The organism is Streptomyces sp. DSM 110735 (genome assembly GCF_016482685.1).
GTDB lineage: Bacteria > Actinomycetota > Actinomycetes > Streptomycetales > Streptomycetaceae > Streptomyces.
The window spans coordinates 1-57,671 of sequence record NZ_JACYHF010000027.1 but is presented as its reverse complement, the minus strand read 5'-3'; the positions used below and the strand labels follow the sequence as shown (position 1 = coordinate 57,671).

Below are 57,671 nucleotides of genomic sequence, written 5' to 3'. Positions count from 1 at the left end.
CTGCGCAGGCGGGGATGGTGAGGGCGCGGATGTGAAGACATGACGTGCCGTCGACACCGGGCGGTCGGAACCCTTCCGGGATACCGACGCTTCGGTAACATGATGTTCCGTATGGCGCACGTTCCTGCGCTGTGCGCAACAGAATCCGCGCGGGAGGACCGTCGCGTCAAGGGCTTCCCGCAGATGCGGCCCGAACCGGGCCGGCGATGGGGAGAGTTGAGCCATGAGCCGCACGCAGAAGCGGTCCGGCCGCGACGGGGCGACCACGGCGGAGGCGAGCGCTCCGGAGCGCGGCGGAGGCGCAGCCACCCAGGAGCGGGGCGGCGGACGGGGCGGTGCCGGGGCGGTGCAGTCGGTGGACCGCGCGGTGAGCGTGCTGGAGATCCTGGCCCGGCACGGCGAGGCGGGGGTCACGGAGATCGCCGACGAGCTGGACGTGCACAAGTCCACGGCGTTCCGGCTGCTCGGCGTCCTGGAGAACCGGGGTCTGGTCGCCCAGGCGAAGGACCGGGGCAAGTACTACCTCGGCGCCGGGGTGCTGCGCCTGGCCGGGGCGGCGGCCGTGCGCCTCGACATCTCGCAGGAGGGCGTGCCGGTCTGCCGCGAGGTGGCGGACGAGCTGGGCGAGACGGTGAACATCGCGGTCCTGGACGACGACGCTGCCGTCAACATCATGCAGGCCAGGGGCACCGCCTCGGTGACCGCGCAGAACTGGCTCGGCAGACGCAGCCCGCTGCACGCCACCTCCAGCGGCAAGGTGCTGCTCGCGCACCTGCCCCCGACCCTGCGCGAGGGTCTGCTCGCCCGCCCGCTGCACCGCTTCACCGAGCGCACGGTCACCGGCGCCGCGATGCTGCGGGCGGAGCTGGAGGCGGTCGTGGAGCAGGGCTACGCCATGACGGTCGAGGAGCTGGAGCTGGGTCTGGCCGCGGTGGCCGCGCCGGTCCGCTCCCACGACGGCAAGGTGATCGGAGCGATCACCGTGTCGGGGCCGGTGTACCGGCTGCACGCGGACCGGCTGCCGGAGGTGGCGAAGCGGGCGGTGGCGGCGGGCGCCGAGCTGTCCCGGCGGATGGGGTACGGCTTCTGACGCAGCGTCGACTCATACGGTCAACACCCGCGCGGGGCACGGTTCTCCGGCCCCGCGCGGTGGTGTGTCCGGCAGGTTTCGGCCGTCGGATTCCTTTTGCCAAGGGTTAACGCGCGCCCCTTGACGGTCCGGTGACGGCGTTCTCACTATGTTCCTCATCGCGCAACCCATCGTGCACAGCGCAACAGGAGAGGAGCCTGTCGTGCCCCACGAGGTCTGTGTTTCCGGCTGTGTCTTCGGCTGTGTCTTCCCCCGTGTCCCCGGCCGCCCGGAGCGGGGCGTGGTGCCGGGTCCGACGGTGGTCCGGTGACGCCCCGGGTGGTGGTCGTCGGGGCCGGGATCGTCGGCTGTTCCCTCGCCGACGAGCTGACCGCGCGCGGCTGGACGGACGTCACCGTGCTGGAGCAGGGTCCGTTGCCGGCGCCGGGTGGTTCGACCTCCCACGCGCCGGGGCTCGTCTTCCGCACCGGTCCGTCGCGGACGCTGACGCGGTTCGCCGCCTACACCGTCGAGAAGTTCTCCTCGCTCGACGTGGACGGGGTGCCGTGCTTCGAGCCGGTCGGCGGTCTGGAGCTGGCCACCACCCCGGAACGCCTGGCCGATCTGCATCGCCGGGCCGGGTTCGCCGCCTCCTGGGGCGTGCCCGGCGAGGTGGTGAGCGCGGCCCGTTGCAAGGAACTCTGGCCGCTGCTGGACGAGTCGGTGGTGCTCGGCGGCTTCCACACCCCCGGCGACGGGCTGGCCCGCGCGGTGCTCGCGTGCCGTGCGCAGATGGACCGGGCGGTCGCGCGGGGTGCCCGCTTCCTGGACCGGCACACGGTGACCGGGGTCGAGCGGGAGGACGGCCGGGTCACCGGAGTGCACACCGACCGGGGTTTCTTCGCGGCGGACCATGTGGTGTCGGCGGCGGGGTTCTGGGGTCCGGTCGTGGGCCGGATGGCCGGGGTCGACGTGCCGTTGCAGCCGCTGGCGCACCAGTACGCCCGCACCCGTCCGCTGCCCGAGCTGAGCGGGGCGACGGCCGAGGCGACGCGGCCGATCCTGCGCTTCCAGGACGCCGACCTGTACTTCCGCGAGCACGGCGACCGGATCGGCATCGGCTCGTACGCGCACCGGCCGCTGCCCGTGGACCCGTTCGCGGTGCCTGCGTACGACGCGGCGCGGGCGGCGGGCCGGGAGATGCCGTCCTCGTACCCGTTCACCGAGGAGGACTGGGCGCCGAGCTGGGCGGAGTGCCGACGGCTGCTGCCCGCGCTGCGGGGGACGGAGATCGAGAGCGGGTTCAACGGGGTGTTCTCCTTCACCCCGGACGGGATGCCGGTGCTCGGGGAGTCCCGGGAGCTGCGGGGGTTCTGGCTGGCCGAGGCGGTGTGGGTGACGCACTCGGCCGGTGTGGCGCGGGCGGTGGCCGAGTGGATGGTTGACGGACGTCCGTCGATCGATGTGCACGACTGCGATGTCACGCGTTTCGAGGAAGCGCAGCGTTCACAGGCGTATGTCCGTGAACGCGGTTCACAGCAGTTTGCCGAGGTGTACGACGTCATCCACCCCCTCCAGCCGTTGAAGCGTCCACGGCCGCTGCGCGTGAGCCCCTTCTACACACGCCAGCAGGAGCTGGGCGCGTACTTCCTGGAGGGCGGCGGCTGGGAGCGCCCGCACTGGTACGAGGCGAACGCGGCGCTGGTGGCGGACTTCGGGGGCGGAGGGGGCGGAGGGACGCTCGGTGACCCCGGCACCCCCGGCGCCCTCGGTGATCCCGGCGCCCCCGGCGCCCCCGGCGCCCTCGCGGACCTCCCGGCGCGCGACCCCTGGGCCGCCCGCCACTGGTCCCACGTCGCCGCCGCCGAGGCGCGCGTCACCCGTGAACGGGTCGCCCTCTACGACATGACCCCGCTGCGCCGCCTGGAGGTCACCGGTTCCGGCGCGCTCGCCTTTCTCGACCGTCTGACCAGCAACAACCTCCGCAAGAAGCCCGGCGCGGTCACCTACACCCTGCTCCTGGACGAGTCCGGTGGCATCCGCTCCGACCTCACCGTCGCCCGTCTCGGTCCCGAGCACTTCCAGGTGGGCGCCAACTCCCCCGCCGATCTCGACCACCTGCTCCGCCACGCGCCCGACGACGTCCAGATCCGGGACATCACCTCCGGCACCTGCTGCGTAGGCGTCTGGGGACCGCTCGCCCGTGACCTCGTCCAGCCGCTGACCGGCGACGACTTCTCCCACGAGGGCTTCGGCTATTTCCGCGCCAGGCGGACGTACCTCGGACACGTGCCGGTCACGGCGCTGCGGCTGAGCTATGTGGGGGAACTCGGCTGGGAGCTGTACACGACCGCCGACCTGGGGCTCCGGCTCTGGGACACGCTGTGGGAGGCGGGCCGCGACCTCGGGGTGATCGCCGCGGGCCGCTCCGCCTTCAACTCGCTGCGGCTGGAGAAGGGCTACCGCGCCTGGGGCACCGACATGACCACCGAAGACACCCCCTACGAGGCGGGACTCGGCTTCGCGGTCCGCATGGACAAGGAGCACTTCACCGGGCAGGAGGCACTGCGCGCCCGGTCCGAACCCACCCGCGCGCTGACCCCGCTCCTCCTCGACGACCCCGCCGCCGTGGTCCTCGGCAAGGAGCCGGTGCACCTCGACGGAGTCCCGGCGGGGTACGTGACCAGCGCGGCTTACGGCTACACGCTCGGCCGGTGCATCGCCTACGCGTGGCTGCCCGCCGGGCTCGCCCCGGGGACCGGCGTGCACATCGAGTACTTCGGCGAGAAGCTTCCGGCGACGGTGGCCGGGGAGCCACTGTTCGACCCGGGGATGAGCCTCATCCGCCGCTGACCGGTCCGGCTCCCCCGACCGGCGCCGTCACCGGCCGACCCCGTCCGCCGACCCCGTCCTCCGCCCCAGTCCCCGTCCCTTCAGGAGGTCCGCACCGTGTCCCCCGCTCACGACGTGATCGTCATCGGCCTCGGCGGCATGGGCAGCGCCGCCGCCCGTCATCTGTCCGCGCGCGGCGCCCGGGTGCTGGGGCTGGAGAAGTTCGGTCCGGCGCACAACCGGGGCTCCAGCCACGGCGGTTCACGGATCACCCGGCAGTCGTACTTCGAGGACCCGGCGTACGTGCCGCTGCTGCTGCGCGCCTACGAGCTGTACGAGGACGTGGAGCGGTCCACCGGCAGGGAGATCGCGACCCTGTGCGGCGGAGTGATGGTCGGCCCGCCCGACTCGCGCACGGTCTCCGGTTCCCTGCGCTCCGCCACCGAGTGGGACCTGCCGCACGAGCTGCTGGACGCCAAGGAGATCCGCCGCCGCTTCCCGACCCTGAACCCGTACGACGACGAGGTGGCGCTGTACGAGGCGAAGGCGGGACTGGTCCGCCCCGAGGCCATGGTCTCCGCCCATCTGGAACTGGCCGCCGGGCAGGGCGCCGATCTCCGCTTCGAGGAGCCGGTGCTGAGTTGGGAGCCGTACGGGGACGGCGTACGCGTCCACACCGCGCGCGCGTCGTACACCGCCGGGCAGTTGGTGATCTGCCCCGGCGCGTGGGCGCCCCAACTCCTTGCCGATCTGGGAGTGCCGGTCACCGTGGAGCGGCAGGTCATGTACTGGTTCCAGCCGAGGGGCGGCACGGAGCCGTTCGTGCCCGAGCGGCACCCGGTCTACATCTGGGAGGACGCGCGGGGCGTCCAGGTGTACGGCTTCCCGGCCATCGACGGAGCTCAACTCGGCGCCAAGGTCGCCTTCTTCAGGAAGGGGCAGGTCACCACCCCGGAGACCATCGACCGGACCGTGCACGAGCACGAGGTGCAGGCGATGGCGGACCACATGTCCCGCTGCATCCCGGATCTGCCGGGCACCTTCCTCAAGGCGGCGACCTGCATGTACTCCAACACGCCCGACGAGCACTTCGTGATCGCCCGCCATCCCGCGCACCCCGGCTCGGTGACCGTGGCCTGCGGGTTCTCCGGGCACGGCTTCAAGTTCGTGCCGGTGGTCGGCGAGATCCTGGCCGACCTCGCGCTGACCGGCACGACCGCGCACCCGATCGGTCTGTTCGACCCCGCCCGCTTCGGCACCTCGCCCGACGGAACCGCCACGCCCGAGCAGACCGCCGCCCCCGACCCGGGAGACCGCCCGTGACGACGACCCCGATCTCCCCGGCAGGTCCCCTCCCCCCGAGCCTGGTCGCCACCCTGCCCGGCGCCTACTACACCGACCCGGAGATCTTCCGGCGCGAACAGGCTGCCCTGTTCGAGTCGATGTGGATGTGCGTGGTGCGCGCCGCCGACCTGGACCGCCCCGGCGCCTACCGCACGGTCCAGGTGGGTCGCGAGAGTGTCGTCGTCACCCGGACCCGCGCCGGAGAGCTGCGCGCCTTCCTCAATGTGTGCCGTCACCGGGGCGCCCGGCTGTGCGTCGAGGAGTCCGGGCAGGTGCGCCGGAATCTCCAATGCCCGTACCACGCCTGGACGTACGACCTCGAAGGGCGCCTGATCGCCGCGCCGAACCTGGTGCGGATGCCGGACGTGGACCGCGAGCGGTACGGCCTGGTCAAGGTGGCCCTGCGCGAATGGCTCGGCTACGCCTGGGTGTGCCTGTCCGACGAGCCGCCCTCCTTCGAGGACACCGTGGTCCACGCGGCCGTCGAACGGCTCGGCGACCCTGCCGCCATCGAGCACTACGGCACCGAGCGGCTCGCCCTCGGCAAGCGCGTCACCTACGACGTGAGAGCCAACTGGAAGCTCATCGTCGAGAACTTCATGGAGTGCTACCACTGCGCCACGATCCACCCCGAACTCACCGAGGTGCTCCCGGAGTTCGCGGAGGGGTACGCCGCCCAGTACTACGTGGGCCACGGCGCGGAGTTCGGCACCGGGGTCGAGGGCTTCACGGTGGACGGCAGCGCGGGCTTCGGCAAACTCCCCGAGGTGAGCGCGGAGCAGGACCGCCGCTACTACGCGATCACGGTCAAGCCGACGGTGTTCGTGAACCTCGTCCCGGACCACGTCATCCTGCACCGGATGTTCCCGCTGGCCGAGGACCGCACGGTGGTGGAGTGCGACTGGCTGTACGCGCCGGAGGTGGTGGCGTCGGGGGCGGACGTGTCGAAGTCGGTGGAGCTGTTCCACCGGGTCAACGAGCAGGACTTCGCGGCGTGCGAGCGCACCCAGCCGGCGATGTCCTCCCGCGCCTACCGGTCGGGCGGGGTGCTGGTGCCCAGCGAGCACCACATCGGCGGCTTCCACGCGTGGCTGCTGGCCGCGCTGGATGCCAACTCCCGTGACTGAAAAGCGATTCAGCGGGTATCCACCCAGCCTCTTCCTCCTCTCCAGGCCCACCAGGAGTCCGCCCGATGACCACCACCGAGCCTTCGTCCGGTTCGCACCACCACGACGACACCGAGCTGGCCGAGTTCGGCTACCGGCCCGAACTCAAGCGCACGCTGGGCAACTTCCACACCTTCGCCGCCGGGATCAGCTACATCTCCATCCTGACCGGCACGTTCCAGCTCTTCTACTTCGGCTACGGCAGCGGCGGTCCGGCCTACTGGTGGTCCTGGCCGATGGTGTTCCTGGGTCAGTTCGCGGTGGCGCTGTGCTTCGCGGAGCTGGCCGCCCGGCATCCGGTGGCGGGGTCGGTCTACAACTGGTCGAAGAAGATAGGCAATCGGCATCTCGGCTGGCTCGCCGGATGGATGATGCTCATCGCCTCGATCGTGTCCATCGCGGCGGTCGCCCTCGCCTACCAACTGACGCTTCCTCAGATCTCGTCCACCTTCCAGTTCGTGGGCGACGGCACGGGCACCTACGACGTGGCGACCAACGCGGTCATCCTTGCCGCTGTGTTGATCCTGTTCACCACGCTGGTCAACGCCTTCGGGGTGCGGCTGATGGCCACGATCAACGCGACGGGCGTGTTCATCGAGCTGATCGCGAGCGTGGTGCTGGTCATCGCGTTCGCCGTGCACATCACGCGCGGACCGGGCGTCGTCCTGCACACGAACGGCACCGGCTCCGGGCACAGCGCCGGATACCTCGGCGCCTTCCTGGTGGCGTCGCTGGCGTCGGCGTACGTCATGTACGGCTTCGACACGGCGGCGTCGCTCGGCGAGGAGTCGCTGGACCCCTCGCGCAACGCCCCGCGCGCCATCGTCCGTGCGGTGGTCGCCTCCTTCGTGCTCGGCGGTCTGGTGCTGCTGCTCGCGCTGATGAGCGTGTCGAGCCTGAAGGGCGACAAGCTGTCCACCGACGGCCTCCAGTACGTGGTGCTCGACGTGCTCGGTCCGACGGCGGGCAAGGCGATGCTGTGGTGCGTGCTGATCGCGGTCACGGTGTGCGCGCTCGCGGTGCACACGGCGGCGATCCGGCTGGCGTTCGCGATGGCCCGCGACAACAACCTGCCCGGCTCCGCGCTGCTGGCCCGGGTGAGCCCGCGCTTCCGGACCCCGGTCCTGCCCGCAGTGATCATCGGCGTCCTCGCGCTGGCGATCCTGGTGGTCAACATCCGCCAGCCGCAGATCTTCACCGTGGTCACCAGCATCGGCATCGTGATGATCTACCTCGCCTATCTGGGCGTCACCGCGCCGATGCTGGTCGCGCGGCTGCGCGGCACGTGGCGTCCCGCCGGTGACGGCAAGTTCTCGCTGGGTCGCTGGGGGCTGTTCGTCAACGTGGTCGCGGTGGTGTGGGGCGCGGGCATGACGCTCAACCTGCTGTGGCCGCGCGCCGCCGTCTACAACGCGACCGCGCCGTACCACTGGTATCTGCGCTGGGGCGCGGTGCTGTTCGTGGCTGTGATCGCCGGAGGCGGATTCGCCTACTACTGGTTCGTGCAGCGCCACCGCACCGGGGTGCTCGCCGGGCACCGGCTGGAGGAGCCCGCGCCGGACACGGCGCTGGGCACACCGGCTGCCGACTGAATTCCGTCTCAGGGGAGGGCTGTTGCGATGAGCGGCGACACGTTCGACTACGTGGTGGTCGGCGGCGGCACGGCGGGCAACGTCGTCGCCGCCCGGCTGTCGGAGGACCCGGCCGTGACCGTGTGCGTGCTGGAAGCGGGCCCGAGCGACGTGGGCGTGGACGACGTGCTCCGCCTTGAGCGCTGGATGGGCCTGCTGGAGTCCGGCTACGACTGGGACTACCCGATCGAGCCGCAGGAGAACGGCAACGACTTCCTGCGGCACGCCCGCGCCAGGGTGCTCGGCGGCTGCTCCTCGCACAACTCCTGCATCGCCTTCTGGGCCCCGGCCGAGGACCTGGACGACTGGGCGGCCCGGGGCTGCACGGGCTGGGGCGCGGCGGACCTGTTCCCGCTGTACCGGCGCGTGGAGGACAACGACGCGCCCGGCGAGCACCACGGTCGCGGCGGACCGGTGCGGCTGCGCACGGTCAAGGGCGCGGACCCGTGCGGCGCGGCTGTGCTGAAGGCGTGCGCGCAGGCGGGGATTCCGACGGTGCCGTTCAACTCGGGCCGCACGGTGGTGCGCGGCGCCAACTGGTTCCAGATCAACGCCGACGAGAACAACGTCCGCCAGTCCTCCTCCGTGGCCTACCTCCACCCGGTGCTCGGCAAGCGTCCCAACCTGGAGGTGCGCACGGGGGTACGGGCGAAACGGCTGCTCCTGGAGGGGCGGCGGTGCGTGGGCGCGGAGTATCTGGACCCCGACCTCGTCCACACCCGCACCGTACGCGCCCGCCGCGAGGTGATCGTCTCCTGCGGCTCGATCGACTCCCCCAAGCTCCTCATGCTCTCCGGCATCGGCCCCGCCGCCCATCTCCGCGAGACCGGCATCGAACCGGTCGTGGACTCCCCCGGCGTCGGCGCGAACCTCCAGGACCACCCCGAGGGCGTCATCATGTGGGAGTCCCGGCAGCCCATGCCCACCACCTCCACCCAGTGGTGGGAGGCGGGCATCTTCTACGACACCGAACCGGGCCTGGACCGCCCCGACCTGATGTTCCACTACGGCTCGGTCCCGTTCGACATGAACACGGTCCGCTGGGGCTACCCCACCTCGGAGAACGCGTTCTGCCTGACCCCCAACGTCACCCGGGCACGCTCACGCGGGACGGTACGGCTCCGCACCCCCGACTTCCGCGACAAGCCGGTGGTCGACCCGCGCTACTTCACCGACGAACACGACGTACGGGTGATGACGTATGGCCTACGGCTCGCCCGGCGGATCGCCGAGCAGCCCGCGCTGGCGGGGTGGGCGGGGGCGGAGCTGGCGCCTGGCCCGGATGTACGGACGGACGACGAGCTGCTGGAGTACATCCGCCGGACGCACAACACGGTGTACCACCCGTCCTGCACGGTACGGATGGGCTCAGCCGATGACCCTGCCGCTCCCCTCGACCCCCGGCTGCGGGTCAAGGGGATCGCGGGTCTCAGGGTGGCGGACGGCTCGGTGATGCCGGACCTGATCTCGGTGAACCCGTGCATCACGACGATGGTGATAGGTGAGAAGTGCGCGGACCTTTTGAGAGAGGATGGCTGAACTGGCTTCAGCAACTGCCAAGCGAGCCCGTCCCGATCTCGTGAATCTCTGCACCTGAACAAAACGTGATGGCCTGATCCAATGAAGACGCGATGGCCGGGTGGGTGGTGACCTTCTCCATGGACAACACCAGGAAGTGCTGGGCGTGGTGTTCCTCGATCACTTCTCCAATGCGTCTGACGTTGATTGAGTCTTCCGGCTCGAATTCAATGTGGCAAAGATCGAAGCCACGCTTCTCTGCGTACTCAACAAAAAGTTTCTCCTGCATGGCGATGAGTCCGTCTGCATCCTCCGGGTGAATGCGCAGATAGGCAACGGCTTTGGGGCGAGCGTAAGTGGACATGATGCTGCACCTCGAACGTTTCTCGCGGGGAACAGAAAATGCAACCCTTTGATCGATTCGGTCGCCATAGGGTTCGCGCAAGGAGCTAGTCGTTCAGGGCGACTGCGCACCAGACGACTTTGCCGCCAGTCGGTGGGTGGTAGTAACCCCATTCCTTGGACACGCTTTCCACCAACTGCAGACCACGTCCGCCCTCGCTGGTAAACGACACAGCCCCGGAGTAAACCGGCGGCCGGGTGTCCGGGTCGGCTACCTCGACCAGGAGCCGCGCGTGATGGTGCCGCAGGGTCAGGGCCAAGCGCTCGGACAAGGCTGCGTGGGTCGCGTGCTGTACAGCGTTGGTGACCAGCTCGGAGACGGCCAGGGCCGCCAAATCAATGGCATTACTCGACACGCGCCACGCGTTCAGGACGTCGCGGGCATGGTGTCGCGCCCAACGCACCGCGTCCGGCTGTGCAGCCAACTCAAGTCGACTGACCAAGGTTTCCTGGGGCATGGGCACTCCCTTGTGTCTCGCGGCCTGGGGGTGAAGTACCTAGCGAGAGCATCGGGGTCAGTACCACGGTCATGTCATGGCGCGGCTGCATGAGCGGGTATGCATGGGATGCATGGAACGCCGGACGACAGGCGTCTGTCGTCCCTAAGTTGGGCAGGTACAACACCTGCACAGCAAGCGAGGTACGACAGATGGCACCGGCAGAGGCTCGGTTCTGTTCGTGCGGTACCCGACTGGCCCGGGACAACCGCACTGAGCGGTGCTCAGCCTGCATACGTCGTGCGCAGCGCCAGCCCGTCAGTGAAGCTCCGAGCCCTCCGCCCGAATTCTGGCGGCACCCTCTCATGGCGGAAGCCCTTGATTCCTGGCATATGGGTCAGGTGTTCTACGCTTACCGCACACACCCCTGGCACGGGAGGGTGCTTTCCCAAGAGACGCTTGCCGCATGGCTCGACCTCAACCAAGCGCAGCTCAGCCGTATTGAGAGCGGCAAGCCGCCTCAGGACCTCGGCAAGCTTATGAAGTGGGCGCATAGCCTCCGCGTTCCAGCAGACCTACTGTGGTTCAAGTTGCCCGCCGCCCAGCAGGCGGCCCCAACCGGGGGTGCGCTTGCGATGGACCCAATCGAAAAGCCAGCCGCAGAGCCAGACAAGGTGTCGGCCGGCGTGCTGCTTCCGGTCGTTATCCATGGCCGTACGGTATTGGTTCCGGTAGACGCTGAAACTCTCACAGTGAACGGGTTGGATGAACTCTTCAACCACTCGACTGCTACTGCCACGGACTCCGTTGGAAGAGAAGCAATGAGTCCCTTTAATCGCCGTGATTTCTTGAAGACCGGTGTTGCCGCTGCCGCCCTGCCGAGCCTCGGCCTTGACGACACTCGCCGTTACCTCGACGGTCCCGTTGTCGCCTACTTCGGCCGTGTCCTCGAAAAAGCCAAGCGCGATGACGGTGCACTCGGCCCCAAGAAGACACTGCCGGTCATGCTCGGCCTGCTTGATGCGATCGAGGGTCAGGCGCGCCAGGTGAAGCCGGGCGTCCGCCGTGAGTTGCTGACCCTTGGAGCCGAAGGCGCAGAATTCGCCGGATGGTTGTACCGGGATATCCAACAACCACAAGCGGCCGTGTTCTGGTACGACCGTGCCATGGAGTGGGCGCAAGAAGCCGACAACGCCGCCCTGCAGGGATACGTGCTGCTCAAGAAATCCCAGATGGCCTATGACGAGCGGGATGCCCTCCGGGTGCTCACACTCGCCCAGGCTGCAGGGCATGAGCGGTGGCAGCTCCCCACCCGTGTGCGGGCCGAGGTGACGCAGCAGGAAGCACTGGGCCGCGCCATGCTCGGTGACCCGCTGGACATGGTGCGTGGACAGTTGGACACCGCCGCAGCTCTCTTGGCGAACGCTCCCGACGACGACCCCGAAGCACTCGGGGCATACTTCAACGGGCACACTCGATTGCTCCGTGACGCTATTACCCTTACCGAGGCCGGTAAGCCGAGCATGGCTGTGGACCTATTCAGCGACGTGCTCAGCACCAGCGCCATGTCCCGCCGCGACACGGGGTTCTTCAACGCTCGACGGGCAGCGGCATTGGCACTCAGTGGCGAGCCTGACGAGGCTGCGAAGGTCGGCACGGATTCCGCGGCGGTGGCACATGAGGTGAAGTCAGCACGAACCATGCGCGTCTTGGGCGAGGTACTGCAAAGTTTGGACCGGTGGCGCAGTCGGCCTACGGTACGAGAATTCCGCGACATGCTTAATCGGGCTGGCTGAGCCAGTCGGTCACCGTGCGAATGACGAACGCTTGGTATTCCTGACTTTTGGGCTCTCGGTACTGGGGATCGTCATGGACGGCAAAGCCGTGCTGCGAACCCTCGACGGGGACGAGTTGCACCGGAGCTGTGAAGCGCGGTAGAGCATCGCGGGAGGACTCGAACGGCACCAGCGTGTCAGCGGTGCCGTGGACGATGAGAGTGGGTGCCTTCACTTCGCCGAGCGCTTCGTGCGGCTTGAGCCAGAACACCTCATTGAGCATGGGACGGCCGTGGCGGAGCGTTGGCGTGAACTGAAGAGATCCGTGCTCGGTGAGTTCCGCGGCTGCCGCATCGCCGATGACGTCGTCTGCCCAGTAGTCCCGGCTGTCGATAGTCCGGCGTTTGTAGTCGAGCTGCGGATTGAACAGCACCAGCCGCGAGATTTCTTCCGGCCGCTTGGCCGCGTAGTAGGCGCAGATACCGCCGCCGAAGCTCGCTCCGAGGAGGGTGAGTTGGTGGGCTCCCGTTTCCTGTCGCAGGTACGCCAGCATGACGCGGACGTCGTTGAGGATCATGGAGAGCGTCAGCTCTTCCTGCTGGCCTTCGCTCTGGCCGTGCGCCCGGAGGTCGAAGCGCAAGCTGGCAATGCCAGCCTCTGCAAGACCCGTTGCGAGCCGGGTGAAGAAGCCGCCCTCCTCTCGAGTGACCCCGCCGCCATGCACCAGGAGCACAGCATGTTGCGTCGGCACTTGGGGACGTTCGAGGGTGCCCGCGAGATGCAAGCCGTCAAGGGTCCGTACCGTCACGCCGTCAGTTGCCACAGGGGCAGCGTAGTGATCGGGGACGCGCTGCAACAGAGCATCCCTATCCGATCGGTGGCGTCTTAAAGAATGGTTGGTGAATTCAGATCAGTTCCACCGATCATGTGAAGGGTGGAACTGATCTGGAGGTTCGCAGCCACTGGAGGTGCTAGGAATTCACACTGGCCGGACGCTTGTACATCCGCGTCGCCGTGATCTCACTGTGCGCCTCCCCCGCCTGAGGCGGCTGCGGCAGACCGGGTCGAAGATGTTCCTCCACGCTGATGTACTTGAGCCCCGCACGGAGGTCCGCGTCGTTCCGCAGCCGGATCACCAACGGGAACTCCGCCAGCGCCGTGGTGTCGAACAACCCCGTGGTGTACAGCAACTGCACACCCAACGCATCCGACACAGCCCGCTGAAGCTCCAGCAGATACGTCGCGTTGGCGCGACCGATCGGGTTGTCCAGGAACAGCGTGCCCGCGTGCCGGTGCTTGTCGCGGCCGCGGTCGTTGGAGCGGAGGGCGGCCATCGTGCAGTAGAGGGCGATGGCGGCGGTGAGGAGCTGGCCGCCGGAGAAGACGTCGCCCATCTGCCCGACGGGGACGCGTTCGGCGCGCAGGACCGCGTCCGGCTTGAGGATCTCCACCGCGATGCCCTTGGGCTGGAGGGCGGCGGCGACGCCGCGCAGGAGGAGGGACATGCCGTCGCGGCGCAGGTCGGAGTTCTTCTTGACGGCGGCGCGGGTGGCGTCGTCGATGACCTCGCCGAGGCGTTCGGTGAGGGTTGCCTGGTCGGGCTCCTCGAAGCGGATGCGCAGGAATTCCTGGCCCGACCACTCGCCGAGGCCCTCGGGCAGCCGGGAGAGCCGCTGGGCGGAGCGGAGGGTGGCCAGGGAGGTCTCCACGAGCCCGCGCAGACGGTCCACGATGGAGTCGCGGTTGCGCTCCAACTGGGCGAGTTCGTCGGTGAGGACGCGCAGCCGGGGCGCGAAGGCGTCGGCCCACTTCTGGGCGTGCTCGGGCAGGGCGGCGGCGGGCAGTTCCCGGATCTGCTGCCGGGCCGGGGTGCGGACCTGCTCGTAGCGGGTGGAGTTGGCGTGCCGGACCAGGATGTCGCTCGCCTCGCGGACGGCGGCGTCGGCGGCGGAGAGGTCGGCGGCGCAGCCGCGCAGGGAGCGGCGCATCTCGACGGCTGCCTGGCGAGCCTCGTCCAGGGTGCCGGGGTAGGGCTCGGGGTTCTCCGGCTCGTCCTCGGGGGTGGTCTGCTCGCGCAGCAGGTCGCGGAGCATGGCGGCGATCTCGTCGAACCCGGCGGCGCCGTCCTCGGCGGCGCGGTGGGCGTTGAGGAGTTCGGCGTGGGCGTCGCGCGCTTCGGTCAACGCCTCGACGCGGGCGGCGAGTTCGGTGGTCGCGGTGCGCAGCAGCGCCTGGGCGTGCTCGGCGTCGCGCGGGAGGAGTTCCTCGGGCAGCTCGGTGTGGACCTCGCCCTCCTCGGGGGCGTGCCGTTCGGCTTCGCCGCGCAGCCGCCCGAGCTGTTCGCTCGCGGTCGACATGCGGGTCTCCAGGAGCTGGACCAGTTCCTCGGCGCGCGCTGCGGCGGCTTGCCGGGAGGGTCCGTCGGAGCCGTCCGGGGAGGTCAGGAGCTGTTCGGCGCGGGTGCGGACCTTGTTGCTGAGCCGGTCGAGATCGGTGCGGGCAGCGCTCTCGTCGCTCTCGGCGCGGGCCTGTTCGGCGCGCAGGTCGGCGCCGACGCCGACCTTCTCGTACACCTGGGAGGCGGCCCGGTACGCCTCGCGCAGCGCGGGCAGCGACGCCTCGGGGGCGCCGTCGGTGTCCTCGGGTACGTCGTCGGGGGCGCCGGCGATCTCGGCGCGCTCGGCGCGCAGCGCGCGGGCGGTGCGGCGGGCGTCGTCGGCGGCGCGCTGGGCGGCGCGGCGGTCCTCGTCGGCGGCGCGGGCGCGTTCCAGGCAGGACTGGGTGCGCGCCTCGGACTCGGCTGCCTCGTCGGCCAGTTCGCGCAGCTTGAGCTGCCATCCGGCGCGCTCGCGCAGCCGGTGGGCGAGTCCGGCGAGGGCGTCGGCGGCGCGGCGGGCGCGCTGTGCCGCTTCCTGCCTCTCGTCGCGGAGCTGTACGGCCTCGGCAGCGATCTCGTCCGCCTCCGCGCGCAGGGTGCGGGCTTCGGCGAGTTCTGCCTCGGTCTCCTCGGCGAAGGCGCGGGCCTCGGCTGCGGTTTCGGCGAGTTCGGTGAGGCGTCCGGCGGGGCAGCCGGAGCGCCAGGAGGAGAGGCGGGCGGCGAGTTCGCGGTCCTTGCCGAGGCGGGCGGCGAGGGTGCGGATCTCCTCGTCGCGGGCGGCGGCGCGGGCGCGCAGGGTCTGGCGCTCCTCGTCGGCGGCGAACTCGTCGTGCATGGCCGGGTTCGGCGGGACGAGGAAGACGTCGCCGGGCGTCGTGTCGGCGGCCGGGGCGGGCGCGAGCAGCGCGGCGGCGGTGCCGACGGCGACGGCGGAGCGTGGCAGCAGCGCGGCGTCGCCGAGTGCCTCGCGGGCGCGGGCGTGGGTGTCGGGGTCGGTGATGATGACGCCGTCGACCAGTTCGGGGCGGGTGGCGAGCACGCGCGCGTGGTCGGCGGGGTCGACGGACTGGGCGAGGTAGCGCCAGCCGGGCAGTGCCGGGATGCCGTGCTCGCCGAGGAACTCCACGGTGGCGAGCACGTCGGGTCCGGGCGGCAGCAGACCGCCGTCGCCGAGGGCGGCGAGGATGCGGGTGTCGTCGGCGGCGGCGGTGCGCAGCTCGAACAGGCTGCGTTCGGCGGCGGAGACGGCGTCGTCGAGGAGGGACTTCAACTCGTCGGCGTAGCGGTCGAGTTCCTCGACGACGAGCGGGCTGTCGCTGTCGTCGCGGGGGTCCTCGGCGCCGTCGCGCTGGGCGGGGACGGCGGCGCGGGTGGTGGGCAGACCGAGGAGTTCCGCGAGGCGGTCCTCGGCGGCCAGGGCTTCGGCCAGGCGGCGTTCTGCCTGGTGGGCGCGGTCGGCGGCGGTGGCGGCGTCGGCGGCGCGGGCGGCGGTGAGTTCGGCGCGGGACTCGGCGGCGGCGGTCTCGCGGGCGCGCTCGACGGCACCCCGGGCAGCCTCGCGAGCCTCGTCCCAGGCGGCGACGGTGGTCTTCTCGGCGTCGCTCGCCGCGAGTGCGGCGCGGGCGGGGTCGGCGTCGGGGGCGCTGTCGTCCAGCCAGCCCGCCCGGACCGCCTCGGCCGTCTCCTGCTCGACCTCTTCCAGGCGCTGGCGCAGGTGTCCGGCTTCGCTGCGGGCGCGCTGCGCCTCGGTGGCGGCGGTGGTGGAGTCGCGGTAGGCGCCGTCACCGGTCTCCTGGAGGGCGGCGGAACGCTCCTCCTCCTCGTTGGCGAGGGATTCGGCGCGCTCGGCGGCGGCGTGCAGGGCGCGTACGAGGTCGACGGCGGCCTTGGCGCGGGCGGCGAGCGCGGGGGCGGCGTCGCGTTCGGCCTCCTGGATCGCGGCGGACACGCGCGCGACGCGGTCGGCGGCGGCGCGGTGGCGCAGCACCGCCTCGGCGGCCTGCCAGGCGGAGTACAGGGTGCGGGCGTCGGCCAGTTCGCGCTTCTGCGCTGCGGCTGCCTTCTCTGCGGCAGCGAGCGCCAGCGAGGCGTGCCGGTAGGCGAGTTCGGCGGCGACGAGGGAGCTGCGCTCGCGGGCGCCCTCGGAGTGGGTGACGGTGTAGGCGGCGGCCGTGACGCGCTGGGCGAGGTCGGCGGCGCGGACCCGCTCGCGCACGGCGCGCGCGGAGAGCCTGCGGGCCAGGGTGCGGGTGCGGCGCTCGGCGCCCGTGTGGATCTCCCGGGCACGGGCGCGGGCGTCGGCGGACTCCACGATGCGGCCGAGCAGGTCGACGGAGCCCGCCGTGAAGTCGCGTTCCGCCATGAGTTCGGCGCGGCGGCCCAGCTTGTTGCCGAAGCCGCTGACCAGGTCCGCGAGTCCGTCGGTGTCCCGGGTGTCGGTGACGGCGCGCAGCAGCAGGTCGGTGAAGTCGGAGTCCTTCTTGACCGCGAAGAGACCGGCGGCCTCGCCCTCGTCGGCGTTCATCTCCCGCTGGTAGCGGAAGAGTTCGGGGTCGAGACCCAGCTCACCGAGGTGCTCGGTCCAGCGCTCGTGGATCTCCTCCCAGTGCACTTCCAGGTGCGGGTAGTTCTTGCCGAACTCGGTGAGGGCGTCACGAAAGCCCTTCATGGTGCGGCGGCGCCCCCGCGCGCCGGAAGCGCCCTCGACGGGCGGGCGTACGGAGGTGGCCTCCGCGACCGGCAGGTTGTCCAGGCTGAGCCCGGGTCCGGGCCGGAAGGAGTACCAGGCTTCCGCGAACTTGCGCGGGTCGTTGGACACCTGGCGACCGCGCCACTCGCTCGCCTTGCCGACGACCACGCACTCGCCGGTCAGCACGTGCTGCCACTCCAGGGCGACATGACCGCAGTCGTCCGCGAGCAGGAACTTGCGCAGCACGCCGGAGCTGGCGCCGCCGAGGGTGTTGCGGTGACCCGGGAGCATCACCGAGAAGATCAGCTTCAGCAGGACGGACTTGCCGCCGCCGTTCTCCAGGAAGAGCACGCCCGCGGGCGCGGGACGGCGCGGCGGTCCCGACGGCTCCTCCTCGAAGAACTCCGCCTGGGCGGGCGCCGGGTCGGGCACGGGCGCGCCCACGCCGCGCATGTCGAGCACGGTGTCGGCGTAGCGCGCGCCGGCGGGCCCGATGGAGTAGAGGCGGACGCGGGACAGCTCGTACATGGCGGACTCTCGTCGTAAGGCTTCGAACAGGGTGCGGTGGTGCGTGGAGGGGGACGGCAGGGGCCCCGTGCCGTCAGGAGTGGAACGGCAGTCCGGCGTCGGCGACCAGGTCGAGGTCGTCGCTCTCCTCGGCGGGCAGCAGGCTCGCGGAGGCGCCGGTGTCCGGGACTATGCCCAGCTCGAGCAGTTCGGCGAGAGCCGCGCCGCCCGCCATGTCGCGTACCTGGAGCTGGTAGCGGGCGGTGGTGCGGTAGGTGCCGCCGCCCTCGTCCCCGGTGCGCTGGAGGAACCCGGAGTCGGTGAGGAACCCGAGCGCCTTGGCGACGATACCGGTGGTGGAGGCGGCCGGACGCCGGGCGTCTTTGGTGGCACCGGTGGCGCTGCGCCGCGCCCAGATGCGCCAGGCTGCCTCCAGGCCGGGCGCGTCGGTCGCCGGGTCGGTGTTCTCCCCCTCCTCCTGCGCCCGCTCCTCCAGGCGACGGCACGCCTGCCGTACGAAGGCGTCCACGCCGTTGACGGTCACCCGCCCGATGTACGAGTCGTCGGCCAGGTCCTCCGGCCGGGGGAACGCCAGCGCGGCGACGGACAGATGCGCGAGCCCGTGCAGGAACCGGTCCCCGGAGTCGGCGGTGGTCCGGCGCGCGTAGTCGCCCATCCGCACCGCGAACACCGAGTCCTCGGCCGCCGTCACCGCCATCCCCGCCCGCGCCGACACCTCAAGCACAACGAGCCCGAGTCCACTCGCTACGGCATCCGCGAGCCGCGCGAACGGCGGATCCTCCCGGTACCGGCGCAGCAGATCCGTGTACTCCTGATCCCGCGCGGGCTGCAACTTCGGCTGCAACCCAAAGGCGACGAGCCGAGCCGCGTCGGCGGCGTCGGCGGGGGTAACGGCGCTGCTCACCGGCGGCGCCGGGGCCTCGGCGTCACTCCACTCGACGTACTCGCTCACGGTTGAGACTCCTTGCTGATCTGAAAAACGAGGTGCTGGACAACTCCCTGAGGGGCGCGGGGAACTGCGCGACCAGCCACGACGAACCCGCTCTCACCCACCGGCAGAACCATCACGCCCCCTCCGTACGGTCCGCAGCCATCCCCACCGCGTCCAGCAACGCAGTGCCAACGATGAGATCCGCCCCACCGAATCCGGGATCGTCCAACTCGATGCCGTCGTCCACGGCGAAGAGCAGCTTCTCCTCACCCTGACGGTAGGCGGTACCAACAGGGGGACTCGCTGCGTGGATCGCCAGCAGGGCGACCAGATAGGCAAGGTCCTCGCCGCCGACGCCCGGGGTCTTGCGAGCCTCGGCAAGCAGCCCGGACAGTCGGCGCGGGGCATCCGCCGGAAGGTCGAGAAGCTGCTTGGCGGCAGCGAGTTCGTCGTCGGTGAACCGACTGTCGTCCGGCGTCTCGATAAGATCCGGCTCCGGCATCTCCGCCCCAAGATGCTCCCGCTCCACCGGCGGCGTCAGCAAAATATCCACGAGGTCGGCCACCCGCACGGACACCGGCGTCCGCAACCCCGTCCCGCGAGCGAAGAACGCGTCGGTGACCCGGATCGCCTGCTCCACGGGCAACGGCAGCACCGGCGCGACAAGATGCCCGTACAGGTCGATGCCGGCGGAAGCCGCAGGCGTGGCGAACGCCTGCCGGTCCTGCTCGGCGCGGAACAGCGGTCCCGCCTCCAGCAGCCGCGACTGGAGCTGGGTGTGCCGCCGGATGCAGTCCTTGACGATGTCGACCAGTTCGGCGGCGCGCCGCTTGTGCTCGGGTTCCTCGGTCTCGTCGCGGGCCTTGCGGATGTTGGTGAGGATCGCGTTCTCGTGGCGGTAGCGGTCGGCCACGTGGTCCAGTGCCTCGGCGATCATGTCGGGCACCGAGTTGAGCCAGTCGACCGCGCGGACGTTGCGCCGGGTCGCCTCCAGGGCGCGGCGCAGCGTCTCGGAGTACTGCACGGTGCGGTAGCGGGCCTGCTCGGCGGCGAGCTGGGCGTCGGCGAGGCGCCCCCGGCTGATCAGCACCTCCAGCTTGACCTCGGCGGCGATCTGGGCGCTGGTGACGTCGGTGTCCAGGGCGCCGACCAGGACGTTGACCGCCTCGTCGGTGGTGCGCAGGTAGACGGTGCCGCCGGGTCCGGGGACCTCTTCGATCAGCTTGAAGTCGTAGTCGCGGCGCACATAGCTGCCGTCCGCCGCGAAGGTGCCGTAGACCGCGCGGAAGCCCCGGTCGGCGCTGCCGACGTTGATCAGGTTCTCCAGGACCCAGCGGGCCACGCGCTCGTGCTCGGGGGCGGGGCGGTGCGGAGCCTGGGCGGCGATGCGCGGGACGAGCCGGGCCACTATCTGGTCGTTGTCGGCGCCCGTGTCGAAGTCCATGTTGAGCGTGACCAGGTCGATGGCGGCCAGCGCCACCTCGGCCATGCCGTACACCGAGTACTCGCCGGCCAGGTTGGCCTTGCGCGCGTCCAGGTCGTGCAGCGGCGCGGTGCAGGCGAGCGCGCGCAGCCGCCGCGCCAGGCCCTCGTCGGCGGCGGGGCCCGGCGCCGGGCGCGGCGCCGCGCTGAGCTGGGGCGGAACGCTGTCCGTCGTTGCAGGCGAAGTCACGGTGCACAGATTAGGTCCTCGATCTGACAACAACCCAAACGGCGCAGAAGCGACGGGCGTCACAGCGGCGCGAGACCGCTCGCGCGGGGCGGTCAAGAGCCGTGTGTACGAGGGGTCATGGTGCCGGGGACCGGATCGGGTGAACCGGATCGGTGCCGGTCCGCCGCACCGGCACCCGCCGCACGGCGGGACAGGGCGCGGGCACCGGCACGGGCACGGGCACCGGCAGCGGCAGCGGCAGCGGCAGCGGCGGCAGCAGCAGCACCGGCACCGGCACCGGCACCGGCACCGGCACCGAGGACGACAGCGCGGCCAGCGCCCCCGCCGTCTCCGCCGACGCGCGGGCGTCCAGTTCGGCTCCCGTGCCGTGGCGTACCTCCTCGGCGGCCAGACGCAGCAGTCCGGGCAGCAGGTCGGTGCAGCGCCGGGCCACCCAGCCGGTGCCCGCGGTGGCCAGCCACCACAGCCGCGCGGCGCGGGTCGGTGCGGGGTGTTCGGGGTCGGGGGACGGCGGGGCACCGGTGGCCAGGCCCGCGCGGGCGAGTACGGCGTGGCAGCGGGCGGCGAGGTGCCGGTGCCCGCGTTCGCCGGGGTGCAGCCGGTCGGCGCTCCACAGGGCACGGTCGGTGAGCCAGGCGCCCTCGTGGGCGTGGAGATGGACCGCGCCGTACCGGTCGGACAGCGCGTGGGTCACGGCGTTGACGGCGCGTTGACGCCGGGCCAGCGGGCGGGCGAGGGCGGCGGGCAGACCGAGGAGGGCGCCGGGGTCGGGCAGGCAGAGGGTGAGCAGGGTGGCGCCCTGCCCGGTGAAGGCGGCGTAGACCCGGTCGAGTCCTACGGCCACCTCGTGGATGTCGAAGGAGCCGCGCAGGGTGTCGTTGACGCCGACCGCCACGGACACCAGGTCGGGACGGAGCCCGAGTCCCGCCGGGGTCTGCCGGTCCAGCACGTCCCGGACGCGCGCCCCGCTGACGGCGAGGTTGGCGAACTCCACCCGTCCGGGGTCCTCCCGCAGCCCGCCCGCCAGCAGGGCGGCCCAGCCACGCGGTCCGCCGGGAGCGGGGTCGCCCACGCCCTCGGTGAGCGAGTCGCCGAGGGCCACGAAGCGCAGGGTTCTCATACGGTCCCCTCCTCGCGCTCGCGCGCCACGCCGTGCTCCCGTACGGCACCCTCTCCCCCGCCGGACCGACCCGTGGCGCCCCCGGGCAACGGCGCGTCATGAGCCGCCAGGAACGCCTCCACCGCCGCTCCCCACCCGAAGCACTCGGCACGCGCGCGTGCCGCCTCGCGCCGTACCCGCTCCGGCCGGTCGAGCAGCGTCTCCACCGCGTCCGCGAACCCCGCGCCGTGGTCGGCCGCGACGGCGCCCGCCGGTCCGACGACCTCGGGCAGCGCGGAGGACGCGCTCACCGCGACGGGCGTCCCGCACGCCATCGCCTCCAGCGCGGACAGCCCGAAGGTCTCGGCGGGACCGGGCGCCAGGCACACGTCGGCTGCCGCCTGGAGCGCGCCGAGGGCGGCCCGGTCGCCGATGTGACCGGCGAAGAGGACGGGCAGTGCGCGTTCCCGCGCGCGTGCCTCCAGGCGGGCGCGCAGCGGACCGTCCCCGGCGACCACCAGCACCGCCCGCCGCCCGCGCCGCAGCAGCACCTCCAGCGCGTCGAGCGCCGTACCCGGACGCTTCTCCACGGACAGCCGCGAGCACAGCAGGAGCAGCGTCCCGTCCCCGCGCGCGTACGCCGCGCGCGCACCCGCGTGCCGGAGCGCGGGATGCCGTTCCGTCAGGTCGACGCCGAGCGGGGCGCGGACGACGTTGCGCGCGCCGACGCGCAGGAACTCGCGGGCGGCGAACTCGGTCGTGCACACCACGCGCGCGTAGACGTGCGCGGTGCGGACGTTGAGGGCGTCGGCGGTCCGGCAGGAGAGGCGTTCGGGCACGCCCCAGGTGCGCAGCACACCGTCGGCGGTCTCGTGCGAGACCATGACGGCGGGTACCCGGGCGCGTCGCGCCCACCGTCCGGTCCAGCGCAGGGTCGTACGGTCGGAGACCTCCAGGCGGTCGGGGGCCAGCTCCTCCAGGAGGGCGGCGACGCGTGCCCGTCCGGTCAGGACGCGGTAGCCGCCGGTGCCGGGCAGCAGGGGTCCGGGGAGGGTGATGACGCGCCCCTGCTCGGTCTCGCGGTCGGTGTGCCGGGCGCCGGGGACGACGAGCACGGGTTCGTGGCCCGCGAGGCGATAGCCCCGCCCCAGTTCGCGCAGGGCGGTGCGCAGCCCGCCGGAGGCCGGGGCGACGAAGTTGGCGAGCCGCACGATGCGCAGCGGACGGTCGTTCGCGCCGCCGCTCATGCCGCCACCGCCGTACGGCGGGCCGCGAGCACGTCGGCGTAGTGGGCGAGGAGGCGGTCGCCCACCGCCGTCCAGGTGCGCTGTTCGACCGCCGCCCGCCCGGCGGCGCCGTACGCCGCCCGCAGCGCCGGGTCGGCGGCCAGGGCGCGTACGGCGTCGCGCAGGGTCGGCGCGTCGTCCGGCGGGACGAGGAGTCCGGTGCGGCCGTGGTCGACGAGGTCGAGCGGACCGCCGACGGCGGGCGCGATCACGGGCACCCCGCTGGCCATCGCCTCCTGGACGGTCTGGCAGAAGGTCTCGAAGGGACCGGTGTGCGCGAACACGTCCAACGAGGCGAAGATCCGGGCGAGTTCACCGCCCTCGCGGCGCCCGGGGAACACCGCGCCGGGCAGCGCCCCGGTGAGGTGCGCGCGGCTGGGTCCGTCGCCCACGACGACGACCCGTACGCCGTCCAGACCGCAGACCCCGGCGAGGAGGTCGACGCGCTTCTCGGGGGCGAGACGGCCGACGTAGCCGACGATCAGCTCGCCGTTCGGGGCGAGTTCGCGGCGCAGCGTCTCGTCGCGCCGGTCGGGGCGGAAGCGCGCGGTGTCCACGCCCCGGGGCCACAGCCGCAGCCGGGGCACGCCGTGCGCGGCGAGGTCGGTGAGCGCGGCGGTGGAGGGGGCGAGGGTGAGGTCGGCGGAGGAGTGGACGGAGCGGATGCGCCGCCAGGCGGGCGTCTCACCGGCGCCGAGGTAGGCGCGGGCGTATCCGGCGAGGTCGGTCTGGTAGACGGCGACGGCGGGGATGCCGAGGCGGGCGGCGGCTGCCATGCCGCGCGCGCCGAGGACGAAGGGGCTGGCGAGGTGGACCAGGTCGGCGCGGTGCGCGGTGAGCGCGGCGGCCAGGCGTCTGCTGGGCAGCGCGATGCGGACCTGGGGGTAGCCGGGCAGGGGCAGGGAGGGGACGCGGACGACGGGGTACGGCTCGGGTCCGTACGGGGTGCCGGGCGCGGGTGCGGGGGTGACGACGAGGGGGGCGTGACCGCGCGCGGCGAGGTGCCGGGCGGTCTGGTGGGCGCAGTGGGCGACGCCGTTCACATCGGGCGGAAAGGATTCGGTCACGATGACGACACGCATACGGCTGTTCTCGCCATGACAGACGTGTCCGCGTCGACGTCGATCTGTCCGGGCGGGGAACGTCCCATGAGCGTTGGGCCGCACGACGGCAGGGGTGCGCGGGGCCGGCCGTCACGCGCGGCCGGCCCCGACGAGCCTCACCTGCGATCCCGGTGCGGGTCACATGGTCTGCGCGTCCGGTCCGATGCGGCTGCGGACCGCCGTCTGCACCTCGGCCTCCTCGGCCGGGTCGGCGGCGAGGCGGCGCAGGCGCTCGACCACGCGGGCGTCGCCGGTCTCGGCGTGCCGGGCGGCCAGTTCGCGGGTGGTCTCCTCGCAGTCCCACAGGCATTCGACGGCGAAGCCGGTGGCGAAGGAGGGATCGGTGGCGGCGAGGGCACCGGCGGCGCGACCGCGCAGATGGGAGGAGGCCGTCTCGCGGTAGACATGGCGCAGGACGGGGGCGGCGCAGGCGATGCCCAGGCGTCCGGCGCCGTCGACCAGGGTCCACAGGGTGGGCGCGTCGGGCCCCTCGCCCCGTACGGCCTCGCGCAGGGCGCCGAGGACGAGGTCGCCGTCCTGGGCGGTGCCCCGGCAGGCGAGGACGCGTCCGGCGGCGGCGCCGAGCGCGTCGGGGCGCTCCGCCCAGCGGCGCGCGTGCTCCACGGCCGCCTCGGTGCGCATCCGCTCGAAGGCGTCGACGGCGGCGTCGACGACCCCGGGGGTGCCGTCGGCGACGGCGGCTTCGATCAGCGGGAGCGCCTCGGGGTCGGCGCTGTCGGCGAGATGGCGCAGGGCCGTGCAGCGGGCGCCCTCGGTGCCGGTGCGGGCGGCGTCCAGGATCTCCGCGCGGTCCTCGGGTCCGGCCACGGCGGCCAGACAGCGGGCGGCGGGGACATGGAGGGCGGCGCCGCGCTCCAGACCCTGCTGGGCCCAGTCCAGGACGGCGGCCACGCTCCAGCCGGGGCGCGGTCCCGCGGGGCGCATCTGCCGCTGCCAGCGGTCGAAACTGCCCGCCTCCTGGGCGGTGCGCACCCGGGTGGCGATGGACGTGCGCGGGTCCTCGGCCCACAGCCGCCAGGGCCGGGGTTCGAAGGCGTCGCGCACGGTGGCGGCCAGCTCGGCGTCGCCCGCCGGGTCGGCGGGGAAGCGGGCGAGCACGGGGGCGGCGAGGGCGCGCAGGCCCGCGTCGTCGTCGCGCAGGGCCAGCTCGTCCAGGGCCCAGGCCCAGTTGGTGCCGTGGGCGGCGTACCGGCGCAGCAGCGCGAGTGCGTCCAGGCGGCCGTAGGAGGCGAGGTGTCCGAGGACGGCGAGGGCGAGTCCGGTGCGGGACTCGTCGCCGTCGAGGATGTCCTCGGCGCCGAAGAGGTGCGCCTCGACGGCGTCCAGTTCGCCGTTCAGGTCGAGGTAGAGCCGGGCGTAGTACAGGGAGCGGTTCTCCACCTGCCAGTCGTGGCGGGGGTCGTGGAGCACGCAGTGGTCGAGGGCTTCGAGCGCTTCCGCGCGGGGGGCGGTGAGCGCGTGCAGGGTGCCGTCGCCGCGGCCCCTCTGCAACAGGCCCAGCAGGGTGCCGCTGGGCGCTATGACCGGATCGAACATGGGAAACAGCCTCACATCAAGCGTCGACGCAACCGGGGAACACGCATTACCTGGCCGCGTGACACAACGTCGGAGCGCCCGCCGTCTCTTGCTTGCCGAAGACCATTTCTCTCTGCCTCTCGTTGGTGGCCCATGCGGACCGCGTCACGGCCCGCGTGGTGCGGCAACTCCTGCCCAGCCCCCGCGTCCGTGAATCACGTCGTCATGATGACCCGCGGTCTGTGCTGCCGCGACCGTATTTCCGGCGGCTTGTACCGCCTCCCCCCGCTGCTGGTACCGCTCCCCCGTGGTTCCGCGCCGTCTTTGGCCCGGACGTGCCGCTCACCGCGCGCCGAAGCGCTCCAGGAGTTCGGTCCGCTCGAACATCCGCGCGGTGTCGATCGCCGACGGCGTGCCCGCGGCCGGGTCGGCACCGGCCTGGAGCAGGACGTCGATCACCTCGGCCTCGCCCTTGAAGACGGCCCCGGCGAGCGGGGTCTGCCCCCGGTCGTTGATCCGGTCGGCGTCGGCACCGCGGGCCAGCAGCGCGCGGACGGTGTCGGCGTGCCCGTGGTAGGCGGCGAGCATCACCAGACAGTCGCCGCGGTCGTTGGTGAGGTTCGCCGGCACGCCCGCGTCGACGTACGCGACCAGTTCCTCGGTCCGTCCGCGCCGGGCCAGATCGAAGATCTTGGTCGCCAGCTCCACGACCTCGGGGTCGGGGCCTTCGCTCATCGGCCGGACCGCCTCTCGTTGCAACCGTTCAGGTGAATCGTCAGGGTACTTCGTCGCACCCGCCCCGACCGGGTGCGACCGAGGTGAGGGGCGGGGCAGACCCGGTCGGACGCACGGATGCGGCCCCACGGCGCAGTGCGGGGTCCGCCGCCTGGAGGAAAAGCGGCACTTTTCACCCACTTGCACCTTTTATCGTATGGATACATTCTGTGATCCTGGAAGTACTCATGGTGACTGTCCCCCCTTCGACTCCAGGAGGTCCCCCATGATTTTCTCCATGTCCGGCGTGGTCCTGCTCGGCATCATCGTCTTCCTCTTCTTCCGCAAGGACGGCCTCAAGGGCACGCACGCGTGCGTCTCGGCCCTGTTCGGCTTCTACCTCGCGAGCACGGCCATCGCCCCGAGCATCAAGGCAGGCGGCGAGAGTCTGGCGAGCCTCCTCGGCGGCATCAAGTTCTGACGCCCCGCCTCCCCCGAGGGCGGGCACCGCGCCGTCCGAGGGGGACCACCCCGCCACGTCGCGGGACCACCCCGCCCGCACGCCCCACTCCGCCCCACGCACAGGAGACAGCAGTGGCCCGGCGCCCTCTTCCCCGCATTCTGAGCAAGGACAGCGCGCAGCTCGCCCGCACGCAGCTCGCCCGGAGCCGGGACATGGCCCGGACGGCGGCCGACAGCGCCACCGACGTCCTCCACCCGCTGATCACCCTCTCGCGCGGGCTCGGCCGCCTCGCCGCTGCCGCGCGGACGAAGTGGACCGCGACACCCAAGGACAAGCGCGGCCCGCTGCTGTTCCTGACGGCCGCCGTGGTCCTGGTCGTCGCGCTCATGCCGTACGGCCCGCTGCTGGCCGCCATCGCCCTGATGGCGGCGGCCGCCTGGTACGGCCGGGACCGCACCCCCGCCAAGCCCGACGGGCCCGTCCCGGCGCAGGCCGAGCGGCTGCGCTCGCTGTACGAGGCACTGGTGCCCGTCTTCGCGACGGCGGAGGACCCCGCCCCGCTGTACGCCCACGGCGGCGCCTGGGAGAAGGCACTCGCGGACCACGAGTTCGACGACGGCGGCCGCGTCGGCCATCTGGTGATCCGCTACCCCGCCTACTTCCCCGACGGCGACCCCGAGGCACGCGCGCGGGTCGAGCGGCTGCTCGGCGCGAAGGCGGGGCGCGGCCGCGAGTACCGCTTCGACTGGGACGAGGAGGGCAACCGGCTCACGCTGTCCGTCCTCCCTCCGCTGCCGAACGGGATCGCCGCCCAGCGGTTCGTCACCGCGCCCGGCGAGACCGTGCTCGGCTTCACCGACCAGAGCGAGGTCCAGCGCACCCTCCCGCTCTCCTTCGAGGAGGAGGAGCGGGACGTGCCGCCGGTCGTCTGGCGCACCGGCGTCCGCTCCACCGAACCGCATCTGCTGGCCATGGGCCACCCCGGCAGCGGCACCTCGACCCTGCTGCGCTCCATCGCGCTCCAGGCCCTCCAGCACGGCGACGTGCTGATCGTGGACGGCGGCGGCACCGGCGAGTACGCGTGCCTGACCGGACGGGACGGCGTGCTGGCCGTGGAGTGCGCCCCGGCGGGCGCGGTCGCGAGCCTGGAGTGGGCGGCGCAGGAGACCGAGCGGCGGCTCCTCGCGGTCAACCGGGCCCGGCAGGCGGGCGAGCCGATGCCCGAGGACACCCGGCGACCGCTGTGGCTGCTCCTCGACCGCCCGACCGTGTTCACGCACCTCGCGGAGGCCGAGCACCGCACCGACCCGCAGGCGCTGCTCCAGGTCCCGCTGCGGCACGGCCGCGCGGCGAACGTCACGGTGGTCCTGGCCGAGCAGTTCGACAGCGCGGACAGCCTGAGCGAGGCGGTCGGCCGCCACACCCGCGCGCGGGTCGTGCTCGGTCCGGCGACCGCCCAGCAGGTGGCCGCGGTGCTGGGCGAGCCCCCGCACACGACCCCGCCCGAGCGCATCCCGGCGGGCCGCGGCTACGCCCGCCTCGGCTCGGGCCCGGTGCTCCGCCTCCAGGTCCCGGCCACCCCCGACCCGTACGACGACGCCACGAGCGAGACCGACCGCCAGGCGGTACTCGCGCTGCTCCCGCCGCGCACGACACCGGTCGAGGCGACGCAGCCCGTACCGCCCGCCCACCTCACCAAGCCGGACGACACCGTCGCCGCGCCCGTGGTGGCGGAGGCGGTGGGCGCCGAGTCCTGACGGAGGACGGACGACGCGCAGGACCGGGCGGGGTCAACTACCCGCCCGGTCCTGTGCGTTGGAGCCCCGCGCGGGGACGCGCCCGCCCCTACGCCACGAACGTGCGCGGAGCCTCCGCCCCGCCCCCCGCACCCGTCTCCACCAGCCGCGCCGCCGCGGCGAGCCGTACCGCCGCCTCGTCCGCCACCGCTCCCCCGACGGTGAACGGCAGCCGCACATAGCCCTCGAAGGCGCCGTCCACGCCGAAGCGCGGTCCGGAGGGCACCCGGACGCCGACCCGCTCGCCCGCCTCGGCCAGCCGCGAGCCCGACAGACCGCCCGCGCGGACCCACAGGGTCAGTCCGCCCTCGGGCACCTCGAACTCCCAGTCCGGCAGCTCGCGCCGGACGGCGGTCACCAGACAGTCGCGGTTCTCCCGCGCCTGCGCCCGGCGCAGCTCCACCGCCTCCTCCCAGCCGCCGGTGCTGAACAGCCAGTTCACCGCGAGCTGTTCGAGCACCGGGGTGCCGAGGTCGGCGTAGGCGCGGGCGGCGACCAGGCTGCGGATGACGTCGGGGGCGGCGCGCACCCAGCCGATGCGCATCCCGGCCCAGAACGCCTTGCTGGCCGAGCCGACGGTGATGACGGTCGAGCCCGCCGGGTCGAACGCGCAGACCGGGCGCGGCATTTCACGGCCCAGCTCCTCGTCGAACCACAGCTCGCTCATGGTCTCGTCCGTGACGAGGACCGTCCCCGCCGAGCGGGCGGCGTCGACCAGCCGGCGCCGCTGGTCCTCGTCGGCGAGGGCGCCGGTCGGGTTGTGGAAGTCGGCGACCACGTAGGCGAGCCGGGGCGCCGCCTCGCGCAGCACCTGGCGCCAGCGGTCGAGGTCCCAGCCGCTGAGCCCCTCGGCCATGGCGACGGGCACGAGCCGGGCGCCCGCCTCGCGCATCAACTGGAGGATGTTGGCGTAGGAGGGCGACTCGACGGCGACGCGCTCGCCCCGGCCCGCGAACAGATGGCAGATCGCGTCCATGGCGCCCATCGCGCCGGTGGTCACCATGATCTGCTCGGGCATCGTGGGGATACCGCGCGCGGTGTAGCGCTCGGCGATCATGGCGCGCAGCGCGGGGAGCCCTGCCGGGTAGTCGCCGTGCGTGTGCGCGTACGGCGGGAGTTCCTCCAGGGCGCCCTGGACGGCGCGGGTGAGCCACGGCTCGGGGGCGGGCAGCGCCGCGCAGCCGAGGTCGATCATCGAGCCGAGCGTCTCGGGCGGCAGGGGTTCGAGACCGCGCGCGGGCAGCGGGTTGCCCGCGGGGACGGCGGTCCAGCTTCCCGCGCCGCGCCGGGACTCCAGGAAGCCCTCGGCGCGCAGTGCCTCGTAGGCGGCGGCGACGGTGGTGCGGCTGACGGACAGGGCGAGGGCGAGTTCACGCTCGGCGGGCAGCCGCGCGGCGACCGGCACCCGCCCCTCCAGGACCAGCAGCCGTACGCCGTCGGCGAGGGCGCGATAGGCGGGCGGGCGGCGGGTGCCGGGACCCGCCGGGCGCTTCTGCTGGGAGTTGAGGAGCCGGGCCAACTGCGCGGCACCCACCGCCGAGGTCCACTGCGCCATGAAGATCAGTCCACCTTCCCCGGATTGGCCATGGATGACCGTGCTCACCGAGCCACAGAGTGACACGGGTCAGTCCACTGTTTCCACCCCAGGGGGGTATCCGGTGTCCACTCGGAGCCATCTCGGCCGACGCCTGGTCCAGTTGTACGGCGGGCTCGCGCTCTACGGCGCCAGTTCCGCGCTCCTCGTCCGCGCGGACCTCGGCATGGAGCCGTGGAACGTGCTGCACCAGGGTCTGGCCCGGCTCACGGGGCTCAGCATGGGCGTCGTGCTGACGATCGTCGGCGCGCTCGTGCTGCTGCTCTGGATCCCCCTGCGCCAGCGCCCCGGACTCGGCACGGTCTCCAACGTCCTGGTGATCGGCTTCGCCCTGGACGCCACCCTGTCCGTGCTGCCCGCCGTGCACGGCATCGCGGCGCGGGTGCTGCTGCTGGTGGCGGGGATCGTCCTCAACGGCGCGGCGACCGGTCTGTACATCGCGGCGGCGTTCGGTCCCGGTCCGCGCGACGGACTGATGACCGGGCTGCACCAGCGCACCGGCCGCTCGATCCGGCTGCTGCGCACCCTCGTGGAGGTCGCCGTGGTCGCGACGGGCTTCGCGCTCGGCGGCACAGTGGGCGTCGGCACGGTCCTGTACGCGCTCTCGATCGGTCCGCTCGCACAGCTCTTCCTGCGCGTGTTCGCCGTCCCGTCGAGCGGTCCGGCCACCGTGGTTGCCGCCGGGACACCCGCCCGCGCGATACTGCGCCCGTGACCTCGCGGATACGCCACCCCTACCTGGACCACCCCACCCCGCTCGCGTTCGCCCACCGGGGCGGCGCGGCGGAGGGTCTTGAGAACACCGTCGCGCAGTTCCGGCGCGCGGCCGAGCTGGGCTACCGGTACATGGAGACCGACGTGCACACCACGGCGGACGGCCGGCTCGTCGCCTTCCACGACGCGACCCTGGACCGGACGACGGACGGCCGGGGCAGGATCGCGGACCTGCCCTGGCGGGAGGTGGAGCAGGCGCGGGTGGCGGGCAAGGAGCCGGTGCCGCTCTTCGAGGAGCTGCTCGAGACGTTCCCGGAAGTCCGCTGGAACGTGGACCTCAAGGCGGAGTCGGCGCTGCTGCCGTTCCTGGAGCTGGTCGAGCGGACGAACGCCTGGGACCGGGTGTGCGCGGGCTCCTTCTCCGAGGCTCGCGTGGTGCGGGCACAGCGCCTGGCCGGACCGCGCCTTGCGACCTCGTTCGGCACGCGCGGGGTGCTCGGGCTGCGGCTGCGCTCCTGGGGACTGCCCGCCGCCGTGCGCCGCTCGGCGGTGGCCGCGCAGGTGCCGGAGTCCCAGTCGGGGGTCCCGGTGGTGGACGCGGCGTTCGTGCGCGCCGCCCATGCGCGCGGGGTCCAGGTGCACGTGTGGACGATCAACGAATCCGAGCGGATGCACCGGCTCCTGGATCTGGGGGTCGATGGCATCATGACCGATCACATCGACACGTTGCGTGAGGTCATGGAGGACCGGGGCGTCTGGGTCTGAACCGCCCGGGGTGCCCTCGCTTCCCCGCCGCGCGCACGGCACTGCGGCGGGGAAGCGAGGGCGCGGGGTGGGCACCGACACCGTGCGGGCGGAGGTGGCCGACGAGGCCGCCGGACTGCGGCGCGAACAGCGCGGCTGGTACTTCTACGACTGGGCGTGCTCGGTCTATTCGACGAGCGTCCTGACCGTGTTCCTCGGCCCGTACCTCACCGCGGTCGCCCGCGACGCGGCCGACCCCGAGGGGTACGTCCACCCGCTCGGCATCCCGGTGCGCGCGGGCTCGTTCTTCGCGTACTCGGTCTCCCTGTCGGTGATCGTGGCCGTGCTGATCATGCCGCTGGTCGGCAGCGCCGCCGACCGCACCGGCCGCAAGAAGCCGCTGCTGGCCGCCGCCGCGTACACCGGGGCGGCCGCGACGACCGGCATGTTCTTCCTGGACGGCAACCGCTATCTGCTCGGCGGGCTCCTCCTGATCGTCGCCAACGCGGCGCAGTCGGTCGGGATGATGCTCTACAACGCCTATCTGCCGCAGATCTCCGCGCCCGCCGAACGCGACGCGGTCTCCTCGCGCGGCTGGGCGTTCGGCTACGCGTCCGGGTCCCTGGTCCTCGTCGCCGACCTGGTGCTCTTCTCCGCGCACGACTCCTTCGGTCTGTCCCAGACGGAGGCGGTGCGGATCTGCCTGGCCTCGGCCGGGCTGTGGTGGGGCGCCTTCACGCTCGTACCGCTGCGCGCCCTGCGCGACCGGCACGCGCGCGTGCCCGCCGCCGCGCCCACCGGTCTGCGCCAGCTCGCGGCGACCGTCCGGGACATGCGCCGCCACCCGCGCACCCTCGCCTTCCTGCTCGCCTACCTGGTCTACAACGACGGCATCCAGACGGTGATCACCCAGGCGTCGGTCTACGGCTCGGAGGAGCTGCGCCTCGGCCAGTCCACGCTGATCGGCGCGGTCCTCCTGGTCCAGGTGCTCGCGGTGGCGGGCGCGCTGACCATGGGGCGCCTCGCCCGGATCTACGGCGCGCAGCGCACGGTGCTCGGCTCGCTGGTGGCATGGACGCTGACGCTGGGCGCCGGGTACTTCCTGCCCGCCCGGGTGCCGGTGTGGTTCTTCGTGCTCGCCGGTGCCATCGGTCTGGTCCTCGGCGGCAGCCAGGCGCTGTCCCGCTCGCTGTTCTCGCACCTGGTCCCGCCGGGCAAGGAGGCGGAGTACTTCTCCGCGTACGAACTGAGCGACCGGGGCATGAGCTGGCTCGGTCCCCTGCTGTTCGGGCTGACCTACCAGCTCACCGGGAGCTACCGTTCGGCGATCGTGTCGCTGGTCGCCTTCTTCGTCATCGGCTTCGTCCTGCTGGCCCGGGTACCGGTGCGGCGTGCGATCGACGAGGCGGGGAATCCGGTTCCGGACAGGATTTAGCGTTCCACACGAAAGGGCGGTAGTGTACGCGTTTGGCCTGCCAGGCGTACCGTTACTGCGCGTCAAAGCCAGCGAAACGCTGGGTGACATCTGCTGTCAGATGTGACAAACCGGGCGCCTGTGGGTAGAACAAGGGGCGGCTACGACGGCGACGCATGACCCTGAACGGGAATCTTTACCGCCGACCGGACGTTGACCGGATGACGACGACAGCGACACCTGTCCTGTGGGCGACAAGCCCGGGAGGCACGATTCATGAGTGAGCGAGCTCTTCGCGGTACGCGCCTCGTGGTGACCAGCTACGAGACGGACCGCGGCATCGACCTGGCCCCGCGCCAGGCCGTGGAGTACGCATGTGAGAAGGGGCATCGCTTCGAGATGCCCTTCTCGGTCGAGGCGGAGATTCCGCCGGAGTGGGAGTGCAAGGTCTGCGGCGCCCAGGCACTCCTGGTCGACGGCGACGGCCCTGAGGAGAAGAAGGCCAAGCCCGCGCGTACCCACTGGGACATGCTGATGGAGCGGCGCACCCGTGAGGAGCTCGAAGAGGTCCTCGAGGAGCGCCTGGCGGTCCTGCGCTCGGGGGCGATGAACATCGCCGTACACCCGCGCGACAGCCGCAAGTCCGCGTAACCCCTCCGGGGGCAAGCACGCACGAGAACCGCGGGCGCCGTACATCTTCGCGATGTACGGCGCCCGCGGTTTCTGTGTGTCCGGGCACCCTCGTCGGCCGTCCGTGTCCCGGCGGGACGGCTGCCGCGGTCAGCGCGGTCAGCGGTTCAGGGGCGGGCGGGGCTCGTCGGTGGGGTCGTCGCGGTGTTCGCGGACGACCTCGCCCTGGACGACCTTGCCGTCGGGGCGGTGGATGCGGGCCTGCTGGAAGGCGTCGCCGAGGGAGCCGGGGGCGGCCACGCGCAGCTTGCGGTTGACCAGGTGCTCGGTGCGGCGGCGTACGAGGGTCTGGACCGGGGGCAGCAGCAGAAGCAGCCCGGCGACGTCGGAGAGCATGCCGGGGATCATCAGGAGCAGACCCGCGAGCATCAGCAGACCGTTGCCGCCGCCGGAGGCGGGAGCGGTGCCGTCCGAGGGGGCGGTGCCGCGGCGCAGTGCCTCGTCCAGGTTGCGGAAGGCGCGGCGCCCCGCGCGCTTGACGACGACGGCGCCCGCGACGAAGCCCGCCACCAGCAGCAGGAACACGGCCAGTCCCCCGGCCGCGTTCGCGACCAGGACCAGCAGCCAGATCTCCAGCACGATCCAGGCGGCGATGCCGAGTGGCAGATAGCGGCGCAGGGCCGAGCGCCGGGTCCGGCCGGTCTGCGGAGGGGTGGAGGCGCCAGTCGTCATGCTTCCAGTGTGCCTGGGCCCGGCTCAGCGCGGGATAAGGGGGTGATCGTCCCCGAAGGACCGGGCCCAGCGGGGCTACTCGCCCTTGGCGGTGTCCTTGGCAGCGGCAGGGGCGCCGGCCCCGGTCGCTGGCTTGTCGGCGCCCTTGGTCCTGAGCTTGTTCACCCGGTCCCCCACGCCCCACGCGGTGACCCGCCACAGCGCCTCGACGAGGATGTCCTTGCTCATCTTGGAGTCGCCGAACTCGCGCTCCACGAAGGTGATGGGCACCTCGACCACGTGGTAGCCCGCCTTGACCGAGCGCCGGGCCAGGTCGACCTGGAAGCAGTAGCCCTGCGAGGCGACCTCCTCCAGACCGAGCCCCTCCAGGGTCTCGCGGCGGAAGGCGCGGTAGCCGCCGGTGATGTCGCGCAGCGGCAGGTCCAGGGCGAGGCGGGAGTAGAGGCTGCCGCCGCGCGAGATGGCCTCGCGGGACCTGGGCCAGTTGACCACCCGCCCGCCGGGCACCCAGCGGGAGCCGAGCACCAGGTCGGCGCCCTTGAGCGCGGTGAGCAGACGGGGCAGTTCCTCGGGCTGGTGGGAGCCGTCGGCGTCCATCTCGACCAGGACGCCGTAGTCGTGCTCCAGACCCCAGCGGAAGCCCGCGAGGTAGGCGGCGCCGAGCCCCTCCTTGCCCTTGCGGTGCAGCACCTTGACGTGGTCGTCCGCCGCCGCCAGCTCGTCGGCGAGCTTGCCGGTGCCGTCGGGGCTGTTGTCGTCCGCCACGAGGACGTGTGCCGCGGGGACGGCCTTGCGTACCCGGCCCACGATCGCCTTGATGTTCTCCGCCTCGTTGTAGGTCGGAATGATCACCAGGACCGTGCCGAGCGGGCCGAACTGCCTCCCCCGGGCCGTGGCCGCGAGGGTCTCGCCGTCGTTCACTGCTGCCCCTTCATGTCGTACGCAGGCGTCCACCATAGTGGTCACCGCCTGCGATGACGTGACAGCACATTCCTACGGTGGTGTCGAGAGCGCAAGAGTTGGGTAGGAACGGGATTTTCGTCGCCGATGTCACGGTGTCCGCCGCCGGTGGTCACAGTCGGCGGTCACCGCCGGTGGTCCGCTGCGGATGGGGGCCCGGCGCCCTTCGGGCCGACCTGGGACCCGCTGGCTGCGGGTCGACCGAGAGCCGTTGTCTACTGAGCGACCGGGCCCCACCCGGGTCACACCTGGCCGGCCGGCGGAGCGTTCCCCCGTCGGCGCGGGCGCTGAGCCTGGCTCCCAGCGACGGTGCCCCGGTGCGGCGGCACACCGTCCCTGACCCAGCGGCGCTGCGACGAGTACGCGAACACTCGGCGGCCGGGCGTCCGGTGGTGGACGCGGCCGAACCTACCGGGCGCCCGCCGTCGACTGTCAACAGCCCTGTGGCCTGCGCAAACACCGGCGCGCTTCGTGCTTGTCGCAAGGATGCGCAGGTCGGGCGGCGGTGCGGCGGCGCGGACCCCGGTCGGCGCCGCCGTCGTAGATCACTCGCCCGGCCGTACGTACACCGTCCGGCCGCCGACCACCGTGCGCAGGCAGACGGGCAGTTCGCGGTCGGGTCCCAGGTCAGGCAGGCCGGGGGTGCCGGAGCGGGGGTCGGTGGACCAGCGGGCGACCCGGTCGTCGGGGGCCTGGACGACCAGTTCGCCGGTGTGCCAGACGGCGTAGTCGGCCGGGGCGCCGGGCACCAGGACGCCCGCGTCGTCGCGCCCGATGGCCCGCCAGCCGCCGCGCGTGTGCGCGGTGAACGCGGCGCGCACCGAGACCCGGTGTTCCGGGGTCCGGTGGAAGGCGGCGGCGCGGACGGTGCCCCAGGGGTCGAGCGGGGTGACCGGGCTGTCGGAGCCGAAGGCGAGCGGCACCCCGGCGCGCAGCAGGGCGGCGAAGGGGTTGAGGGTGCGGGCGCGCTCGGCGCCGAGCCGAGCGGCGTACATGCCGTCCTCGCCGCCCCAGACCGCGTCGAAGGCGGGCTGTACGGAGGCGATCAGACCCAGCTCGGCGAAGGCGGCGACGGTCTCGGGCGTGAGCATCTCGGCGTGCTCGACGCGGTGCCGGGCGGCGCGGACCCGGGCGAGCCCGACCTTCTCGGCGGCGGCGCGCATCCCCTCCACGACGGCGCCGACAGCCGCGTCCCCGATGGCGTGGAAGCCCGCCTGGAGACCCGCCTCGGTGCAGGCGACGACATGGGCGGCGACCGCGTCGGCGTCCAGGTAGGCGGTGCCGGTGCGGGCGGTGTCGTCGGCGTACGGCTGGTGCAGACAGGCGGTGTGGGAGCCGAGGGCGCCGTCCACGAAGAGGTCGCCCGCCGCGCCGAGGGCGCCGAGGGCGCGCGCCTTGTCGACGTCCTGTTCGGCCCAGTAGCCGACGACGCGGGGTCCGGGGCGTTCGGCGGCGAGCTTCAGCAGCCCGGTGAAGTCGTCCTCGGAGGAGATGGCGGGTCCGCCGCACTCGTGGACGGAGCCGATGCCGAGGGAGGCGGCGCGGTCGAGCGCCGCGCGCTGTGCCTCGGCGCGCTGGGCGGGGGTGAGCGCGGCGAAGGCTGCCTCGCGGACGGCGTGGTGGTCGTCGGCGGTGAGCGGCGCGTCGGCGCGGTCCACAGTGGCGGGTACGAGGTCAAGCAGGGCGGTGCTGACGACGGCCGAGTGGACGTCGGCGCGGGAGAGGTACAGGGGACGGCCGCCGGTCGCTGCGTCCAGCTCCGCGCGGGTCGGCGCGCGACCGCCGGGCCAGCGGGCGGCGTCCCAGCCGTGACCGAGGAGCACCCGGTCGGCGGGGCGCTCGGCGGCGAAGGCGCGGACCCGGTCGAGTGCCGCCTCCAGGGACGGCACGTCGGAGAGGTCGAGCCCGGTCAGCGCGAGACCGGTGGCCGTGGTGTGGACGTGGGCGTCGGTGAAAGCCGGGGTGACGAGGGCGCCGTCGAGGTCGATCACCTGGTCCACGCCGTCCGCGAAGGCGTCGGCGGCGCCCTCGGAGCCGACCCAGGCGACCTGGCCGCGCTCCACGACCATCGCGGTGGCGAAGGGGTCGGCGGGGCTGTGGACCTCGCCCCGGCGCAGCAGGACGGTCTCGGGGTCGCTCGTGGGGTCGGCGCACTGGTCACTCATGTCCCACAGTCTCTCGCGTGCGCGCGGGAGGGCGGGAACCGGGGCGGACGGGGACCGGCGGGGTCAGATCCTCGGCGGGCGCGACTCGTACGGCGTGGAGAGCACGACCGTGGTGCGGGTGGAGACCCCGGCGAGCGAGCGGAGCCGGGCGAGCAGCTCCTCCAGCTCGTGCGGGGTGGCCACGCGGACCTTGAGGATGTAGTTCTCGTCCCCCGCGACGCTGTGGCACGCCTCGATCTCGGGGACGCCCGCGAGGCGTTCCGCGATGTCGTCCGGGGCGCTGGGGTCGAAGGGTTTGACCGAGATGAAGGCGGTCAGCGGCAGTCCGACGGCCTCGGGGTCGACGACGGCCGCGTAGCCGCGGATGACGCCCCGCTGTTCGAGCCGGCGCACCCGCTGGTGCACGGCCGACGTGGACAGGCCCGTGGCCTTGCCCAGGTCGGTGTAGCTCATGCGCCCGTCCTTGACGAGCAGCTCCACGATCTGACGGTCCAGCTCCTCCATGCCGCTGAACCTACAGGCCGCGCGATCCTTTCCGGTACCCGAGCTGCGCAGGTCATGCGGGGTACGCTCACCCAGCCATGTGACGAACACCACAGGACTTGTGCGCGCTGCGTGATGTTCTCACGATTACCGCCGAGAGTGGACGGGAAGTGCTTGCTGTGGTCAAGGCCGCAGTGCCTTCACGGCCCAGCCTTAGGGGGAGATTCCCATGCAGAGTGTCAAGCGCCCCGTCCGTCCCGCCGCCCGGCGGCAGCCGCGCGTCGTCGAGCCCGTTCCGGAGTACGTCGAACCCGACTTCGACGACGACGCCGAGAGCCTGGTGGACGCCGAGGACACCTACGACACGTTCGAGATGTACCGGGTGATCTGCCCGGACTGCGCGCAGCCCATCGCGCTCCTCGCGGACGAGGAGGTCCTGCCGGAGCACGCGCGGTGTGCCTCGCCGTGGAACCCGTTCGGCCTCACGGCCTGCTCGGGCACCGGTCGCGCGGCGGCGGACGCCCGCCCGGCCGACGCGTCCGCCGCGCCGCAGGAGCAGGACACCGCCCTGCTGCTGACGCTCCCCCAGGGTCTGGACTGGCGCACCCAGCCCTTCTCGCACGTCGGCGGTCCGGGCTCGCGCCCGATGCGCGTACCGACGATGCGCGACCGGGCCGCCTGAGCCCCCCCTTCTTCAGACGAACGAACGCCCCGCCTTCCGGTGCGCGCTGCGCCGGAGGGCGGGGCGTTGTGCCGTTCGAGCGGGGCGTTGTGCCGTACGGGTGAGGTGTGACCCCGTGCGGGTGAAGTGGCCTGCCGTACGGGTGAACCGGGGCGGGCAGCGGCGGCCGACGCGGGTGGACTGACGCTCGATTTGGCGCGGGGGTGACCCCGGCGGGCGCGCCCGCGTTGGCCAGGCATGACCCCCATGCACACGGCCACCGGGCGTCAGCGCCGGCCCCTCGTCCCACGGCCCGCGGAACCGGCCGCGCCCCAGCCGCCGCAGGACCCGCCCATCTACCGGGAGATGATGCGCACCTGGGCCGACCGGGGCCGCACGCTGCCTGGCCGCCACGACCCGGAGTGGGTCGAGCTGGCGGCCCCGCAGGTGGTCAGGGGGCAGTTCAGCGAGCCTCAGGGCCCGCCACATGACGGGCGATGACCATCCGCTGGATCTGGTTGGTGCCCTCGACGATCTGGAGCACCTTGGCCTCGCGCATGTAGCGCTCGGCCGGGAAGTCGGCGGTGTAGCCGTAGCCGCCGAGGATCTGTACGGCGTCCGTGGTGACCCGCATGGCGGTGTCGGTGCAGTGCAGCTTGGCCATGGCGGCCTGCTTGGCGAACGGCAGTCCCGCGTCACGCAGCCGCGCGGCGGCCAGGTACAGCGCGCGGCCCGCCTCGATCTGGGTGGCCATGTCGGCGATCATGAAGCGCAGCCCCTGGAAGTCGGCGATGGGGTGGCCGAACTGCCTGCGCTCGGTGGCGTAGCCGACCGCCGCGTCCAGGGCTGCCTGGGCCACGCCGATGGCGCACGCGGCGATACCGAGGCGACCGGAGTCCAGCGCCGACAGGGCGAGGGAGAAGCCCTGGCCCTCCTCGCCCAGGCGGCGGTCGTCGGAGACCCTGACGCCGTCCAGGTGGACCTGGGCGGTGGGGCTGCCCTTGAGGCCCATCTTCTTCTCGGGCGCGGCGGCGCTCAGCCCCTCGGCGTCGCCGGGGACGAGGAAGGCGGTGATGCCGCGCGGACCGTCCTCGCCGGTGCGGGCCATGACGGTGTAGAAGTCCGCGATGCCGCCGTGGGTGATCCACGCCTTGGTGCCGGTGAGCACCCAGGAGTCGCCGTCGCGGACGGCGCGGGTGCGCAGTGAGGCGGCGTCGGAGCCGGAGGCGGGCTCGGAGAGGCAGTAGGCGCCGAGCAGACCGCCGCCGAGCATCGCGGGCAGGTGCTCGACCTGCTGCTGCTTGGTGCCGTGGGCGGCGAGCGCGTACGAGGCGAGCGTGTGCACGCTGACGCCGAGACCGACGGTGAGGCGGGCGGCGGCGAGTTCCTCCAGGACCTGGAGGTAGACCTCGTAGGGCTGGTCCCCTCCGCCGTACTCGGAGTCGTAGGGCAGACCGAGCAGGCCCGCCTCCGAGAGCAGGGTGAAGACCTCGCGCGGGAAGCGGGCGGCGTCCTCCTCCTCGGCCGCCTTCGGCGCGATCTCGCGCTGGGCGATCTCACGGACGAGCGCGAGCAGATCGCGGGCCTCTTCCGTGGGCAGTTGACGCTCCACCGGCTGCGGGTCGCGGTCGGACATGGCGTCGGTCTCCTCCCTGTCGGGCACACCGGCGGAGGTGCGCCCCGGGTCGGGCGGCTCCGCCTGATCGTTCCGTCCGCCGACGGCCCGCTCCGGGTCTCGGAGGCGGCTGACCAGCGGCTGTGCCGTGAGTATGCCCGATCCGGGACCTCCCGTCACCAGTTAACGAGCGCTTACTTCAGGAAACCCGAAAAGGCCCTGCGCCGCCTTGTCGACCTTGGCTGCGCGGGGCTGTTGGAGTGAAGCGGGGGTGGTGGTCTGGTCGCGGGGTCAGGCGTCCCGGCGGGCCGGCGGCGGTGCCGGGCAGGAGGGGTCCAGCTCCTCGATGGCGCGCAGGGTGCCGCCGAGCGTCTTGACCAGCAGCTCGCACAGGGTGTCGCGGGTCAGCGCGGGGCGGTCGATCCAGTCGAGGGTGGCGCCCTCGACGCTGCACACCCAGGAGAGCAGACCGCTGCGGGCGAGCGGTCCGACGGCGGTCCTGCCGTACGCCCCGTCCGCGACGGTGTCGACGATCGCCTCGCGCACACCGTCCCGGATCGCGTGCACCTCGGCGTCGAAGCCGACGCCGCCGCTGACGATGGTGCGGTACGCCGCCTGGTGGTGCTCCGCGAACCGCAGATAGCTGTCCAGGGTGCGGTGCAGCCGGTCCACGGCGGGCAGTTCGAGACCGCTCGCGGCGAAGGTGACCAGGTCCGCGACGGAGTCCTGGATGATCGCGAGGTAGTAGCCGCGCTTGGACCGGAAGTAGTAGTAGATGAGCCCCTTCGCGACATGCGCCTGGCGCGCGATGTCGTCCATGGACAGCGCGTCGTAGGACCGGTCGGCGAACAACTTGCGCCCGATGGCGATGAGTTCGGCCCGGCGCGCCGCGGAGCGCTCGGTACCACGCGTCGGTCGGCCCGGGCCGACGGCCTGGGCGAGGGCGGCGGGCTGTTGACGCATATTCAATTCCGGCCCTGGTCTCTGCGGTCGGCGGGACATCCGCAGTATGGCAGAGGCGGCCGTTCGGGTGAGGGCGCGCGACGAAGCGGGCGGGGCGGACGGGGGCGGGCGCGGCACGGGACGAGTGCGGCGCCGGTCGCGTGGACCGGCGCCGCACCCCTGCCGGGTCCCCGGGCTCAGCGCACCCCCACCGCCGCGAGCGCCGCCCGCTGGCGCGGGGTCGGGTGCTCCGGGAAGTACAGGTAGCAGACGCCGCCGGTGCCCGAGGCGAGCTGGCCGGAGGCGTTGTAGCGCTTGGTGCGCAGCCAGATGTTCTCGAATTCGCGCCGTGCGTACACCCGGCGCACCGCGTCGTCGCTCGGGGACGCCGGGTCGTTGGCGATGACGTCACCCTCGGCGGTGAAGCCGATGACGGTCATGAGGTGGCCGGAGGTGCCGTAGCCCGCGCCGGTCAGCTCGGTCTTGAGGAAGGACTGGGAGGTGATGGCGGGGATGCCGGCGGCGATCAGGGTCTCCAGGTCGGTGAGGGAGGTGAGGCGAGTGATCACGCCCTGGAGACCGGAGTAGGAGGCGGCGTAGGCGGCGTTGAAGGGCCAGTTGCCGCAGCCCTCGTACTGGTAGTCGTAGGTGGAGCGGGCGGCGTGGCAGACCTGGGGGTCGGCGTAGGCGGGGTCGACCCAGGAGAGCTGCTCGGGGGTGGGGCGGGCGCCCCAGTACTCGACGATCATCTCCGAGGAGGTGGGGCTGCACCAGGCTTCGCCGCCGTTGTCGTACTGCGGGTACTGCCCCTTGTGGATCTCCTGCGAGTAGCGCGGGACGGCGAGTTCGCGGGTGAGACCGGGGGCGGAGGCGGGGACGGTGAAGCGGTCGGGGATGTCCGAGCCCATGGCACCGACGCGGCGGACCGTGGGGGTCGTGTGGGTGCCGGGCTTGCGGTACAGGGTGAGGCGCAGCCGGTACGAGACCAGGCGCAGCCCCGTGCTCGCGTCGTCGATGGCGAAGGTGTCCGTCCAGACGGAACTCTTGCCGTCGCTCTGGTCGTCCACGGAGGTGCGCCGGATGTCCTGGTCGCCGGAGGCCCAGCGGCCCATCACGTACCAGGGGGTCGCGGTGCCGTCGGAGTACGTGCCGCTCAGCTCGGTCTGGAGCCAGGTGCCCTCGGGGGTGTGCGCGTTCCAGGAGGCGATGACCTCGGTGGCGGGCACGCTCAGCCGGTGCGCGGGCGAGGTCCAGGTGGCGTACTCCCAGGTCGCGGTGGTGCCGGTGTGGGGGTCGGTGTAGTCGGTACGGCCCGCGGGCGCGGCGATCACGATCCCGGGGCGTGATCCGGCGACGGCGCGGACGCCGTGCGCGGTGCCTTGCCGCCAGTCCGTGTACGAGGTCCAGGCGTGGTACTCGACGGGACGGCCGGAGGACCCGCCGTGCCGTACGGCCGGGGCGGCGACGGCGGGAACGGCGGACACCGCCCCCGCGCTCACCGCGACGGCGACGGCCGCCCCGAGGACGCTGCGGCGGGAGGGCTGCTGGGCTCTGCTCATGGACGCGACTACCCCCAGGGAGTCCAGGTGCGGACAGGTGCGAACGCCGCACGGCTTCGCGCCCACTATGCGCCCCCCGCCATGCCCCTGCCAGCACTTCCCCGCTTGTCGCCCGAGGAACATTGGTTCAACCAATGACGACCGCCGCCGGGACGGCGGAACCGCTGGTCAGGCACTGCCCGCGTCGGCATCCCCGCACTGCCCGCGTCAGCCTCCCGGCACTGTCCACGTCAGCCTTACGGCACGTGCGAGGGGGCCCGGGTACGCGTACCCGGGCCCCCTCGCACGTGGAACCCGCCGAACCCCCGGAGGGAGTCCGTCAGATCAGGTCCATCGCCGCCACCTCGTCCGGGCGGCCGTAGCTGACCGGACCCTGGAAGCGGCGGCGGGCCGTGGTGAACCACCAGACCGTGGCGATCAGGATGACGGCCGCGAGGGCGATGGGGGCGTAGTTGAAGGAGTCGACGGTGATGGGCGATGCCTGGGGCAGCATGAAGAGGACGCTGCTCAGGAGGATCCAGGTCACCGCGAGCCAGCCGATGGGGCGCCCCCAGCGGCCGAGGTGCCAGGGACCGGGCTGGAACTCGTCGCCGAGCCGCAGCCGGAGGAAGATCGGCACCGCGTAGGCGAGGAAGAGCCCGACCACGTTGACGCTGACGATGGCGGTGAAGGCCGTGTGGGACCACCAGCCGGGGATCACCAGGGCGAGCGAGCAGGCGACGGCGAGCCAGACCGCCTTGACGGGCGTCCGGGTGCGCGGGGAGACCGAGTGCCACCAGCGGGAGCCGGGCATCGCGCCGTCGCGGGAGAAGGCGAAGATCTGCCGGGTGTTGCTGGTGAGGTTGGCGAGACCGCAGAAGAGCATCGCGCCGATGACGATGAGCAGCATCGCCTTGGCGGTGCCGAGTCCGAGACCGTCGATGAGAATCTGGACGGGAGGCGCGTCGGAACCGGCCACCTTGGCGTAGTCGCTAATGCTGTAGACCAGTGCGAGCATCAGGATCAGGCCGGTGAGGGCCGAATAGCCGATGGCCCGGGTGATCCCCTTCGGCGCGTTGACGGTGGCCTGAACCGTTTCCTCGGACATGTGGAAGCTGCCGTCGAACCCGGTGAACGTCCAGCTCGTGACGAGCAGACCCAACATGCCGCCGTAAAGGCCGTTGGTGAAGCCGGTGTTGTTCTCGAAATGCGTGACGAACGACGCCGACTGATGGTGATCCGGAATCACGATGAGTGCGGTGACGATCACCACGAGTCCGATCAGCAGCCACCACACGGAAATCCGGTTCAGCACGGCGACGAGCTGCACGGTGTAGGTGTTGGCGAGCCCCTGGAGCACGATGATCACGCCCGTGAGCAGCACGGTCTGGTGTGCGGTGGGCTCGTACGACGGCCACTGGAGCGCGACGAACGCCTGGATGAAGGTGGCGGCGGCGTAGCCCGTGGCGGCGGTGCCGCCGATCTGACCGACGAAGTTCAGCCATCCGGTGAACCACGACCAGGCGCCCTTGTGCCGCTTGGCGAGCTTGCCCGCCGAGAAATACAGCGCACCGCTCGTCGGATAGGCGGAGGCGACCTCCGCCATCGCGGCTCCGATGAACAGGACCATCACCGAGACGCCGATCCAGCCGAACACGAGAATACGGGGACCACCCGCATTCATACCGAATCCGAAGGAGGAAAAAATACCCGAGAGGATATTGATGATGGTGAAGGAGATCGCGAAATTGTCGAACGCCTTGAAACGGCGGGTCAGTTTCCGCGGATAACCCATCGCGTGCAGGGTGGCGTCGTCGTCGAGGACGACCGGTTCCTCGTCCCCCCGGGACTTCTCCCGGGGCGTCGATATCCGTTCCGACACAGATCGGCCTTTCTGTTGTGGGGACAGAGCGGGTTGCGGGTTCAGGCGGGTCCCGGGACGGGCAGCCCGCACGCGCGCCGGGCCCGGGAGAGCTGCTCGGCGGGGTCGCCGAAGGCACTCCAGGGCATGCGTGAGGCGTACGGACCCATCGCGGCGAAGACCGCCCGGGCCTCGAACTCGCACTGGGCCATGACCAGTGCGTGCGCGAGGTAGGCCAGGTCGAGCACGGGGGTGAAGCGGTAACCGGCCACGGCGGGCAGCCAGTTGCGGTAGGCGGCCAGGGTGGTGGAGCGCCACTGGGGCTGCTCCCAGACCCGGTCCGCGAGCAGTTGGGTGGGGTTGTAGCTCTCCACCAGCGCCACCAGGGGCAGCAGCCGCAGGGCGGAGTCGGCGGGCGCCCGCTGACTGAGGAAGGCGGCCACGTCCCAGGCGGCGTTCACCGAGCCGCCGTGGCGGGTGAAGAAGAAGGACAGGAAGCGGTGATGGCCCTCGCGGTTCCACGGGTCGAGGGAGAGGACGTGCGAGAACAGCCGCCAGGGACCGGGCGGCGAGGTGAGCAGGCCCTGCGGGGCGGGGTCGCGCAGCCGGTGCAGCCGGGCCATGGTGAGCTTGGCGACCCAGGGTGTGGGGTCGTCGGGGGCGAGGGCGGCGGCACGGTCGCAGGCGGTGAGGGCGATGCGCTCCAGCGTCTCGGCGCGTTCGTCACGCGCGTCGGCTGCCCGCATCGCGCGCTGCACGGCGACTCTGGCCCACATCAGCGTGGACTCGGGCGTGGCCTCCTCGGCGAGCCACTGCTCGACCAGGTCGGTGCCGGCCGCCTCGGAGGCGAGCACCAGCGAGCGGTGGGCGCGCACGCCGAAGTCGGAACGCGTCTCGGCCAGTGCCTCCTGGGCGTAGCGATAACGCCCGGCGCGCACATCGACGCAAACACTCGCCAGGACACGGTCGTCGGCCGCCGGATGCCATACATAGTGCCCTTCGAATAACTCCGCGGCCATGCTCTCCTGTCCGTCCGCATACGGCGCATCACAAGTTGCGCAGGACGCACCTTACTCAGCCGCCGCCGCACCGGGAACGCCTAAATTCACAAATCGGTCGGTGGAATCGGAACGTAATATCCGGTCATTGACCGGAAGTCAGCCAGTGGTTCAAGGGGCGACGTTTCGGCGCCCGCGCGGGGTGCCCGCACCGTCCGCTACTAGACTGTTTCCGGAGAACTCCCCCACACCGCACCACACCTCGGGAATCGCCATTCAGCACCTCGCCGCCCGGCTGCGCGCCCTTCCCCCGTCGCTGGGTCCGGTCCGGCTGGTGGGCGTCGACGGGCACGCCGGTTCGGGGAAGTCCACCTTCGCCGCACGCCTGGCGACCGCGCTGGGCGGGGCGCCCGTCCTGCACCTGGACGACTTCGCGAGCCACGACCACCTCTTCGACTGGACCACCCGCTTCACCGAGCAGGTGATCACCCCGCTGGAGCGCGGCAGGAGCGCTCGGTCCACGCCGTACGACTGGAACCTGCGCGCCTTCGGACCGCCCCGCCCGCTGCCGCCCGCACCCGTGGTCCTGGTGGAGGGGGTCGGCGCGGGGCGCCGGGAGCTGCGCCCGTATCTCGCGCTGCTGCTGTGGATGGAGCTGCCCGCTTCGCAGGCGTGGGCGCGGGGGCGGCGGCGGGACGGCGCGGCGCAGCGGGAGTTCTGGGACGACTGGACGGCGGCGGAGCGCGCGCACTTCGCGGACGACCCCTCGCGCCCCCGTGCGGATCTTCTGGTGCGCCAGATCCAGGAGGGGTACGAGGTGCTGCCGGGGCCCGCGATGACCGATGGACCGGACCAGGATGTCACTCACCGTGAGGGACCATCGGCAGTGTGGTGAACCTGTGAAGAGAAGGGGTGATCGACTTTCACGAGCGCCCCAACTGCGCTTGACCGAGGGCCCGTACAGGTCTTACGTTCTCAATGTGCGGCTCCCCGGAGTCGCCCCGCAGACACGAAGCCCCCGGTTGTTCCCCCGTGACCGGGGGCTTCGTTCTGCCCCGGCACCACCTCCGGGTCCCTTTTGCGCCCCCGAAATCTCACTCTCGGTGACCGCGCGGTGTGCGCCCCGTATGCTCCCACCTCGCGGAACGGCCCCTGTCACACCCTTCGGCACCTGGTCGTCCCACGGGTACGATGCCCTCGGTGCGACCTTCGAGCTGCTGCCTCGCGCACCGGCAACTCCGTTCCGCGGCACAGCGGTTCGACCGCGGCGACCGTCGGGCGCCTGCCCGGTGGTGAACCATCGGGGGCACGGTTCGTGGGGGGATGATGGACTTCGGCACGCGGGGCTCCGAGGCCCCGGCCGACCTCGCCTGGACGCGGGGCGTGGACGCCTACACGATGGGCGCCTACCCGCAGGCGGAGGAGGAGTTCCGCGCCGCGGTGCGGATGGACCCGGGGATGGCCGACGCCTGGCTCGGACTGCACGCGCTGCGCGTGGACACGACGACCGCGCTGCTGCGGATGTTCCGGCACCGCGACCGCTTCGGCGAGCAGCGCGCCCGGCACCGCCGCGCCCTCAACTCCTGGTACTGGCTGGGCTGGTGGGTGCAGCCGGTGCTGGAGAGCCCGCGCGATCTGCTGCTGGCGCACGCCTCGCACTGGCTGGACGGCCGCCATGTGCCCGAGCTGGACCGGGCCCTTGCCGGGCTGCCGCCGGTGGACACCGACCCGCAGGTCCGCTTCCTGCACGCCTGCCGGTCGTATCTGGTCAAGGACTGGGACCAGTTGACGCGGCACACCGACCCGCTGCTCGACGACTCCCTGCTCGGCATCGAGGCCGGGCTGTTCGGCGGGATGGCGCGGGTGCGCCTGGAGATGTACGGGCAGGCCGAACCGCTGCTGGCCGCTGCCCTGATGCGCTGCCGCAGCGAGCAGCCGCAGCGCAAGGAGCTGCGCTACTGGCTGGCCCGCGCGCACGAGGGCACAGGGCGCAGCGCCGCCGCCCTGCCGCTGTACCGGGCGGTGCACCGGGTCGACCCCGCTTTCATGGACACCTCCGCCCGCCTCGCCGCCATCGCCGAGGGCGACGGGTACGACGACCCGGGCGACTTCGCCGCGATCACCCTGGCCGGTGCCGGACAGGACGCCATGGACGGTCCGGACACCCTCGATCCGCTCTTCGGCACCGAGGGACGCGATCTGCGCCTGTCCGAACCCGACCTACCGACCGGTCCCCTGCCCTCGGTGCCCGACCGCGCGGTCCGCGTGAAGAGCGGTACGTCCGCCTCCACGCCGCTGCCCACCGGACCCACCGACCCCGGGTTACTGGAGGAGGCGCTGGCCGAGCTGGAGCGCATGGTCGGGCTCGAACCGGTCAAGCGCCAGGTGAAGGCGCTCTCCGCGCAGCTCAACATGGCGCGGCTGCGGGCGGGCCAGGGGCTCCCGGTGCAGCCGCCGAAACGACACTTCGTCTTCTCGGGTCCCTCGGGCACCGGCAAGACCACCGTCGCCCGCATCCTGGGCCGGGTCTTCTACGCCCTCGGTCTGCTCGGCGGCGACCACCTGGTGGAGGCACAGCGCGCCGACCTGGTCGGCGAGTATCTGGGCCAGACCGCCGTGAAGGCCAACGAGCTGATCGACTCCGCCATCGGCGGGGTGCTCTTCGTGGACGAGGCGTACGCGCTCTCCAACTCCGGGTACGGCAAGGGCGACGCCTACGGCGACGAGGCGCTCCAGGTGCTGCTCAAGCGCGCCGAGGACAACCGGGACCATCTGGTGGTGATCCTGGCCGGCTATCCGGAGGGCATGGACCGGCTGCTCGCCGCCAACCCGGGGCTCTCCTCGCGCTTCACGACCCGGGTGGACTTCCCGTCGTACCGCCCCGGCGAACTCACCGAGATCGGCCGGGTGCTGGCGGCGGAGAACGGCGACCGGTGGGACGACGAGGCGGTGGAGGAGCTGCGGTCCATCGCCGGGCACGTGGTGGACCAGGGGTGGATCGACGAGCTGGGCAACGGCCGGTTCCTGCGCACGCTGTACGAGAAGAGCTGCGCCTACCGGGATCTGCGGCTCTCGGTGTACCCGGGCGCGCTGTCCCGGGACGACCTCGCCACGCTGCGGCTGCCCGATCTGATGCAGGCGTACGGCGAGGTGCTGTCGGGGCGGGGACCGCAGGACCCGTCGGCGATGTGACGACGGGTCCCGCGGGCTGTGCGTGAGGGCGGTCAGGCGGTCAGCGCCTGCTCCGGCTCCCCGCTCGGTCTCGGCGCCGAGACCTCCGCGCCGGACCGCTCCGGCTCCGGACTCCTGTCCGGCGACGGCGACGGCGCGGGGTGCGGATGGGCCGGGTCGCGGACCTCGCCCACCAGCAGTTCCAGCGCGTCCTCCAGGGCGACCAGACCGAGCACCCGCCCGGAGGCGTCGGCCACCTGCGCCAGATGGGTGGCCGCCCGGCGCATCACGCCGAGCGCGTCGTCCAGTGGGAGTTCCGCGCGGAGCGTGGCCATGGGCCGCCAGACGTGCTGGGGGACCGCGCGCCCGGAGTCCTCCAGGTCGAGGACGTCCTTGACGTGGACGTACCCCATGAAGGCGCCCTTGGCCGAGGCGGCCACCGGGAAGCGGGAGTAGCCGGTGCGCGCCGTCAGCTCCACGATCTGCGCCGGGGTCACCGACGGGTCCACGGTCACCAGGGACTCGCGCTTGAGCAGGACGTCGGTGACCGGGCGGGAACCCAGCTCCAGGGCGTCCTCCAGGCGCTCCTGCTCCTCGGGGTCGAGCAGTCCGGCCTGGCCGGAGTCCTCGAGGAGGCGGTTGAGCTGCTCGCTGGTGACGACGGCCTCGACCTCGTCCTTGGGCTCGACGCGGAAGAGCCGCAGGATGCCCTGGGCGCAGGCGCCGAGGGCGACCGTGACCGGACGGCACAGCCGGGCGAAGTACACCAGACCGGGACCGAGCCAGATCGCCGCCTTCTCCGGTGCGGCCATGGCGAGGTTCTTCGGGACCATCTCGCCGATGACCAGGTGGAAGAAGACCACCGCGGCCAGGGCGATCGCGTAGCCCAGCGGATGGATCATGCCCTCGGGCAGGTGGACCGCCTCGAACAGCGGCTCCAGGAGATGCGCCACGGTCGGCTCGGCCACCGCGCCCAGGGTCAGCGAGCAGACGGTGATGCCGAACTGCGCCGCCGCCATCATCTGCGGCAGCCGCTCCAGACCGTGCAGGACCTGGCGCGCCCGCGCGGTGCCGAGCGGTTCGATCTGGCTGCGGCGCACGGAGACGAGCGCGAACTCGGCGCCGACGAAGAATCCGTTGGCGAGCACGAGCAGCGCCGCGAAGAAGAGTTGCAGGACGCTCATCGCACGGTCTCCTTCACCGCGGCCACCGGCGCCGTACGGACCACGCGGACCCGTTCGGCACGGTAGTGGCGGACCTGGCGGACCGAGAGCCGCCAGCCGGGCAGTTCGGCCCGGTCACCGGGCGCGGGGATACGGCCGAGCAGGTCGGCGACCAGCCCGGCGACGGTCTCGTACGGTCCCTCGGGGGCTTCGAGGCCGATGCGCCGGAGCACGTCGACCCGGCAGCCACCGTCCACGTCCCAGGCGGGGCGGCCGTCCTCGGGCGGGGCGGCGACGAGTTCGGGCACGTCCTGGCGGTCGTGCTCGTCGCGGACCTCGCCGACGAGTTCCTCGACGATGTCCTCCAGGGTGACCACGCCCGCCGTGCCGCCGTACTCGTCTACGACGACCGCGATGGGCTGCTCACTGCGCAGCCGGGTCAGCAGCGGGCGCACCGGCAGGGTCTCCGGGACGAGGAGCGCCTTGCGGGCGATGCGGGCGACCGGGGTGCGCAGGCGCTCGTGCGCCGGGACCGCCAGGGCGTCCTTGAGGTGGACCATGCCGACCACGTCGTCGATCTTCTCCCGGTAGACGGGGAAGCGGGACAGACCGGTGGCCCGGGTCAGGTTGACCACGTCCTCGGCGGTGGCCGAGTCCTCGAGGGCGCTGACCTTCACGCGCGGGGTCATGACGTGCTGTGCGGTCAGCTCGCCCAGGGAGAGCGTGCGCACGAACAGGTCGGCGGTGTCCTGCTCCAGGGCACCCGCCTGTGCGGAGTGCCGGGCCAGGGAGACCAGTTCGCCGGGGGTGCGGGCGGAGGCCAGCTCCTCGGCGGGCTCGACACCGAGCGCGCGCACCAGTTTGTTCGCCACCGTGTTCAGCACGGCGATGACCGGGCGGAACAGACGCGCGAAGCGGTGCTGCGGTCCCGCGACGAAGCGGGCCACCTGGAGCGGCTTGGAGACCGCCCAGTTCTTGGGCACGAGTTCGCCGATCACCATCTGGACCGCGGAGGCGAGCAGCATGCCGACGATCACGGCGATGCCGGAGGCGACGCCCTCGGGGACGCCGAGCGCGGCCACGGGGCCGTCCAGCAGGTCGGCCAGGGCGGGTTCGGCGAGCATGCCGACGACCAGGGAGGTGATGGTGATGCCGAGCTGGGTGCCGGAGAGCTGGAAGGACAGCTCCTTGAGCGACTCCACGACCCGGTGGGCGCGCTTGTCGCCGTCGGCGGCCGCCTTCTCGGCGTCGGGCCGCTCGACCGTGACGAGACCGAATTCGGCCGCCACGAAGAAGCCGTTGGCGAGGATGAGCAGGAAGGCCGCCGCGAGAAGCAGCAGAGAGGTGGTCATGATGCCGCCGCCTCCGCACGCACGCGGAACGGGTCCGCGGTATGTCGGCAGGGGGCGGCGCAGGTACTACAGGACGATCCGTCCATCGCCGGAGAGGGTCACTCCTCGGATAGCAGGGAAACCTCCGTGCGCGCCGGGCGTGGCACGACGGAGGCGGAGGCGCCATGGGGACGCCTCCGCCAACAGATTAGTCAAGACAGGGGCCGGTGCGGCAGGGGCGGCGCCCCCGAACCGTCCCCGAGCGGACCCCGAACCGTCCCTGACCTCGGGCAGGACCACGGTCGGGGTTCAGCCCCGGGAGGGCTCGGGATCGCGCGGCGCGCGCTGCTCCACCAGAGTGCGCAGGGCCCGCGCGTCGGCGATGGCCCGCTGCTTGGCGACGCCGGGCTGGATGCCGAGCGCGGGCAGGCTGGTGCCGTCGGTGAGGTTCAGGAACACCCAGGGGTCGCCCTGGCGCAGGTTGACCTGGACGATCTCCGCCCAGTCCAGCGTGCGGCTGCTCGCGATGTTGACGACGGTCACACCGGAGTCCTCCGCGACGACCTTCACCCGGGCGAGCCGCGCCAGCACCCAGAAGATGAGCGCGCCGGTCAGGACGAAGGTGAGCCGCTCCCCCGGACCGACGTGCTCCAGGAGCAGCCCGATCCCGGAGATGACCACGAAGATCGCGACTCCGGCGGTGAGCAGGATGACCCGGGTGGGACCCGGCCGGAAGGTGACCGGGAGGGCGGGCGGGGTGTCGGACATCCGGGGCGTGTCCCTCACAGGCGGCAGGCGTGGATGGCGGTGGTGAGGATGGCGCGGGCGCCGATCTCGTAGAGGTCGTCCATGATGCGCTGGGCGTCCTTGGTGGGGACCATGGCGCGGACGGCGACCCAGCCCTCGTTGTGCAGCGGGGAGACCGTCGGGGACTCCAGTCCGGGCGTGAGCGCGACGGCCTTCTCCAACTGCTCGACGCGGCAGTCGTAGTCCATCATCACGTACGTGCGGGCGACCAGGACGCCCTGGAGGCGGCGCAGGAACTGCTGGACCTTGGGCTCCTCGATGTCCGCGCCGGTACGGCGGATCACGATGGCCTCGGAGGTCATGATCGGGTCGCCGAAGACCTCGAGACCCGCGTTGCGCAGCGAGGTGCCGGTCTCCACGACGTCCGCGATGACCTCGGCGACGCCCAGCTCGATGGCGGTCTCCACGGCGCCGTCGAGGTGGACGACGGAGGCGTCCACGCCGCGCTCGGCGAGGTGGCCCGCGACGATGCCCTCGTAGGAGGTGGCGACGGTACGGCCCTTGAGGTCCTCGACGCCGTCGGCGGTGCCGGGCTTGGCGGCGAAGCGGAAGGTGGAACGGGCGAAGCCGAGCGGCAGGATCTCCTCGGCACCGGCGCCGGAGTCGATCAGCAGGTCGCGTCCGGTGATGCCGATGTCGAGGCGGCCGGAGGAGACGTAGAGCGCGATGTCGCGGGGACGGAGGTAGAAGAACTCGACCTCGTTCACCGGGTCGACGACGCGCAGTTCCTTGGACTCGCGGCGCTGCCGGTAGCCGGCCTCATGCAGCATCTCCCCCGCAGGTCCGGACAGGGAACCCTTGTTGGGGAGAGCGATGCGCAGCATGAGGTTTCGGCTTCCTTCGTGGTGTGGGGTGGTGCGGTGGAACGGGCGGAGTGCACAGGGCGGTTCAGAGGTGGGCGTAGACGTCGTCCAGCGAGATGCCGCGGGCGACCATCATCACCTGGACGTGGTAGAGGAGCTGGGAGATCTCCTCGGCCGCCGCCTCCTTGCCCTCGTACTCGGCGGCCATCCAGACCTCTGCGGCCTCCTCGACGACCTTCTTGCCGATGGCATGGACGCCCTTGCCGACCAGTTCGGCGGTGCGGGAGGTGGCGGGGTCGCCGGTGGCTGCCTTGTGCTGGAGCTCGGTGAACAGCTCCTCGAACGTCTTCTTGGACATGGTGGTCTCCACCCTACGCGCTCCGGGGGTGCCTCAGTGCCAGGGTTCGGACACCGAGCGCAGCGTGGCAGCGGTCGCGACGGCGGCGGTGACCGCCTCGTGGCCCTTGTCCTCGCTGGAGCCCTCGATGCCGGCCCGGTCCAGTGCCTGCTCCTCGGTGTCGCAGGTGAGCACGCCGAAGCCGACGGGGACACCGGTCTGCACCGAGACCTGGGTCAGTCCCTGGGTGACGCCCTGGCACACGTAGTCGAAGTGGGGGGTGCCGCCCCGGATGACGACGCCGAGGGCGACGATCGCGTGGTAGCCGCGGTCCGCGAGGACCTTGGCGGCCACGGGCAGCTCGAAGCTGCCGGGGACGCGGATCACCGTCGGCTCGTCGATGCCGAGTTCGTGCAGTGCGCGCGTGGCGCCGTTCACCAGACCGTCCATCACCTTCTCGTGCCACTGCGCCGCGATGACGGCGACCCTGAGGTCGCTCACGTTGCGTACGGACAGCTCCGGTGCACCCTTGCCGCTCACGTCTCTCCTAAGTGCTGTGTCTTGCTGGTCGTGCCGGGTCTTACTGGTCGCCGCAGGTGGACACGGCGGGGGTGTCCAGCCAGGGCAGGTCGTGGCCCATCCGGTCGCGCTTGGTGCGCAGATACCGGAGGTTGTGCTCACCGGCGCGGACGGGCATCGCCTCGCGGTCGGTGACTTTCAGACCGTGGCGTTCCAACGCCTCGGTCTTGTCGGGGTTGTTGGTCATCAGGCGGACGCTGCGCACGCCGAGGTCGGCGAGGATGCGGGCACCCGCGCCGTAGTCGCGGGCGTCGGCGGGCAGTCCGAGTTCGAGGTTGGCGTCCAGGGTGTCGCGGCCGCGCTCCTGGAGTTCGTAGGCGCGCAGCTTGGACAGCAGTCCGATGCCGCGTCCCTCGTGTCCGCGCAGGTAGACGACGGCGCCCCGGCCCTCGGTCTGGATGCGCTCCAGGGCGGCGTCGAGCTGGGGTCCGCAGTCGCAGCGCTGGGAGCCGAAGACGTCGCCGGTGAGGCATTCGGAGTGGACGCGGACCAGGACGTCCTCGCCGTCGCCGAGTTCGCCGTGGACGAGGGCGACGTGCTCGACGCCGTCGGCTGCCCGGTAGCCGTAGGCGGTGAAGGCGCCGTGCCGGGTGGGCAGCCGGGTCTCGGCCTCGCGGCGGACGGCGGGCTCGGCGGCGGACGCGACGGTCGCGCTCTGCGCGGGCACCGCGCCCGGGGTCTCCTGGGCGCGGCGGTAGGCGATCAGGTCCGCGATGGAGATGATCGTCAGCCCGTGCTTGCGGGCGAAGGGGATCAGCTCGGGAAGGCGCAGCATCCGCCCGTCCTCGCCCGCGATCTCCACGATGGCACCGGCGGGGCGCAGTCCGGCGAGGCGGGCGAGGTCGACGGCGGCCTCGGTGTGGCCGTCGCGGACCAGGACGCCGCCCTCGCGGGCGCGCAGCGGGAAGATGTGGCCGGGGCGCACCAGGTCGGCGGGCTCGGCGGTGCCGCTCGCCAGGAGCTGGAGCGTGGTGGCGCGGTCGGCGGCGGAGATGCCGGTGGTCACGCCGTGCGCGGCGGAGGCGTCCACGGAGACGGTGAAGGCGGTGCGCAGCGCCTCGGTGTTGTCCTCGACCATCTGCGGCAGCCGGAGCCGGTCGAGTTCGGCGCCCTCCATGGGCGCGCAGATCAGTCCCCGGCACTCGCTCATCATGAAGGCGACGATCTCGGGGGTGATCTTCTCGGCGGCGATGACGAGGTCGCCCTCGTTCTCGCGGTCCTCGTCGTCCACGACGACGATCGGGCGCCCGGCCGCGATGTCGGCGACGGCGCGCTCGACGGGGTCGAGCGCGAAGTCCTCGAAGGCGTCGGTGGGGTGGGTGTCGTGCAGGGGCGGTGCCGAGGTCATGCCGGCGCTCCTTCCAGGACGGGCCGCGCCGCCTCGCGGGAGCGCAGCCACCAGTCGCGCATGCCCCACAGGACGAGTGCGCCGTAGATGACGTAGACGAAGCCGGAGAAGGCGTAGCCGTTGGCGAAGTTGAGGGGGACGCCGACCAGGTCGACCAGGAGCCAGGCGATCCAGAACTCGGTCATGCCCTTGGCCTGGGCGTACATGGCGACGATGGTGCCGACGAAGATGTAGGCGTCCGGCCACGGGTCCCAGGACAGGGACGGGTAGGCGGTGAAGAGCAGGGCGACGGCGACCGTGCCGAGCGCGGCGGCGGCGAGCATCGCGGCGCGCTCGCGCCAACTGGCGAAGCGGGGACTGATGTGTCCCCCGGCGGCGTTCTTGCCCCGCCGCCACTGCCAGAAGCCGTAGACGGCGACGGCCATGACGACCGCCTGCTTGCCCGCGCTGCCGGTGAGGTGGCCGTAGAAGGCGGCGAAGAGGATCAGACCGGAGACGAACTGGACCGGCCAGGTCCACAGGGAGCGGCGCCAGCCGAGGGCGAGGGCCGCCAGACCGAAGACGTTGCCCAGCATGTCGGACCAGAGGATGTGCTGGCCCAGCAGCGTGAACGCCTCGGAGTTGAGTGAGTTCACCGCACGTCCCCCTGTCCGGCCGCGAGCAGCCGCTCCACGTACTTGGCGATGACGTCGACTTCGAGGTTGACCGGGTCGCCGGGCTGCTTGTGGCCGAGCGTGGTCAGGGCGAGGGTGGTCGGGATGAGGCTGACGGTGAAGAAGTCCGCGCCCGCCTCGACCACGGTGAGGCTGATGCCGTCCACCGTGATGGAGCCCTTCTCCACGACATAGCGGGAGAGGTCGGCGGGCAGCGAGATCTTCACGATCTCCCAGTGCTCGGAGGGGGTGCGGGCCAGCACCTCGCCGGTGCCGTCGACGTGCCCCTGCACGATGTGGCCGCCCAGGCGGGCGCCGACGGCGGTGGGGCGCTCCAGGTTGACGCGGGAGCCCACGTCCAGCACGCCGAGGCTGGAGCGCTTGAGCGTCTCGGCCATGACGTCGGCGGTGAACTCGTCGCCCTCGTGGTCCACGACGGTGAGACAGACCCCGTTCACGGCGATGGAGTCGCCGTGCCGCGCGCCTTCGGTGACGACGGGGCCGCGAAGCCGGAAACGGGAGGCGTCGTCGAGATTCTCGACGGCGGTGACTTCACCCAGCTCTTCGACGATTCCGGTGAACACTTCCCGGGTCCTCCTGCCTCATGGGGCACGGACTCCGGGGCTCGTCGATGACGACGGCAGGAACGGACGAGGCGTGACCGGGTGCGACGCCGAGGGGGACACGTCCGTGTGGACGGGTCCTTCAAACGGCGGCGCGCATCGGTGATGCCCGCCCGCCGCGCACTGCCTCCCATCCGGACTTTAACCGTCGGTCCAGGAATTTCACCTGGTCAACCGGCCGCTGGAAGCGACCGGGTCGCGGACTGTAACCGCCGGTTCGGAATTTCACCGACCCCGGAGTGCGCTGCTTCTGGTACACGGCCAGTGTGCCATGCCCGGCTGTCACCCATGCGGACGAGTGGTGTGGGCTGCCTCACAGGAACGACGGTCCGGCTCGCGCCGGTCACCAAGGCGCTGCTCAACCCCCTTTTCTTACAGGTGTGTTGAGCATGGTCCGGACCTATTGACCGCAGTGGTCTAGTCCTCTTAGGGTGCGGACGGACCCGGCGGCGGTGACGACGGCCCTTGCCCGCCGCCGGGTCACACCACGACCCCCATGTCACATCCGCGCCGCCCCGTCCGTCCCACCCTTGAAGGGGTGAAGCGCCCCGCAGGGGAAGTGGAGGACGGATGAGCACGATCCTCGTGACCGGCGGAACCGGCACGCTCGGACGGCACGTCGTGGGACGACTGCGGGAGGACGGTCACGCGGTACGGGTGCTCAGCAGGCACGCCGAGCCGTACGCCGTCGACCTGCGCGCGGGCGGTCCCGCACTGGACGCGGCCCTCACGGGCGTGGACACCGTGGTGCACTGCGCGAGCAGCCCCCGGGGCGGGGACGAGCAGGCGGCGGACCACCTGATCGCCGCCGCACGACGCGCCGGTACGGCCCATCTGGTCTACATCTCGATCGTCGGCGTGGACCGGGTACCGCTCGGCTACTACCGCACCAAGCTCGCGGTGGAGCGCCGGATCGAGGACTCGGGGCTCGACTGGACGGTGCTGCGCACGACCCAGTTCCACGACCTGGTGGCCACGGCGCTCCGCGCCCTCACCGCGCCGCCGCTCTCGCTGCTCCCCGCCGGGCTCTCCGACCAGCCGGTGGAGGTGACGGAAGTGGCGTCCCGCCTGGCCGAGTTGGCAGGTGCCGCACCGGCAGGGCGGGTGCCCGACATGGGCGGACCCGAGGTACGGACCCTGCGCTCCCTGGCCCACGCCTACCTCCGCGCCACCGGACGACGCCGGGCGCTCGCGGAGGTGCCGCTGCCCGGCCGGACCTACCGGGCGTTCCGCGCGGGCGGGCATCTGGCGCCGGAGGGGGCGGTGGGGAAGGTGACGTTCGAGGAGTATCTGGCGGCGGGGCGGGGGGGGCAGTAGCGGCGGGGGGGGGGGGGGCGGGCGGGCCGGGGGGGGGGGGGGGAGGGGGGGGGTTTTGGGGGGGGGGGGGGGGGGGGGGGTTGGGGGGGGGCCGGGGGGGGGGGGGCGGGGGCGGGGGGG

At 72.2% G+C, this 57,671-nt stretch carries 46 protein-coding genes, 1 pseudogene and 1 riboswitch; of the genes and pseudogenes, 17 read left to right on the top strand and 30 right to left on the bottom strand.

Features of this window, described 5'->3' with window-relative positions; genetic code table 11:
- Nucleotides 1-346 precede the first annotated feature (346 nt).
- The 6 genes from IF655_RS28230 (at nucleotide 347) to IF655_RS28205 (ending at nucleotide 9,581) form a co-directional block, all read left to right on the top strand.
- Nucleotides 347-1,090: an IclR family transcriptional regulator gene (locus IF655_RS28230; protein ID WP_199587988.1), complete on the top strand. Its 744-nt coding sequence runs from the start codon at nucleotides 347-349 to the stop codon at nucleotides 1,088-1,090.
- 306 nt (nucleotides 1,091-1,396) lie between these two features.
- On the top strand, nucleotides 1,397-3,922 hold the full coding sequence (locus IF655_RS28225) for an FAD-dependent oxidoreductase (protein ID WP_199587971.1): 2,526 nt from the start codon (nucleotides 1,397-1,399) through the stop codon (nucleotides 3,920-3,922).
- Nucleotides 3,923-4,018: 96 nt separating this feature from the next.
- Nucleotides 4,019-5,224: an N-methyl-L-tryptophan oxidase gene (gene solA, locus IF655_RS28220; protein ID WP_199587970.1), complete on the top strand. Its 1,206-nt coding sequence runs from the start codon at nucleotides 4,019-4,021 to the stop codon at nucleotides 5,222-5,224.
- Nucleotides 5,221-6,372, top strand: a complete 1,152-nt coding sequence (locus tag IF655_RS28215) for an aromatic ring-hydroxylating dioxygenase subunit alpha (protein ID WP_199587969.1) — start codon at nucleotides 5,221-5,223, stop codon at nucleotides 6,370-6,372. Before solA ends, IF655_RS28215 begins: the two co-directional genes overlap by 4 nt.
- A gap of 65 nt (nucleotides 6,373-6,437) precedes the next feature.
- On the top strand, nucleotides 6,438-8,003 hold the full coding sequence (locus IF655_RS28210) for an APC family permease (protein WP_199587968.1): 1,566 nt from the start codon (nucleotides 6,438-6,440) through the stop codon (nucleotides 8,001-8,003).
- Between the two features lie 27 nt (nucleotides 8,004-8,030).
- On the top strand, nucleotides 8,031-9,581 hold the full coding sequence (locus IF655_RS28205) for a GMC family oxidoreductase (RefSeq protein WP_199587967.1): 1,551 nt from the start codon (nucleotides 8,031-8,033) through the stop codon (nucleotides 9,579-9,581).
- A 7-nt stretch (nucleotides 9,582-9,588) separates the two neighbouring features.
- Here IF655_RS28205 and IF655_RS28200 read toward each other — a convergent pair whose 3' ends face one another.
- Both IF655_RS28200 and IF655_RS28195 read right to left on the bottom strand, forming a co-directional pair.
- Entirely contained in the window at nucleotides 9,589-9,924 is a 336-nt protein-coding gene (locus IF655_RS28200) for a hypothetical protein (protein ID WP_199587966.1), read from the bottom strand.
- Nucleotides 9,925-10,009: 85 nt separating this feature from the next.
- Complete coding sequence (locus tag IF655_RS28195) at nucleotides 10,010-10,420, bottom strand: ATP-binding protein (protein ID WP_199587965.1); 411 nt, start codon at nucleotides 10,418-10,420, stop codon at nucleotides 10,010-10,012.
- 344 nt (nucleotides 10,421-10,764) lie between these two features.
- Between IF655_RS28195 and IF655_RS28190 the strand changes: the two genes are divergently transcribed.
- Entirely contained in the window at nucleotides 10,765-12,195 is a 1,431-nt protein-coding gene (locus tag IF655_RS28190; protein WP_199587964.1) for a helix-turn-helix domain-containing protein, read from the top strand.
- Here the strand turns inward: IF655_RS28190 and IF655_RS28185 are convergent.
- From IF655_RS28185 to IF655_RS28145, 9 genes and pseudogenes are all read right to left on the bottom strand, one after another.
- Nucleotides 12,179-12,997 carry an alpha/beta hydrolase gene (locus tag IF655_RS28185; RefSeq protein ID WP_199587963.1) on the bottom strand — a complete coding sequence of 273 codons (819 nt, stop codon included), beginning with the start codon at nucleotides 12,995-12,997 and terminating at the stop codon, nucleotides 12,179-12,181. The two genes, IF655_RS28190 and IF655_RS28185, sit on opposite strands and share 17 nt — an antisense overlap.
- Before the next feature lie 148 nt (nucleotides 12,998-13,145).
- On the bottom strand, nucleotides 13,146-17,768 hold the full coding sequence (locus IF655_RS28180) for a hypothetical protein (protein WP_199587962.1): 4,623 nt from the start codon (nucleotides 17,766-17,768) through the stop codon (nucleotides 13,146-13,148).
- 73 nt (nucleotides 17,769-17,841) lie between these two features.
- The gene (locus tag IF655_RS28175) at nucleotides 17,842-18,720 is read right to left on the bottom strand and encodes a hypothetical protein (RefSeq protein WP_199587961.1); all 879 of its coding nucleotides are present in this window, start codon (nucleotides 18,718-18,720) and stop codon (nucleotides 17,842-17,844) included.
- A 112-nt stretch (nucleotides 18,721-18,832) separates the two neighbouring features.
- Nucleotides 18,833-20,371, bottom strand: a complete 1,539-nt coding sequence (locus tag IF655_RS28170) for a hypothetical protein (RefSeq protein ID WP_199587960.1) — start codon at nucleotides 20,369-20,371, stop codon at nucleotides 18,833-18,835.
- A 301-nt stretch (nucleotides 20,372-20,672) separates the two neighbouring features.
- A pseudogene (locus IF655_RS28165) lies at nucleotides 20,673-21,491 on the bottom strand (SGNH/GDSL hydrolase family protein); the annotation flags it as partial.
- A complete protein-coding gene (locus IF655_RS28160) occupies nucleotides 21,488-22,717 on the bottom strand; it encodes a glycosyltransferase (RefSeq protein WP_199587958.1) in 1,230 nt (409 codons plus the stop codon). The gene IF655_RS28160 and the pseudogene IF655_RS28165, both read right to left, overlap by 4 nt.
- A complete protein-coding gene (locus IF655_RS28155; protein ID WP_199587957.1) occupies nucleotides 22,714-23,838 on the bottom strand; it encodes a glycosyltransferase family 1 protein in 1,125 nt (374 codons plus the stop codon). Before IF655_RS28155 ends, IF655_RS28160 begins: the two co-directional genes overlap by 4 nt.
- Nucleotides 23,839-23,997: 159 nt before the next feature.
- Entirely contained in the window at nucleotides 23,998-25,416 is a 1,419-nt protein-coding gene (locus tag IF655_RS28150) for a HEAT repeat domain-containing protein (protein ID WP_199587956.1), read from the bottom strand.
- Nucleotides 25,417-25,737: 321 nt separating this feature from the next.
- Complete coding sequence (locus IF655_RS28145; RefSeq protein ID WP_199587955.1) at nucleotides 25,738-26,130, bottom strand: ankyrin repeat domain-containing protein; 393 nt, start codon at nucleotides 26,128-26,130, stop codon at nucleotides 25,738-25,740.
- 265 nt (nucleotides 26,131-26,395) lie between these two features.
- Between IF655_RS28145 and IF655_RS28140 the strand changes: the two genes are divergently transcribed.
- Together IF655_RS28140 and IF655_RS28135 are read left to right on the top strand one after the other, a co-directional pair.
- Entirely contained in the window at nucleotides 26,396-26,590 is a 195-nt protein-coding gene (locus IF655_RS28140) for a hypothetical protein (protein ID WP_018548945.1), read from the top strand.
- Nucleotides 26,591-26,703: 113 nt separating this feature from the next.
- Nucleotides 26,704-28,329 (top strand): ATP-binding protein, encoded by a 1,626-nt coding sequence (locus IF655_RS28135; RefSeq protein WP_199587954.1) that lies wholly within the window; start codon nucleotides 26,704-26,706, stop codon nucleotides 28,327-28,329.
- A gap of 88 nt (nucleotides 28,330-28,417) precedes the next feature.
- Here the strand turns inward: IF655_RS28135 and IF655_RS28130 are convergent, their stop codons facing one another.
- Nucleotides 28,418-29,923 (bottom strand): PLP-dependent aminotransferase family protein, encoded by a 1,506-nt coding sequence (locus IF655_RS28130; RefSeq protein ID WP_199587953.1) that lies wholly within the window; start codon nucleotides 29,921-29,923, stop codon nucleotides 28,418-28,420.
- Nucleotides 29,924-30,026: 103 nt separating this feature from the next.
- Here IF655_RS28130 and IF655_RS28125 point away from each other — a divergent pair, with 103 nt between their 5' ends.
- The 4 genes from IF655_RS28125 to IF655_RS28110 all read left to right on the top strand — a co-directional run bounded on the left by IF655_RS28125 (nucleotide 30,027) and on the right by IF655_RS28110 (nucleotide 33,485).
- Complete coding sequence (locus IF655_RS28125; RefSeq protein WP_199587952.1) at nucleotides 30,027-30,677, top strand: YitT family protein; 651 nt, start codon at nucleotides 30,027-30,029, stop codon at nucleotides 30,675-30,677.
- Nucleotides 30,674-31,441, top strand: a complete 768-nt coding sequence (locus IF655_RS28120) for a glycerophosphodiester phosphodiesterase (protein WP_199587951.1) — start codon at nucleotides 30,674-30,676, stop codon at nucleotides 31,439-31,441. Before IF655_RS28125 ends, IF655_RS28120 begins: the two co-directional genes overlap by 4 nt.
- A 67-nt stretch (nucleotides 31,442-31,508) precedes the next feature.
- Complete coding sequence (locus tag IF655_RS28115; protein WP_199587950.1) at nucleotides 31,509-32,855, top strand: MFS transporter; 1,347 nt, start codon at nucleotides 31,509-31,511, stop codon at nucleotides 32,853-32,855.
- 255 nt (nucleotides 32,856-33,110) lie between these two features.
- On the top strand, nucleotides 33,111-33,485 hold the full coding sequence (locus IF655_RS28110) for an RNA polymerase-binding protein RbpA (protein WP_003977404.1): 375 nt from the start codon (nucleotides 33,111-33,113) through the stop codon (nucleotides 33,483-33,485).
- Between the two features lie 138 nt (nucleotides 33,486-33,623).
- Here the strand turns inward: IF655_RS28110 and fxsA are convergent, their stop codons facing one another.
- The 4 genes from fxsA to IF655_RS28090 all read right to left on the bottom strand — a co-directional run bounded on the left by fxsA (nucleotide 33,624) and on the right by IF655_RS28090 (nucleotide 37,825).
- Nucleotides 33,624-34,196, bottom strand: a complete 573-nt coding sequence (fxsA, locus tag IF655_RS28105; protein ID WP_199587949.1) for an FxsA family membrane protein — start codon at nucleotides 34,194-34,196, stop codon at nucleotides 33,624-33,626.
- Between the two features lie 75 nt (nucleotides 34,197-34,271).
- Nucleotides 34,272-35,117: a polyprenol monophosphomannose synthase gene (locus tag IF655_RS28100; RefSeq protein ID WP_199587948.1), complete on the bottom strand. Its 846-nt coding sequence runs from the start codon at nucleotides 35,115-35,117 to the stop codon at nucleotides 34,272-34,274.
- A gap of 584 nt (nucleotides 35,118-35,701) precedes the next feature.
- The gene (locus tag IF655_RS28095) at nucleotides 35,702-37,321 is read right to left on the bottom strand and encodes an amidohydrolase (protein ID WP_199587947.1); all 1,620 of its coding nucleotides are present in this window, start codon (nucleotides 37,319-37,321) and stop codon (nucleotides 35,702-35,704) included.
- Nucleotides 37,322-37,384: 63 nt separating this feature from the next.
- Entirely contained in the window at nucleotides 37,385-37,825 is a 441-nt protein-coding gene (locus IF655_RS28090) for an Lrp/AsnC family transcriptional regulator (RefSeq protein ID WP_199587946.1), read from the bottom strand.
- Between the two features lie 208 nt (nucleotides 37,826-38,033).
- Between IF655_RS28090 and IF655_RS28085 the strand changes: the two genes are divergently transcribed.
- Nucleotides 38,034-38,486: a hypothetical protein gene (locus IF655_RS28085; RefSeq protein WP_199587945.1), complete on the top strand. Its 453-nt coding sequence runs from the start codon at nucleotides 38,034-38,036 to the stop codon at nucleotides 38,484-38,486.
- A 442-nt stretch (nucleotides 38,487-38,928) separates the two neighbouring features.
- Here IF655_RS28085 and IF655_RS28080 read toward each other — a convergent pair whose 3' ends face one another.
- From IF655_RS28080 to IF655_RS28060, 5 genes are all read right to left on the bottom strand, one after another.
- Nucleotides 38,929-40,101, bottom strand: a complete 1,173-nt coding sequence (locus tag IF655_RS28080) for an acyl-CoA dehydrogenase (protein ID WP_199587944.1) — start codon at nucleotides 40,099-40,101, stop codon at nucleotides 38,929-38,931.
- A gap of 270 nt (nucleotides 40,102-40,371) precedes the next feature.
- Entirely contained in the window at nucleotides 40,372-41,043 is a 672-nt protein-coding gene (locus IF655_RS28075) for a TetR/AcrR family transcriptional regulator (RefSeq protein WP_199587943.1), read from the bottom strand.
- Nucleotides 41,044-41,219: 176 nt separating this feature from the next.
- Nucleotides 41,220-42,581 (bottom strand): peptidase C39 family protein, encoded by a 1,362-nt coding sequence (locus IF655_RS28070; RefSeq protein ID WP_199587942.1) that lies wholly within the window; start codon nucleotides 42,579-42,581, stop codon nucleotides 41,220-41,222.
- 319 nt (nucleotides 42,582-42,900) lie between these two features.
- Nucleotides 42,901-44,442: an amino acid permease gene (locus tag IF655_RS28065; RefSeq protein WP_199587941.1), complete on the bottom strand. Its 1,542-nt coding sequence runs from the start codon at nucleotides 44,440-44,442 to the stop codon at nucleotides 42,901-42,903.
- 41 nt (nucleotides 44,443-44,483) lie between these two features.
- Nucleotides 44,484-45,440 (bottom strand): hypothetical protein, encoded by a 957-nt coding sequence (locus IF655_RS28060; protein ID WP_199587940.1) that lies wholly within the window; start codon nucleotides 45,438-45,440, stop codon nucleotides 44,484-44,486.
- Between the two features lie 253 nt (nucleotides 45,441-45,693).
- Between IF655_RS28060 and IF655_RS28055 the strand changes: the two genes are divergently transcribed.
- Both IF655_RS28055 and IF655_RS28050 read left to right on the top strand, forming a co-directional pair.
- Nucleotides 45,694-46,314 carry a uridine kinase gene (locus IF655_RS28055; protein ID WP_199587987.1) on the top strand — a complete coding sequence of 207 codons (621 nt, stop codon included), beginning with the start codon at nucleotides 45,694-45,696 and terminating at the stop codon, nucleotides 46,312-46,314.
- Nucleotides 46,315-46,745: 431 nt separating this feature from the next.
- A complete protein-coding gene (locus tag IF655_RS28050) occupies nucleotides 46,746-48,611 on the top strand; it encodes an AAA family ATPase (RefSeq protein WP_199587986.1) in 1,866 nt (621 codons plus the stop codon).
- Nucleotides 48,612-48,643: 32 nt separating this feature from the next.
- On the opposite strand, the gene IF655_RS28045 is transcribed toward IF655_RS28050, so the two are convergent.
- The 9 genes from IF655_RS28045 to IF655_RS28005 all read right to left on the bottom strand — a co-directional run bounded on the left by IF655_RS28045 (nucleotide 48,644) and on the right by IF655_RS28005 (nucleotide 56,195).
- On the bottom strand, nucleotides 48,644-49,774 hold the full coding sequence (locus IF655_RS28045) for a hemolysin family protein (protein ID WP_199587939.1): 1,131 nt from the start codon (nucleotides 49,772-49,774) through the stop codon (nucleotides 48,644-48,646).
- Entirely contained in the window at nucleotides 49,771-51,105 is a 1,335-nt protein-coding gene (locus IF655_RS28040) for a hemolysin family protein (RefSeq protein WP_199587938.1), read from the bottom strand. Before IF655_RS28040 ends, IF655_RS28045 begins: the two co-directional genes overlap by 4 nt.
- A 288-nt stretch (nucleotides 51,106-51,393) precedes the next feature.
- Complete coding sequence (locus IF655_RS28035; RefSeq protein ID WP_199587937.1) at nucleotides 51,394-51,852, bottom strand: PH domain-containing protein; 459 nt, start codon at nucleotides 51,850-51,852, stop codon at nucleotides 51,394-51,396.
- 14 nt (nucleotides 51,853-51,866) lie between these two features.
- Entirely contained in the window at nucleotides 51,867-52,715 is an 849-nt protein-coding gene (hisG, locus tag IF655_RS28030; protein ID WP_199587936.1) for an ATP phosphoribosyltransferase, read from the bottom strand.
- Between the two features lie 64 nt (nucleotides 52,716-52,779).
- Nucleotides 52,780-53,052, bottom strand: coding sequence for a phosphoribosyl-ATP diphosphatase (locus tag IF655_RS28025; RefSeq protein ID WP_026249121.1), 273 nt, complete (start codon nucleotides 53,050-53,052; stop codon nucleotides 52,780-52,782).
- 33 nt (nucleotides 53,053-53,085) lie between these two features.
- The gene (ribH, locus tag IF655_RS28020) at nucleotides 53,086-53,571 is read right to left on the bottom strand and encodes a 6,7-dimethyl-8-ribityllumazine synthase (RefSeq protein ID WP_199587935.1); all 486 of its coding nucleotides are present in this window, start codon (nucleotides 53,569-53,571) and stop codon (nucleotides 53,086-53,088) included.
- Nucleotides 53,572-53,611: 40 nt separating this feature from the next.
- Complete coding sequence (locus IF655_RS28015; RefSeq protein WP_199587934.1) at nucleotides 53,612-54,958, bottom strand: bifunctional 3,4-dihydroxy-2-butanone-4-phosphate synthase/GTP cyclohydrolase II; 1,347 nt, start codon at nucleotides 54,956-54,958, stop codon at nucleotides 53,612-53,614.
- Nucleotides 54,955-55,593 carry a nicotinamide mononucleotide transporter family protein gene (locus tag IF655_RS28010; RefSeq protein WP_199587933.1) on the bottom strand — a complete coding sequence of 213 codons (639 nt, stop codon included), beginning with the start codon at nucleotides 55,591-55,593 and terminating at the stop codon, nucleotides 54,955-54,957. Before IF655_RS28010 ends, IF655_RS28015 begins: the two co-directional genes overlap by 4 nt.
- The gene (locus tag IF655_RS28005; RefSeq protein WP_199587932.1) at nucleotides 55,590-56,195 is read right to left on the bottom strand and encodes a riboflavin synthase; all 606 of its coding nucleotides are present in this window, start codon (nucleotides 56,193-56,195) and stop codon (nucleotides 55,590-55,592) included. Before IF655_RS28005 ends, IF655_RS28010 begins: the two co-directional genes overlap by 4 nt.
- Nucleotides 56,196-56,350: 155 nt before the next feature.
- Nucleotides 56,351-56,481, bottom strand: a riboswitch (FMN riboswitch).
- Between the two features lie 323 nt (nucleotides 56,482-56,804).
- On the opposite strand from IF655_RS28005, the gene IF655_RS28000 reads away from it, so the two are divergent.
- Nucleotides 56,805-57,551, top strand: coding sequence for an SDR family oxidoreductase (locus tag IF655_RS28000; RefSeq protein ID WP_199587931.1), 747 nt, complete (start codon nucleotides 56,805-56,807; stop codon nucleotides 57,549-57,551).
- The last annotated feature ends 120 nt before the right edge of the window (nucleotides 57,552-57,671 follow it).

Coding starts and splice junctions, on each gene's coding strand:
- IF655_RS28210 (WP_199587968.1), top strand. CDS start 6,438: ATGACCACCACCGAGCCTTCGTCCGGTTCGCACCACCACGACGACACC.
- IF655_RS28205 (WP_199587967.1), top strand. CDS start 8,031: ATGAGCGGCGACACGTTCGACTACGTGGTGGTCGGCGGCGGCACGGCG.
- IF655_RS28200 (WP_199587966.1), bottom strand. CDS start 9,924: ATGTCCACTTACGCTCGCCCCAAAGCCGTTGCCTATCTGCGCATTCAC.
- IF655_RS28195 (WP_199587965.1), bottom strand. CDS start 10,420: ATGCCCCAGGAAACCTTGGTCAGTCGACTTGAGTTGGCTGCACAGCCG.
- IF655_RS28190 (WP_199587964.1), top strand. CDS start 10,765: ATGGCGGAAGCCCTTGATTCCTGGCATATGGGTCAGGTGTTCTACGCT.
- IF655_RS28180 (WP_199587962.1), bottom strand. CDS start 17,768: ATGTACGAGCTGTCCCGCGTCCGCCTCTACTCCATCGGGCCCGCCGGC.
- IF655_RS28160 (WP_199587958.1), bottom strand. CDS start 22,717: ATGAGCGGCGGCGCGAACGACCGTCCGCTGCGCATCGTGCGGCTCGCC.
- IF655_RS28155 (WP_199587957.1), bottom strand. CDS start 23,838: ATGCGTGTCGTCATCGTGACCGAATCCTTTCCGCCCGATGTGAACGGC.
- IF655_RS28150 (WP_199587956.1), bottom strand. CDS start 25,416: ATGTTCGATCCGGTCATAGCGCCCAGCGGCACCCTGCTGGGCCTGTTG.
- IF655_RS28145 (WP_199587955.1), bottom strand. CDS start 26,130: ATGAGCGAAGGCCCCGACCCCGAGGTCGTGGAGCTGGCGACCAAGATC.
- IF655_RS28140 (WP_018548945.1), top strand. CDS start 26,396: ATGATTTTCTCCATGTCCGGCGTGGTCCTGCTCGGCATCATCGTCTTC.
- IF655_RS28130 (WP_199587953.1), bottom strand. CDS start 29,923: ATGGCGCAGTGGACCTCGGCGGTGGGTGCCGCGCAGTTGGCCCGGCTC.
- IF655_RS28110 (WP_003977404.1), top strand. CDS start 33,111: ATGAGTGAGCGAGCTCTTCGCGGTACGCGCCTCGTGGTGACCAGCTAC.
- fxsA (WP_199587949.1), bottom strand. CDS start 34,196: ATGACGACTGGCGCCTCCACCCCTCCGCAGACCGGCCGGACCCGGCGC.
- IF655_RS28095 (WP_199587947.1), bottom strand. CDS start 37,321: ATGAGTGACCAGTGCGCCGACCCCACGAGCGACCCCGAGACCGTCCTG.
- IF655_RS28090 (WP_199587946.1), bottom strand. CDS start 37,825: ATGGAGGAGCTGGACCGTCAGATCGTGGAGCTGCTCGTCAAGGACGGG.
- IF655_RS28085 (WP_199587945.1), top strand. CDS start 38,034: ATGCAGAGTGTCAAGCGCCCCGTCCGTCCCGCCGCCCGGCGGCAGCCG.
- IF655_RS28080 (WP_199587944.1), bottom strand. CDS start 40,101: ATGTCCGACCGCGACCCGCAGCCGGTGGAGCGTCAACTGCCCACGGAA.
- IF655_RS28075 (WP_199587943.1), bottom strand. CDS start 41,043: ATGCGTCAACAGCCCGCCGCCCTCGCCCAGGCCGTCGGCCCGGGCCGA.
- IF655_RS28070 (WP_199587942.1), bottom strand. CDS start 42,581: ATGAGCAGAGCCCAGCAGCCCTCCCGCCGCAGCGTCCTCGGGGCGGCC.
- IF655_RS28060 (WP_199587940.1), bottom strand. CDS start 45,440: ATGGCCGCGGAGTTATTCGAAGGGCACTATGTATGGCATCCGGCGGCC.
- IF655_RS28050 (WP_199587986.1), top strand. CDS start 46,746: ATGGACTTCGGCACGCGGGGCTCCGAGGCCCCGGCCGACCTCGCCTGG.
- IF655_RS28045 (WP_199587939.1), bottom strand. CDS start 49,774: ATGAGCGTCCTGCAACTCTTCTTCGCGGCGCTGCTCGTGCTCGCCAAC.
- IF655_RS28040 (WP_199587938.1), bottom strand. CDS start 51,105: ATGACCACCTCTCTGCTGCTTCTCGCGGCGGCCTTCCTGCTCATCCTC.
- IF655_RS28035 (WP_199587937.1), bottom strand. CDS start 51,852: ATGTCCGACACCCCGCCCGCCCTCCCGGTCACCTTCCGGCCGGGTCCC.
- hisG (WP_199587936.1), bottom strand. CDS start 52,715: ATGCTGCGCATCGCTCTCCCCAACAAGGGTTCCCTGTCCGGACCTGCG.
- IF655_RS28025 (WP_026249121.1), bottom strand. CDS start 53,052: ATGTCCAAGAAGACGTTCGAGGAGCTGTTCACCGAGCTCCAGCACAAG.
- IF655_RS28015 (WP_199587934.1), bottom strand. CDS start 54,958: ATGACCTCGGCACCGCCCCTGCACGACACCCACCCCACCGACGCCTTC.
- IF655_RS28000 (WP_199587931.1), top strand. CDS start 56,805: ATGAGCACGATCCTCGTGACCGGCGGAACCGGCACGCTCGGACGGCAC.